Raw genomic sequence first — 54776 nt, 5'->3', positions numbered from 1 at the left:
ATACGATCAGGGCTGCGGTCGGCTCGGCCAAGCGGTGGCCCAGCGATGCATCTTCGGCAACCAAAACCTTGGCAACACCGTCGATCTTAGAGGCAGCTTCGCCAGCAGCCGAGGCGCTTGCGCCAGCGGCCAGAACGGTCACATCACCCAGTGCTTTTGCGGCGGTGACAGCTTTGGCGGTGGCGTCCATCGCCAGTTCGCCATTGGTGACTTCAGCAAGAAGTAGAACAGCCATTATACAGCCCCCGCTTCTTTAAGTTTCGATACAAGCTCGTCAACCGAACCAACGATGATACCAGCGGCACGTTCTGCCGGCTCTGAGGTCTTTACGATCTCAAGGCGCGGGGTCACGTCAACGCCGTAGTCAGCAGCTGTCTTTTCATCCAGCGGCTTTTTCTTGGCTTTCATGATGTTCGGCAGCGATGCGTAACGTGGTTCGTTCAAGCGCAGATCCACCGTAACGATCGCGGGCATGTTCACCTTGATGGTTTGCAGACCACCATCCACTTCGCGGGTCACAACGGCTTTGTCACCGTCAATGTCCAGCTCGGATGCAAAGGTGCCTTGCGACCAACCCAGAAGGGCCGACAGCATTTGACCGGTTGCGTTCATGTCGTTGTCGATGGCTTGCTTACCAGCCAGAACCAGGCCGGGCTGCTCTTCTTCAACAATTTTGGCCAGGATCTTGGCAACGGCCAGTGGCTCGATGTCATCGTGGACATCATCCGTCGCGACGACCAGAATGGCGCGGTCTGCACCCATGGCCAGCGCCGTACGCAGCGTTTCCTGAGACTGCTTCACGCCGATGGATACGACGACGATCTCGTCGACCTTACCGGCTTCTTTCAGGCGGATGGCCTCTTCGACGGAAATCTCGTCAAAGGGGTTCATCGACATTTTTACGTTGGCAAGATCGACACCGGATTCCGTCCGCTTTAACACGAACTTTCACGTTGTAGTCGATCACGCGCTTTACAGGCACAAGCACCTTCATTGGCGTGTCTCTCCCAGTTAAGCCCACGGGGGGCGGTAATGCTCTCGCGACACGTTTAACGAAATGCTGCATATGAAAACAGCGTAAAATCGTCACGTCCGGGTCTGCGGACGTCGCGTTCTTTCGTTTTGAGGGGGATTCTTTGCAAGAATGTTGCTGGGTTGCAATCCGACAAAGTTGTGACTGTGCCGATTCCCTTAGGCAGAGCTGGTCGTTTCTGCTGCGTGAAAGAGTACGATCTGCTCTTGTCCTTCAGCGATTATGGCGGCGTCCAGTAGCCGATCCGAGAGGTTGGACTGAAATGCCCAGTTTTGAACCTCGCGTTGATGGATGCCATTTTCCCAGAAGGCGTCTCCGCCAAGAGGAAACCACGTTTCGCTTTCTGCGATGATGGCTTGTGCAAGGCGATGTATGTCCAGTTGCTCCATGTGGTTTAGCAACGGATTCATGTCCATTCCCGCATTTGAAAACATGCACAGTGTCTCGTCGATGCGCGGATTGGGAAGTCTTAGCCGTGCAGCGAATATCTCGACGGCGAACCTTTCAAAGCAAGCCTTGGGGGTCGTAGTCCAGACTGAAACAGGGGAAAAGTTGCCACATCTCTTGAAGATAATTTCGTCGCCTACAGTATTCAGTTCGATGTCTTGCGCGACCAAATCCATCAGCCTAGGTAAAAGCCACATTGATCTAGATTCCGTCGGATGAAGGTCAAAGGCGGCGTTGAGCCATTCTTCAATAAGCTCTTTTGGAACACTTCTTACCGGTGTCGCGAGAATTTGCGCTTCGTCTTTTTTCAGCATGCAGCATTCAGTACAGACACCTGCGCTTTCTGGCGGGTGCATCTGAAATACCTTGTAGGCTTGGTCGATGATGACCGCCAAACTGTCTGATAAGTAAGTGCTCATTTCCGCAAGGTATCAACTCAATCCCGCAGTCGGCAAGCCGCTATCACTAGCTTGGTGCCTGCTATCTGTTCGCGCCCGGCACCCAAAGCACATCCGCTTTGCCGCCATCATTAGCCACACGTGCTGCGACGAAACACCAGTCCGACAAGCGGTTCAGGTATTTGACGGCCACCGGATTCACGTCTTCCTGTGTCGCCAGTTCTGTAGACAGACGTTCGGCGCGGCGTGACACCGTGCGCGACAGGTGCAGATGTGCAGCCAGAGCTGACCCGCCGGGCAGAATGAAGCTGCGCAGCGGTTCCAGTGCTTTGTTCATCGCGTCGATTTCAGCTTCCAACCGATCCACCTGTTCTTGTGCCATGCGCAGAGGCGGGTATTCGGCCTCGGCGTCTTTGGCCATGTCGGGGCGACAAAGATCAGCGCCCAGATCAAACAGATCGTTTTGAATGCGCGCCAATGCTGCATCCATTTCTCCGTCGGAATGAAGGCGGACCATGCCAATCGTGGCGTTGGTTTCATCCACAGTGCCATAGGCATCGACCCGCGCGTCATGTTTCGGACGGCGCGAGCCATCCCCCAAGGCGGTTTCACCCTTGTCGCCTGTGCGAGTGTAAATCTTGTTCAGAACAACCATCAGTTTCCTCCACGCAGCCAGACGAAAAGAAGGATCAAGGCGATGGCGACTGCCTGCGCCCCGATCCGCCAGCGCATTAATTTGTTCGAGTACTTATGGGCGGTTTTGCCGCCAACGCCAAAAGATCCGATGCCCAGCACCAGAATGATCAAAACAGCGGCACAGGCCACCACAATGAAAAGGAATAGGGGATCGTTTGCCATAATATCTCTCACTTCGTGTTGGGCCTCAGATAGACCCATTCCCACAGTTTTACGAGGGACAATTGATCGCGCCTATCCGTTTGGCGTGACGCGATCCCCCATACGTGTCGACAGAAGGCGACGTCCAATTCCGGCGATATATGTGGCGGTGGTCACGTAATAGCGCGGCTTCGGCTTGGGGTGTTCCAGCGCGTGAATCAGCTTTTTTGTCACCGCAGAAGCGGGCAGTTCAAACGTATCCAATTCGCCGCTGTCATCATAAAGACGCTCGCGCAGTTTGGCATAGAGATTGCGGCGCGGGCTGTTTTCCCAATCGATCCAACGTTCGAAATGCGGTTGCGCGTTTTCGCGAATCTTCGTGGTGATTGGACCGGGTTCGATCAGGATGATGTCGATGGGCTGGTCCCGCATCTCAAGGCGCAACGTATCCATCAACCCTTCCAACGCAAATTTGGTCGAGGAATAAGCCCCGCGCCATGGCATCGCGGCGAAGCCCAGAACGGAGGAGTTGTGGACCACTCGCCCATGTCCCTGAGCGCGCATGACGGGCAGAACCAGACGGGTCAGGTGGTGGTATCCGAAGAAGTTGGATTCAAAGATCGTACGCAGCGCATCCGTAGGCAAATCTTCAACAGCGCCGGGAATTGCGTAGGCGCCGTTATTGAATAGCGCGTCTAGCGTGCCGCCGGTGCGCGACAGAATCTCGGTCATGGCGGTTTCCATGCTGGCCTCATCGGCGTGATCCAGCAGCAGGCTTTCCAACCCTTCGTCACGTAATCGCGCACAATCTTCTTCTTTGCGGCAGGTGGCAAAGACGCGCCAGCCACGCTTGGCAAGTGTATGGGCCGCATCATAGCCAATGCCGGAAGAACATCCGGTGATTAGAATGGATTTCTGGGTCATTTTTTTCTCCTGCCTCGCACTCATTTGGGTAAGGGCAGGGTGCAGACCTGGTCAACAAAAAAAGAGGCGCCACGAATGACACCTCAGTTGATTCTCTTGAAAGGGACCGCTTGTTAAAGCTGCGGTTTGAGGAATCTTGATGCGATAAAGCCGCGCGTGCCGGTGTCGACGACTTTGATCTGGCTCCAGCCACTGCCAACTTGTCCGGTTTCGACCACTTCGGTGCCACGGGTCAAGCGGGCGACAATACCATGCTGGGTGGACGGTCCGCCCCGCATGTTTACGGTGGTGCCGCTGACAACCATGGTTGGGAATTCAGTGCTGAGACTGGCAGGTTGCGCGACCCCCTCATTGACAGGAGCTGGCGCGCTTGCGGCCATTTTGCGGGCGGCAGCCTCGGCCAAAGCGGCGGGGCTGGCGGCGTCATCTACAGTGGCAGCTGCTTTGATGATGAATGAGGCAGGGGTCGTCACAGCCGCATTGGCTGGCACATCAACAACCGGTACAACCGCAGAGGTGTCGGTATCCTCAACCTTCGCAGACACGGCAACAATTGTGTCCTGCTTTATGGTTGGTTCCCGACCAATCCGATCTGTTGGCATATTGTCGTCACGGCCATAATGCATCATGGCAGCGCCCATTACGCCAACCGTCAACAATGACATTCGAATAATACTCATACTATCCCCCTTAATCGATCACCAATAAACACTTTGCTTCAAAACTAATCGCGGGGAATGTAATTCGAATTTCCCCCGGAAACCCGCGGTGGCAGCTTTACGCGAGTCGTCCTCAAGGATACACAAAAACCATGAATGATGTAACCGACAATCCCGAGACCGGGGGAAGCGAACTGGCAGAGCCTCTGCGCCGTGCCATTGGCGACCGCTATTTAACCTATGCGCTGTCCACGATTATGCACCGCGCGCTTCCCGATGCACGTGATGGCTTGAAGCCTGTTCATCGTCGCATCCTGTATGCGATGAGCCGCCTTAAACTGGCGTCAGGTGGTAAGTTTCTGAAGTCTGCGAAGATTTCCGGCGACACGATGGGGGATTTCCACCCTCACGGGGACGCAGCCATTTACGACGCCATGGCGCGTTTGGCGCAGGATTTTGCCGTGCGCTATCCACTTGTGGATGGGCAGGGGAACTTCGGCAACATCGACGGGGATAACCCAGCCGCCTCGCGCTATACAGAAGCGCGCATGACGTTCGTTGCGGAAGCCATGTTGCAAGGCTTGGATGAAAATGCAGTCGATTACCGGGATAACTATGACGGACGTCTGACCGAGCCCGTTGTTTTACCCGCGGAGTTTCCGAACCTGTTGGCCAACGGATCGTCGGGTATTGCGGTGGGCATGGCGACGAACATACCCCCGCACAATATCCCAGAACTGATTGATGCATGCTTGCACCTGATCAAAACGCCGGACGTCCGTGACGACACGCTTCTGAACTATGTTCCCGGACCTGATTTCCCGACAGGTGGCGTGATTGTCGAACCACCGGAAAGCATCGCCAACGCCTATCGCACCGGGCGCGGGTCGTTCCGACTGCGCTGTAAGCACGAGATCGAGGATTTGGGCCGTGGTCAGTGGCAAATCATTGTGACCGAGATTCCGTATCAGGTTCAAAAGTCGAAGCTGATCGAGAAAATCGCCGAGCTGATCCAAACCAAAAAGGTGCCGATCCTTGGCGATATTCGGGATGAAAGCGCCGATGACATCCGTATCGTGCTTGAGCCCAAGTCAAAGAATGTCGATCCCGAGCTTCTGATGAGTTTGATGTACCGTAACTCGGATCTTGAGACGCGGTTCAGTCTGAACATGAACGTGCTGATCGACGGCGTAACGCCGAAGGTCTGTTCGATGAAGGAAGTGCTGCGCGCGTTCCTTGATCACCGCCGTGATGTGCTTCAGCGTCGTTCGCGTCACCGTATGGACAAGATCGACCACCGACTTGAAGTGCTGGAAGGCTTCATCGTTGCCTTCCTGAACCTCGATCGTGTGATTGACATCATCCGCTATGACGATGACCCCAAAGCCGCGCTGATGCGCGAGGATTGGAGCATCAAGCATGCGCGCGCGATGGACGAAAGCGACTATCGCAGTCCTGCCCCCGGCGAAGGCGAGTTGTCTGATGTTCAGGCCGACGCGATCTTGAACATGCGTCTGCGCAGCTTGCGCCGCCTTGAAGAGATGGAGTTGGTGCGCGAGCGGGATGAGCTGATGGAAGAACGTGCCTCGCTTGAGCGATCTTCTGGACAGCGATGACCTGCAATGGGTCCGTATTTCCGAGCAATTGAAAGAATCGAAGAAGCTTTTCGGAAAGAACTTTGAGGGCGGCCAGCGTCGGACTCAGTTTGCCGAAGCTGGCGAAGTCGAAGATGTGCCGCTTGAGGCAATGATCGAACGTGAACCCATCACCGTGGTTTGTTCCCAGATGGGTTGGATTCGCGCTATGTCAGGCCATATCGACCTAAGCCGCGAGCTGAAATTCCGCGACGGGGACGGCCCACGATTTGTGTTCCATGCTGAAACCACCGATCGCTTGCTGGCCTTTGATTCTAACGGCAAGTTTTTCACCCTTTCCTGCGCCAACCTTCCCGGCGGTCGCGGCATGGGTGAACCTTTGCGATTGATGGTTGATCTGCCAAATGAGGCCGAGATTGTTGACTTGTTCATCCACCAGCCGGACCGCAAGGTGCTGGTCGCTTCGAACGAAGGCAACGGCTTTATCGTGAACGAAAACGATGTGCTGGCGCAGACCAAGAATGGCAAGCAGGTATTGAACGTTGGGGACGCGACGGCAAAAATCTGTGCTCCGGTCAGCGGGGATCACGTGGCCATCATTTCTGAGAACCGACGCCTACTTGTCTTCCCTGTGTCCGAGATCAACGAAATGACGCGCGGCAAAGGTGTTCGGTTGCAGAAGTATAACTCGGCACGCGGCAAACAGGGCATTCTTGAGCTGGATGGAGGTCTGTCAGATATGAAGACCTTCAATCTAGAAGAAGGCTTGTCTTGGCCCGCTTCGGGGGATCGGACGCGCACTGAACCAGACATGTCGCCGTGGTTGGGCAAGCGCGCTGGTGTCGGCAAAGCCCCACCTCACGGGTTTCCCCGCAACAACAAGTTCGAGTGATTTGGTTTGCCTCCTAGCCATCTAAATATCTCATATTCTGGCGAGAAGGGACCGATCTTCTGGCTGGCTCTGCGCACCAGTATCCTGACGGTTCTGACCCTTGGGTTCTATCGTTTCTGGGCAAAGACTCGACTTCGACGGTATTACTGGAGCGCTATCCGACCAGGTGGTGCACCGCTGGAATATGTGGGTGACCCTCTTGAAAAATTGCTGGGTTTTCTGGTCGCTGTGGTCTTTATGGCGTTCTACATCGGGATCGTGAATCTGATCCTGATGTATTTCAGCTTTGCGCTGTTGAATGCCAACTACGCGGCCTATGGCCTTAGCTTTTTGGGGCTGACGCCGATCATCTTTTTCGCCCAGTATCGCGCACGCAGATACATTCTGGCGCGCACGCGCTGGCGCGGAATTCGCTTTGGATTGGAACCCGGCGCATGGGGCTATTGCTGGCGCGCGATGCTACATTGGATTGTTGCGATCTGCACCTTGGGGTTGCTGTGGCCAATGACAACCTTATGGCTCGAGAAATACCGGGTTTCGCGCACTTACTATGGGGACCAACGGTTTGTGCAGGGTGGCTCAAAGGGCCTTTTGTTTGGCGCGATGAAACACGTGTATTACGCAGTCGGCCTAAGTGTCGTCGCCTCGGCAATGCTTGCATTATATGAGAACCCCAGTTGGCTTTTGATGTTCCTGCTTACGGTGCCGTGGTTGGTCTATGGGTTGGCTTATTGGCGGGCAGAAAGCTTCAAGCGCATGACCGAAGCGAAAGAACTGGGCGACATGCGCTTTACCGCCGCGCCGCGCCCTTGGCGGATCATTGGGATCTATGCGCTGGGCGGTCTGATGTTAAACATTGTTATGTCAGGTCTGTTTCTGTTCGTGTTCATGTTGGTCGTCCTTGCGGGCGGTTCTGCTGATTTGGAAAATATGGATATCGACTTGATGGAAGGTGCATTCACGGCACTTCTTCCAGCGCTTCTATTTGTCTACTTCCTGCTCATCGTTGTGACACGTGCCATGACGCAAGCGTGGATTACGCTGCCATTGGCGCAGCACTTTGCAGAAGTGACCAAAATCGTGAACACCCAAAATATTGCGCAGATTGTACAGCGCGATCGCGATGAATTCGCCGAGGCGGAAGGCTTTGCCGAAGCTTTGGATGTGGGGGCAGCTATATGAGTGCTCAATCCGCCGAAACGCATTTCGCTGATCTTGCGCAAGGAGAACGCGCCCACCTGACGCGTGTTGAAGTTGTCGCAGATGCAACCGGTTTGGTCCTGCAATTGCCTGATGGTGATGAAACGAATTGGCTTTGGTCTGACATGCGACGGGTACGCGATCAGGCGGATCGTGGTGTCATGGTATTGGCGCGCAAAGGTGATCCGATCACGCGGCTTTATCTGACCGACAAAACTGCACAAGACTATGTTACGCAGAATGCGAAGGCATTGGGTAAGCGCGAGCGGAGCACACCACTGTCTAAGGTAGCGCTTTGGGCCACTGGGGCCGTTGGTGCAGTTGCGGCCATCATTTTTCTGTTGGTCCCACTCATGGCCTCACAACTTGCGGAAATTCTGCCGCCCGAGGGCGAAAAAGCTTTGGGTGATACCACGTTCGAACAGATCCGTACGGCACTTTCCGAAACGGGTTTCGAGGGTCAGCTACGGATTTGCGATGACCCAGCGGGCACTGCTGCGATGAAGGCCATGTACACACGCCTGAACCCGGATGCGGATCTGCCATACGAAGTTCAAATCCATATTCTGGATCACCCGATGGTTAATGCCTTTGCGCTTCCGGGGGGGCGGATTGTATTTTTCCGCGGACTTATTGAAGAAGCGCAGAACCCAGATGAAGTAGCTGCTGTGCTGGCGCATGAGATTGGCCATGTTGTGAACAGGGATCCGACCCGCGACGCTTTGCGCTCGGCAGGATCACTTAGGGGTTCTTGGGCTACTGTTTGGGGATTTCGCTGGTGGAACTGTTGCACTTTTCTTAGCCAACCAGTTGATCAATGCCTCGTATAGTCAGTCTGCCGAGGCCACGGCGGATGACTATGCCCATGGTCTTTTGGAAAAGGCCAATATTTCGCCGGTTGCTTTGGGGACGTTCTTTGAGCGGTTGCATGAAGAACACGGCGATGCAGAAGGTCTGGTGGCTCATCTGGCATCACATCCACAGATGACCGACCGTATCGCCGCCGCCAAGGCTGCGGTGGATTTGGAACGCGAATATGACGTGATTCTGGATGACGGTTCTTGGAGCGCGCTTCAGGCCGCCTGTGGTGGCGAAGGTAATATCACGTCGGATGCGCAAACCCGGGACAAAAAGGTGTGGCCAACGTCAGAGTGATGGCTGCGATCCATTAAGTAACCCAGCGAAATTGTTGCGGTTAAGATCCGGGTTGGCAGGTTTTGCGGTTTTCCTTGTGTTGGGGCGCACGCAAGCCTTGATTTTCTTTTGCCAAACGAATACCTAGCGCGCGATATTGACCACGGGGTCAGCGACCCCCCCAGACACGAGGCGTAGGGCTCATGGCTAAGGAAAAGTTTGAACGCGGTAAACCGCACGTAAACATCGGCACGATTGGTCACGTTGACCACGGCAAGACGACACTGACGGCAGCGATCACCAAGTATTTTGGTGACTTCCAGGCTTATGACCAGATTGATGGTGCGCCGGAAGAAAAAGCACGCGGCATCACGATCTCGACCGCTCACGTTGAGTACGAGACCGACGCACGTCACTATGCTCACGTTGACTGCCCCGGCCACGCCGACTACGTCAAAAACATGATCACCGGTGCTGCCCAGATGGACGGCGCGATCTTGGTTGTGAACGCAGCAGATGGCCCCATGCCACAGACTCGCGAGCACATTTTGCTTGGTCGCCAGGTTGGTATCCCGACCATGGTCGTTTTCATGAACAAAGTTGATCAGGTTGACGACGAAGAGCTTCTCGAGCTGGTTGAGATGGAAATTCGTGAACTGATGAACGAATACGGTTATCCAGGTGACGACATGCCGATCATCGCGGGTTCCGCGCTGGCCGCCATGGAAGGCAAGAACCCTGAAATCGGTGAAGAGAAAATCCGCGAGCTGATGGCTGCTGTGGACGAATACATCCCGACCCCGGATCGTCCGGTTGACGGCGCATTCCTTCTGCCGATCGAAGACGTGTTCTCGATCTCGGGTCGCGGTACTGTTGTAACCGGCCGTGTTGAGCGTGGCGTTGTGAATGTTGGCGACGAGATCGAAATCGTTGGCATCAAAGACACTCAGAAAACCACCTGTACTGGCGTTGAAATGTTCCGCAAGCTGCTTGATCGCGGTGAAGCAGGCGACAACGTTGGCGTTCTGTTGCGCGGTATCGACCGTGAAGCTGTTGAGCGTGGCCAGGTTCTGTGTAAGCCAGGTTCGGTTAACCCGCACACCAAGTTCGAAGCCGAGGTCTATATTCTGACCAAGGAAGAGGGTGGCCGTCACACGCCGTTCTTCGCGAACTACCGTCCTCAGTTCTACTTCCGTACAACTGACGTGACCGGCACGGTTGAACTGCCTGCAGGCACCGAAATGGTGATGCCGGGCGACAACCTGAAGTTCGACGTTGAACTGATTGCTCCGATCGCGATGGAAGAGAAACTGCGCTTCGCGATCCGCGAAGGCGGCCGTACCGTTGGTTCGGGCGTTGTCTCGAAAATCATCGACTAAGAACGCATTGCGTTCTTAGGGCGACAGGTGAATTGGCGCAGCCAAATCACCGAGAGCCAGAGAGACAGAAGATAAGAAAAGGGCGCCCACTGGGCGCCCTTTTTGCATCGGGGGGATTGAGGGGGCAGGAGATTAGTTCGCAAAGATCGCGTTCATTTTTCTTTCGGTCATAGCACTTTTCAGTGCTCACCCCTTGCCCCCCTTTCACCCGCAAGTTCGCTAGCGGAGGCAGAGTTGGCGGATATCGGTCCCGTTGTTGTTCCCATGGGTTTCGAGCGCGGCGGCTACGTTGACCATCCTAGTCCGCTCTCGGTGACGACGCTGAGCCGTTGTATCCTTAATACTTCTGAACAAAATGACCGGCGCGATCCGCGTTTGGGTGATTCCTTAGAGTTCGAACTTGATCAGCCATGGGCTTGATCACATCAAAGCCTGCGTCGATCATGCGACGTCGGGCCTTTCTGAGGGCAAACTGCCGTTGGTCGTCGGGCAGGGGAGTGATCATGGCGCGCTCTAACGCTTCATCATCGATTTGTTTCGTGTTCAGGAAGGCAACCGTGTTGTCAGGGATGCAGGCGACAGGTGTGAAATAGTCGGACAGGCGTTCCATTTGGATCGCGATCCAGGGCAAGCGCCAAAACAGATAGTCCTGTTGTACTACAAGCGAGCGTCCTGGGATCAGTGACGGGAAGAAAATGCGGGTCATCTCCTCCATCGTCTGCATTGTTTTCGAAGCGTCCATGACAAGGATTTCTATCGGACCCTCTTCCCAAGTCTGTTCTTCGATTCTGCCCGGATAAAGTGAAATGCGTTCAGTCCACGGGGTCAGAAGGTCGATGGTAAGATCCAGTATGTTGTCCCCAACAAATTCTGGGACGCCTTGTGCATATAGAATGCGTGCTTTTACCCGCTCATCCGCACGAAAAAGGTCATAGGCATGGATCAACCCATCATGCCCAGCTTTCTGATGCCCTGCCGCTAAGCGAGCGGTTGAACCGCCGGCAAAGCAGCCCAGATCAACCACTGCCCCCACGCCCTTCATCCAATCAGAAGTGATCCACGCATAGAACTGCTGTTCTTCGGCGGCCAGCATTGTGGGTACCTTTGACGCCTCTGCAAGCAAGGCAGGATCAAGGGATTTCCACGGCGCGTCTTTGAATATTGCCAGATCACTCATTTGTCGGCCTGTTTTTAGTGTTAGGTGAAAGATAGCACTAAAAATGTCAATGAAACCTCTTGATAATCCGGCCGTGCTGGCGTAATCGCCTTCTCGGTCATAGGGGTATAGCTCAGTTGGTAGAGCGACGGTCTCCAAAACCGTAGGTCCCGGGTTCGAACCCTGGTGCCCCTGCCACCACCATCCAACAAAAATTCGTTCCAGCGAAGCCCCGCTTAGCGGATTGGCTCCTGTTGTCGTTGCGTCGTTGGCGCGCTACATCCGGGTCATGAATTATTTGCGCTCATCCGTCTTGTCGCTGCCCGTGATCGTTGCCTCGGCCTTGCCATTGGCCAGCCATCCACATGTGTTTATCGACGCTGGGGCCAATCTGATCTTCGATGACACGGGGCAACTGGCCGCGGTGCGGGTGTTCTGGGCGTATGATGAGTTCTATTCGCTGCTGATGGTCGAAGATAATGCGTTGGATGCTGACGGGGATGGCACGCCTGAACAAGACGCTATGGATGCGTTTGCCGGTCAGGATGTGGACTGGGCCGCTGGCTTTCCCGGTGACCTGTATCTAAAGGCGCAAAGCAGTGACGTAGAGCTTGCGCGACCGGTTGAACACGGGATGCGATACGAAGATGGGCGCGTTGTCAGCTGGCATATTCGTCCGCTTGAAAACAGGATCGCGGTCGACACGGATCCTGTACTTGTACAAATCTATGATCCGACTTTTTTCGTGGCCTATGATGTGCGGTTGCCCGTCACAGTCGAGGGTCGCGAGGGGTGTACGGTGGAGCATGTTGCAGCCGATTTGAACGCGGCCTACGACAAAGTGGAAAGCATCCTTTATGGCCCGGAAAGCACTGAATACCAGGGCGACAACTATCCCGAAGTGGGCGATCTGTTTGCTGATCAGTTGCTGCTGAAATGCTCCGAGTAATCTCACTCCTATCTTTTGCCGTGATCGTTGTCGCTGCGTTGCTGTGGGCCACGGGCGCGCTGGACGGTGTGGGTGCTTGGGCAGCTGACTGGCAACGAGACGTTCAGACGTCGATGGCGCGCGGGTTGCGTGCGCTTAGGGCAGGCGAGCCCGGTGCCTTAGTGGCTCTTTTGACCATTTGCTTTTCGTATGGGTTCTTTCACGCAGTTGGACCGGGGCACGGCAAGGTTCTGATTGGTGGCTATTCGCTGGCCTCACGCGCAACCATGTGGCGGATGTCGCTGGTGGCGCTGCTGTCCTCGCTTGCACAGGGGCTTAGCGCAATCCTACTGGTCTTTGCGGGTGTGTTGGTCTTGAACCTAACGCGACAGCAAATGGTTGGGCTAGCCGAGGATTGGTTTGCGGATGCAAGCTATGGCGCGATTGCGTTGATCGGGCTGTATCTGCTGCTTCGAGGCGCGCGCAAGCTGCTGCGGGTGAACAAAAGCCAGTCACATGACCATGACCACCACCACGATCACGACCACGCTGACCACACCCATTGCCACGAATGTGGCCACGCGCATGCGCCAGATTTGCATGACGTCGAATCTGCCGGAAATTGGCGCGAGCTTGCGATCCTGATCGCGGGCGTTGCCATCCGTCCATGCACAGGAGCTTTGTTCTTACTGGTCCTGACCTGGCAGATGAATTTGGTTTGGCAGGGTATCCTTGGCGTCTTGGCGATGGCCCTTGGCACCGCCAGCGTTACGATTGTCACCGCCATGGTCTCTGTCGGTCTGCGTGGCGGGCTTCTTGCAGGGATATTGCAAGGCGGTGGCACCTTGGCTGCGCGTGCGGTTCCCCTTCTTGAAATCACTGCGGGACTGATGGTCATGCTTGTCGCTTTAGGTCTTTTAGGCGTGGTTTGACGTACAAGGCTTGAAAACCCTGCGCGCATTGCGTAATTGACCGCCTATCTTATGAAAGGCCGAGAACAGATGACCAATCCGTTGCAATTCATCCAGCAAGTGCGCGCCGAGGTGTCCAGAGTCACCTGGCCGACCCGCCGCGAGGTCCTATTGACCACCGGCATGGTCTTCGTGCTGGCTGCTCTTACGGCATTGTTCTTTTCGCTTGTGAATCTTGGTATCCGCAGCGGTCTGTCTGCTGTGCTGGGCTACTTCGGCTAACGTACCGTCTTTGCCCTTGAATTAAGAGTGTTTCAGGGGTAGTTCGGACACCACTTCGGGACGGGCGTGCGGCGAATCAAGTTGCACGCCGATTTTTTGTTCCCGGAAACGAAATTTGAAATGTCCCTTCGGGGCGCAGGAATGCAGAGGCTGACATGGCGAAACGGTGGTATTCGGTAAGCGTGCTGTCGAACTTCGAAAAGAAGATCGCAGAGGCAATCCGGGCCTCGGTCGAGGAAAAGGGTCTTGAGGACCAGATCGACGAAGTACTGGTTCCGACCGAAGAGGTCATCGAGATACGACGCGGTAAGAAAGTTCCGACCGAGCGTCGTTTCATGCCGGGTTACGTTTTGGTCCACATGGAAATGTCGGATGAAGGCTATCACCTGATCACATCGATCAACCGCGTGACCGGTTTCTTGGGCCCGCAAGGCCGCCCGATGCCGATGCGTGACGCAGAAGTGCAGGGCATCCTGGGCCGCGTCGAAGAAGGCGCTGAAGCACCGAAGCTGATGATCAGCTTTGAAATCGGCGAGAAGGTTTCTGTCGTTGATGGTGCCTTCGAAGGCTTCGACGGTCTGGTCGAACAAGTGGACGAAGAAGGCCAGCGCCTAAAGGTTGCTGTGTCGATCTTTGGCCGGGAAACCCCGGTCGAACTGGATTACACGCAGGTCTCGAAGCAGGGCTGACGTGTTGAGAACGTGGGAGGGGCGGTGATCGCGATCACCAATCCAGACCGCGGCAATGAGTGGCAAAGGGACGCGTCCCCGCGCTGTTGTTAAAGGAGAAGCCAAATGGCTAAAAAACTAGCTGGCACAATGAAGCTGCAGGTTCCTGCAGGTCAAGCCAACCCCAGCCCGCCCGTCGGCCCCGCACTGGGTCAGCGCGGCATCAACATCATGGAATTCTGTAAAGCGTTTAACGCGAAGACACAGGTATCTGGAGCCCGGCGCACCGTGCCCGACCGTGATCACCTATTATCAGGATAAGTCCTTCTCGATGGACATCAAGACGCCTCCTGCGTCGTATTTCCTGATCAAAGCTGCTGGTCTGAAGTCGGGTGCAAACAACCCCGGTCGCGAGACTGTCGGTTCGGTAACCGCTGCTCAGGTGAAAGAAATCGCCGAAGCAAAAATGAAAGATCTGAACGCGAACGATATCGATGCCGCGATGCTGATCATTCTGGGCTCCGCCCGCTCTATGGGCATTGAGGTGAAGTAAGATGGCAAAACTAGGTAAACGTACCACTGCCGCTCGCGAAGCTTTCGCCGGCAAAGAAAACATGAGCGTGGAAGAAGCTGTTGCACTGGTTAAGGGCAACGCGAAAGCCAAGTTCGACGAAACCATCGAAATCGCAATGGCGCTGGGTGTTGACACACGTCACGCTGACCAGATGGTCCGTGGTGTAATCGGCCTGCCGAACGGCACCGGTAAAACCATGCGTGTTGCTGTATTTGCACGTGGTCCGAAGGCTGATGAAGCCAAGGAAGCTGGCGCGGATATCATTGGTGCAGAAGATCTGATGGAAACCGTACAAGGCGGCACCATCGATTTCGATCGCTGTATTGCGACACCTGACATGATGCCGATCGTTGGTCGTCTGGGTAAAGTTCTGGGTCCGCGCAACTTGATGCCGAACCCAAAAGTTGGAACTGTGACCATGGACGTCAAAGAAGCTGTTGCTGCTGCCAAAGGTGGTGAAGTTCAGTTCAAGGCTGAAAAAGGTGGCGTTGTTCACGCGGGCCTCGGTAAAGCCTCGTTCGACGAAGCCAAGCTGGTTGAGAACGTGCGTGCATTCATCGACGCCGTTCAGAAAGCCAAGCCCTCGGGTTCCAAAGGCACCTACATGCAGAAAATTTCTCTGAGCTCGACTATGGGTCCAGGTGTTACCATCGATGTGGACAACGCCACTGGCAACTAAGCCAGAGTTATAGAGTTTTGAAAGGGCGTCCCTTGGGGCGCCCTTTTGCGTTGCGACGGCAAATGTGCTAATGTTGCGAAAGTAGCTAAAGGGCGTAGGGGATCGTACGCCCGTTTTAGGGTTGGAAAACCCTGACAAACCCTCTAAAGACACTCTTGCAACCCAGCGTGCGATTCGTCGTGCGCTGTTTTGCGTTTCGTCCGAGACGGTGGGTGATGCCGGTGGGCCAAGCTGAAAAGCGACCGCGCGCAAGTGTCATAATTCCTGCCTGAGATGGGAAATGAACAAAAGAATTCTCTTGGCCGCTTGGCCTCGGGGCGATTTTGCGAAGGACCCTTATCGCGGACCCGATTGCCGGGTTTTCCTTGAAAAACCGGTAAAATATGAGCCGGAGGGGTCAAACCCTCCATACTTGGAGTGAAACTGTGGATAGAGCACAAAAAGAAAAAGTGGTCGATGAACTCGGCCAGATCTTTGAAAGCTCTGGCGTTGTAGTGGTTGCCCACTATGCCGGTCTCACGGTTGCCGAAATGCAGGACCTGCGTTCGCAAATGCGCGAAGTTGGTGGGTCTGTACGCGTTGCCAAGAACAAGCTCGCCAAAATCGCCCTTGAAGGTAAGCCGGCCGCTTCGATCGCCGACCTCCTGACGGGTATGACTGTTCTTGCCTATTCCGAAGATCCTGTGGCTGCGGCCAAGGTCATGGATAAGTACGCCAAAGACAACGAGAAGCTCGTTATCCTTGGTGGTGCTATGGGCGAGGACGCTCTGGACACTGCCGGTGTTAAAGCCGTCGCCGCAATGCCGTCGCGTGAAGAGCTTATTGCTTCTATCGCTGGCTGTATCGGCGCACCTGCTTCGAACATCGCTGGGGCCATTGGCGCGCCTGCTTCGAACATCGCATCCATCTTGTCCACCATCGAGGACAAGGCTGCTTAAGCAATCTGAGACCAGTGTAGCGAAATATCGCAATACGTTGGAACACATCTAATAACGGAAAGAAGTCAAATGGCTGATCTGAAAAAACTTGCAGAAGAGATCGTGGGTCTGACCCTTCTCGAAGCACAAGAACTGAAAACCATCCTCAAAGACGAGTATGGCATCGAGCCCGCAGCTGGCGGCGCTGTTGTAATGGCTGGCGCAGCTGGCGGCGACGCTGGTGCAGCTGCTGAAGAGAAAACCGAATTCGACGTCGTGCTGAAAAGCCCCGGCGCTTCGAAAATCAACGTCATCAAAGAAGTTCGCGGCATCACAGGTCTTGGCCTGAAAGAAGCCAAAGAACTTGTTGAAGGCGGCGGCAAAATCAAAGAAGGCGTCGACAAAGCAGAAGCAGAAGACATCAAGGGCAAGCTGGAAGCAGCTGGCGCCGAAGTCGAACTGGCTTAAGCTTTACGCTTTTGGGCCGCTTCAAGGCCCGTAAACACAGGCTGGGCCCGGAGAAATCCGGGTCCAGCCGAACCTGTCTTGAAGAGGGCCTGATATCAGACCCTGTTCTGGGAAAGGTTCAATGGATCGGGAGGAGACCCTTGGGCGGGTTTCCGGGAATTGGTTCGAACCCCCGTCTCGGACGAGGTGTTGCCGGCGACCCAACGGTTGGCACCTCAGTTGAGAAATGAAAGGTAAATACCTTATGGCGCAGACCTACCTTGGCCAGAAACGCTTGCGTAAGTATTACGGTAAAATCCGTGAAGTTCTGGAAATGCCGAACCTTATTGAGGTTCAGAAAAGCTCTTACGATCTTTTCCTGAATTCCGGCGATCAGCTGGAACCTATGGACGGCGAAGGCATTAATGCCGTTTTCCAGTCGGTTTTCCCGATTAAAGATTTCAACGAAACTTCTATTCTTGAGTTCGTGAAATACGAGCTTGAAGAGCCGAAATTCGACGTCGAGGAATGCCAGCAGCGCGACCTGACGTATTCAGCACCTTTGAAAGTCACCCTGCGTCTTATCGTGTTTGATATTGATGAAGATACGGGCGCAAAGTCGGTTAAAGACATCAAAGAGCAAGACGTGTTCATGGGCGACATGCCTCTGATGACGCCGAACGGCACATTTGTCGTGAACGGCACCGAGCGCGTTATCGTATCTCAGATGCACCGTTCGCCGGGCGTGTTCTTTGACCACGACAAGGGCAAGACGCATTCGTCGGGCAAGCTTCTGTTCGCCTGCCGCATCATTCCTTACCGTGGTTCGTGGTTGGATTTTGAATTCGACGCCAAGGACATCGTCTTTGCCCGTATCGACCGTCGCCGTAAGCTGCCTGTGACCACCCTGCTTTATGCACTGGGTCTGGACCAAGAAGGCATCTGTGACGCGTATTTTGAAACGGTTCAGTTCAAGCTGAAGAAGAACAAAGGTTGGGTCACCAAGTTCTTCCCCGAGCGTGTCGCCGGCACCCGTCCGACACAAGATCTGATCGACGCCAAAACTGGCGAAGTCATTGCTGAAGCCAGCAAGAAGATTACGCCGCGCGCCGTCAAGAAGCTGATGGAGTCCGGCGAGGTCAAAAACCTGCTTGTTCCCTTCGATGCCATCGTTGGTCGTTATGTGTCGAAAGACATCATCAACGAAGAAACCGGTGCGATCTACGTCGAAGCTGGTGACGAACTGACACTTGAGCACGACAAAGACGGTGAACTGATTGGCGGTTCGTTGAAAGAGCTTATGGATGCGGGCATCACCGATATCCCGACGCTTGACATCGACAACGTCAATTATGGTCCCTACATCCGCAACACGCTGGCGGTAGACAAGAACATGAGCCGCGAAACCGCGCTGATGGACATCTATCGTGTGATGCGTCCGGGTGAACCGCCCACGGTTGAAGCGGCCTCGAACCTGTTCGAGACACTGTTCTTCGACAGCGAGCGTTATGATCTGTCGGCCGTTGGTCGCGTGAAAATGAACATGCGTCTGAATCTGGATGCCGAAGACACGCAGCGCACCTTGCGTCGTGAAGACATCATTGCCTGTATCAAGGCACTGGTTGACTTGCGTGACGGTCGTGGTGACGTGGACGACATTGACCACTTGGGCAACCGTCGTGTGCGCTCGGTCGGCGAACTGATGGAAAACCAGTATCGTGTTGGCCTGCTGCGTATGGAACGTGCGATCAAGGAACGTATGTCGTCGGTCGAAATCGACACCGTCATGCCTCAAGATCTGATCAACGCGAAACCTGCCGCAGCGGCAGTACGTGAATTCTTCGGCTCGTCGCAGCTGTCGCAGTTCATGGACCAAACGAACCCGCTGTCGGAAGTCACCCACAAACGCCGCCTGTCGGCGCTTGGGCCGGGTGGTTTGACTCGCGAACGTGCTGGCTTCGAGGTGCGTGACGTTCACGCCACCCACTATGGCCGCATGTGTCCGATTGAAACGCCGGAAGGGCCAAATATTGGTCTGATCAACTCGTTGGCCACTTTTGCCCGCGTGAACAAATACGGCTTCATTGAAACACCTTATCGTAAAGTTGTGGACGGCAAGGTCACGGACGAAGTGAACTACATGTCCGCCACCGAAGAGATGCGTCACACTGTGGCTCAGGCCAACGCGCATCTGGACGAAGATGGTCGGTTTGAAAACGATCTGGTGAACACCCGTCAGTCGGGTGAATACACCATGGCGCAGCGTGAAGCTGTCGACCTGATCGACGTGTCGCCCAAGCAGCTGGTCTCGGTTGCTGCGTCGCTAATCCCGTTCCTTGAGAACGACGATGCTAACCGTGCCTTGATGGGTTCGAACATGCAACGTCAGGCTGTTCCGCTTCTGCGGGCAGAGGCTCCGTTTGTAGGCACCGGCATCGAAGGCAAAGTTGCCATCGACTCTGGCGCTGCCATTCAGGCCAAACGTGGCGGTGTAATCGACCAAGTTGACGCAACGCGTATCGTTGTACGTGCCACCGAAGACCTTGGTCTGGGTGATGCGGGCGTGGACATCTACCGTTTGCGCAAGTTCCAGCGTTCGAACCAAAACACCTGCATCAACCAGCGTCCGCTGGTGAAAGTAGGTCAGAAGGTTTCGAAAGGCGAAATCATCGGCGACGGTCCTTCGACCGACATCGGCGAATTGGCTTTGGGTAAAAACGTGGTCGTCGCGTTTATGCCTTGGAACGGCTACAACTACGAAGATAGTATCCTGATCTCAGAGCGTATTGCGCGTGACGACGTCTTCACTTCGGTTCACATCGAAGAGTTTGAAGTCGCCGCTCGTGACACGAAACTGGGTCCAGAAGAAATCACACGCGACATCCCGAATGTGGGTGAAGAAGCGCTGCGTAACCTCGACGAAGCTGGTGTTGTTTACATCGGTGCCGACGTTGAGCCGGGCGACATTCTTGTCGGTAAGATCACACCGAAGGGCGAAAGCCCGATGACGCCGGAAGAAAAGCTTCTGCGCGCCATCTTTGGTGAGAAAGCATCCGACGTTCGCGATACCTCGCTTCGTGTGAAGCCGGGTGATTTCGGGACTGTTGTGGAAGTGCGCGTCTTTAACCGCCACGGTGTGGAAAAAGACGAACGTGCCTTGCAGATCGAGCGTGAAGAGGTCGAAAGCCTTGCGCGTGACCGTGATGACGAGCTGCACATTCTTGAGCGCAACACCTATGCCCGCCTGAAGGACATGATCCTTGGCAAAGCGGCCGTAAAAGGCCCGAAAGGCGTAAAAGCAGGTTCGAAGATCACAGAAGATCTGCTGGAAGGTCTAAGCCGCGGTCAGTGGTGGCAACTTGCCCTTGAGGACGAAGACGATGCGAAAATCGTTGAAGCCCTGAACGAGCAGTTCGAAGCGCAGAAACGCGCCTTGGATGCCCGTTTTGAAGACAAGGTCGAAAAAGTCCGTCGTGGAGACGACCTGCCGCCGGGTGTGATGAAGATGGTCAAAGTCTTCGTTGCCGTGAAGCGTAAGCTTCAGCCGGGCGACAAGATGGCCGGTCGTCACGGGAACAAAGGTGTTATTTCCAAGGTTGTACCGATGGAAGACATGCCGTTCCTGGCCGATGGTACTCCGGTTGACTTCTGTCTGAACCCGCTGGGCGTGCCGTCGCGTATGAACGTTGGTCAGATCCTTGAAACCCACATGGGTTGGGCCGCTCGCGGTCTGGGTCTGAACGTGGACGAAGCTCTGGGTGAATACCGCCGTTCCGGCGATCTGACCCCGGTTCGCGAGGCCATGCGCATCGCTTATGGCGACGATGTCTACGAAGAAGGCATCGCTGGCATGGGCGAAGACGATCTGGTGGATGCTGCGTCCAACGTGACCAATGGTGTGCCGATCGCTACCCCGGTCTTCGACGGTGCCAAAGAGGCTGACGTAAACGACGCGCTGACGCGCGCTGGTTTCGACACCTCGGGTCAGTCGGTTCTGTTCGACGGTCGTACCGGTGAACAGTTCTCGCGCGAAGTCACTGTTGGCGTGAAGTACCTGCTGAAACTGCACCACCTTGTGGACGACAAAATCCACGCGCGTTCGACCGGTCCGTACTCGCTTGTTACTCAGCAGCCGCTGGGTGGTAAGGCGCAGTTTGGTGGCCAGCGCTTCGGTGAGATGGAAGTCTGGGCTTTGGAAGCATATGGCGCGGCATACACGCTGCAAGAGATGCTTACCGTCAAGTCGGATGACGTTGCTGGACGGACGAAAGTCTATGAAAGCATCGTCAAAGGCGAGGACAACTACGAAGCTGGCGTGCCAGAATCGTTCAACGTTCTTGTCAAAGAAGTCCGCGGCCTCGGCCTCAACATGGAACTCCTGGATGCGGAGGGCGAGGACTGAAGGCGCCCGCCTTACTCCTCCCACCCTTCCCCTGATTAAAGGAAACGCAAAATGAACCAGGAACTGTCAACAAACCCGTTCAACCCGCTGGCCGCGCCGAAGGTCTTTGATGAAATCAAAGTCTCGCTTGCTAGCCCGGAACGGATCCTTTCGTGGTCGTATGGCGAGATCAAGAAGCCCGAGACCATCAACTATCGTACGTTCAAGCCCGAGCGTGACGGTCTGTTCTGTGCCCGTATCTTTGGCCCGGTCAAAGACTACGAATGCCTGTGCGGTAAATATAAGCGCATGAAGTATCGCGGCGTTGTCTGCGAGAAATGTGGTGTGGAAGTTACCCTTCAGAAAGTACGCCGCGAGCGTATGGGCCATATCGAGCTGGCAGCACCTGTCGCTCACATCTGGTTCCTGAAGTCGCTGCCGTCGCGCATCGGCCTGATGCTGGACATGACCCTGCGTGATCTGGAACGTATTCTGTACTTCGAAAACTACGTTGTGATCGAGCCCGGCCTGACGGACCTTCAATACGGTCAACTGATGACCGAAGAAGAGTTCATGGACGCTCAAGACACCTATGGTATGGACGCGTTCACCGCGAACATCGGTGCTGAAGCAATCCGTGAAATGCTGGCAGCGATTGATCTGGAAGCTGAAGCTGAACAGCTGCGTGCTGATCTGGCCGAAGCCACTGGTGAACTGAAGCCTAAGAAGATCATCAAGCGTCTGAAGATTGTTGAATCGTTCATTGAGTTGGGCAACCGTCCTGAATGGATGATCTTGACCGTTATCCCGGTTATCCCGCCAGAACTGCGCCCACTGGTGCCTCTGGATGGTGGCCGTTTCGCGACGTCGGATCTGAACGATCTGTATCGCCGCGTGATCAACCGGAACAACCGTCTGAAGCGTCTGATCGAGCTTCGCGCACCTGACATCATCGTACGTAACGAAAAGCGTATGTTGCAGGAATCCGTGGATGCTCTGTTCGACAACGGCCGTCGTGGCCGCGTCATCACCGGTGCCAACAAGCGCCCGCTGAAGTCGCTGTCAGACATGCTGAAAGGTAAGCAAGGTCGCTTCCGTCAAAACCTTTTGGGTAAACGCGTCGACTTCTCGGGTCGTTCGGTCATTGTGACCGGCCCGGAACTGAGGCTGCACCAATGTGGTTTGCCCAAGAAGATGGCCTTGGAACTGTTCAAGCCGTTCATCTATTCGCGTCTTGAAGCCAAAGGTCTGTCTTCCACTGTGAAGCAAGCCAAGAAATTGGTGGAAAAAGAGCGTCCCGAAGTTTGGGATATCTTGGACGAAGTGATCCGAGAACACCCCGTCATGCTGAACCGTGCGCCTACGTTGCACCGTCTTGGCATCCAGGCGTTCGAACCGGTTCTGATCGAAGGTAAAGCCATCCAGCTTCACCCGCTTGTTTGTTCAGCGTTCAACGCTGACTTCGACGGTGACCAAATGGCTGTTCACGTGCCGCTGTCGCTGGAAGCCCAGCTGGAAGCACGCGTTCTGATGATGTCGACGAACAACGTTCTGTCGCCTGCAAACGGCGCGCCGATCATTGTTCCTTCGCAGGATATGATCCTGGGTCTTTACTACATCTCGATGGAACGTGAAGGCATGAAGGGCGAAGGCATGATCTTCTCCGACGTGGACGAAGTGATCCACGCTCTGGACGCTGGCGAAGTGCATCTGCACGCCAAAGTTCAGGCGCGTCTGCCGCAGGTGGACGAAGAGGGCAACACCGTCATGGTGCGCTTTGAAACCACGCCGGGTCGTGTCCGTTTGGGCGCACTTCTGCCGCAGAACAACAAGGCGCCGTTTAGCCTTGTGAACCGTCTGCTGCGTAAGAAAGAAGTCCAGCAGGTCATCGACAACGTCTACCGCTATTGTGGTCAGAAAGAGTCGGTTATCTTCTGTGATCAGATCATGTCGATGGGCTTCAAAGAAGCGTTCAAGGCTGGCATCTCGTTCGGTAAGGACGACATGGTTGTTCCGGATAGCAAATGGCCGATCGTGGACGAAACCCGCGATCAGGTTAAAGGCTTCGAACAGCAGTACATGGACGGCCTGATCACTTTGGGCGAAAAGTACAACAAAGTTGTTGATGCTTGGTCGAAGTGTAACGACAAGGTCACGGACGCCATGATGGACACGATTTCGTCCAACAAGCGTGACGAGAATGGTGCCGAAGCTGAACCGAACTCGGTTTACATGATGGCCCACTCTGGTGCGCGTGGTTCTGTTACTCAGATGAAGCAGTTGGGCGGCATGCGCGGCCTGATGGCCAAACCTTCGGGCGAGATTATCGAAACGCCGATTATCTCGAACTTTAAAGAAGGTCTGACCGTGCTTGAGTACTTCAACTCGACCCACGGTGCCCGTAAGGGTCTGTCGGATACCGCTTTGAAAACCGCGAACTCGGGTTACCTGACTCGTCGTCTGGTTGACGTGGCACAGGACTGCATCGTGCGCGAAAATGACTGTGGCACCGAAAACTCGATCACTGCAGAAGCTGCGGTGAACGACGGTGAAGTGGTCTCGTCGCTGAGCGAACGTATTCTGGGTCGTGTGGCTGCTGAGGACGTTCTGGTACCTGGTACCGAAGAAGTTCTGGTTGCTAAGAACGAGCTGATCGACGAACGCAAAGCAGACGCTGTGGAAGAAGCTGGCCTGACAGCCATCCGCATCCGCAGCCCGCTGACATGTGAAGCTGAAGAAGGCGTTTGTGCCAACTGCTACGGTCGTGACCTGGCGCGCGGTACGAAAGTCAACACTGGCGAAGCTGTCGGCATTATTGCCGCACAGTCGATCGGTGAACCCGGAACTCAGCTGACCATGCGTACTTTCCACATTGGTGGTGTTGCGCAGGGTGGCCAGCAGTCGTTCCAGGAAGCCAACCAAGAAGGCAAGATCGAGTATCGTAACGCCAGCGTTCTGGAAAACCGTGACGGCGAGATCGTCGTTATGGGCCGCAACATGGTCATGGCGATCATGGGCGACAACGGTGAAGAGCGTGCGTCGTTCAAAATCGGCTACGGTTCGAAATTGTTCATCAAAGACGGTGCTTCGGTATCCCGCGGCGACAAGCTGTTTGAATGGGATCCGTTCACACTGCCGATGATTGCTGAGAAGGACGGTCAAGTTAAATTCGTCGACCTGATCAGCGGTATTTCGGTTCGTGACGAAACCGATGACGCAACCGGTATGACACAGAAGATCGTGTCGGATTGGCGTTCGGCGCCGAAAGGCAACGAGCTGAAGCCCGAAGTGATCTTGGTGGCTAAGGATGGCGAACCGGTCCGCAATGATGCGGGTAACCCGGTGACCTATACCATGTCCGTGGATGCCATTTTGTCGGTCGAAGAAAGCTCGGATGTCAAAGCTGGTGACGTTATTGCGCGTATCCCGCGTGAAGGCGCCAAGACCAAGGACATCACCGGTGGTCTGCCGCGTGTTGCTGAACTCTTCGAAGCGCGTCGTCCGAAAGATCACGCAATCATCGCCGAAATCGATGGTTATGTGCGCTTTGGCCGCGACTACAAGAACAAGCGTCGCATCTCGATCGAGCCTGCGGATGAAACGATGGACACCGTGGAATACATGGTGCCCAAAGGCAAACACATCCCGGTTGCAGAAGGGGACTTTATCCAGAAGGGTGAATACCTGATGGACGGTAACCCGGCGCCGCATGACATCCTGTCTATTATGGGTGTCGAGGCTCTGGCCGATTACATGATCGACGAAGTTCAGGACGTTTATCGTCTGCAGGGCGTTAAGATCAACGACAAGCACATCGAGGTGATCGTTCGCCAGATGCTGCAAAAGTGGGAGATCCAGGATTCGGGCGAAACCACGCTGCTCAAAGGCGAGCATGTGGACAAAGCCGAATTCGATGCCGCGAACGAAAAAGCAGCTGCCGAAGGCCGCCGCTTGGCTTCGGGCGAGCCGATCCTTCTGGGGATCACCAAGGCAAGCTTGCAGACACGTTCGTTCATCTCGGCTGCGTCGTTCCAGGAAACAACGCGAGTTCTGACCGAAGCTTCGGTTCAGGGTAAGCGCGACAAACTGGTTGGCCTGAAAGAGAACGTCATCGTGGGTCGCTTGATCCCGGCTGGTACGGGTGGGGCAACCCAGCAGATCCGCGCCATCGCGCAGAAACGCGACTTGAAGGTGATCGAAGAAGCACGTGCCGAGGCTGAAGCAGCCGCTGCACTGGCTGCTCCTGCCGAAGACGTGTTCGGCGATGCGCCAGAGGATGATCTGGGTCTGGTCGAAACCCCTGAAATGGGTGGCGACGAACAGCCCTAAGCGATTAGGAATAAAAACTCTAAAAGGCCCCGCTTCGACGGGGCCTTTTCTGTTTGTAGCCCAGCCTCTTGTCCCATCACTTCAAATTGAAGGGATTGATACTGTTGGGCCAGCATTCTTCTTGGTGATGGCGAACAAGGCTGCTTAAGGTGCCAATGCAAACAGAAGAGTTGGGGCTTCAATGCGATCAGACAATTTCAAAGCAGCGGCATTTATGTCGGCCTCCATGGCAGGCTTCACGTTCAATGATGCGTGCATGAAAGCCTTGGCCGAGACACTCCCGTTGGAACAGGCCGTGTTCCTGCGCGGAGTGGTTACATGTGCCTTTCTGTATTTCCTTGGACGTTGGCTGGGAACGCTGCACTTTGATCTTCCCCGTAGAGAATGGAAATTGATTGCCGTGCGGTGCTTGGGCGAAATTGGCGCGACCTACTGTTTCCTGACGGCCTTGTTCCACATGCCAATCGCCAACGTGACCGCGATCCTTCAGGTGTTGCCTTTGGTGATCGCTCTGGCCGCTTGGTTGTTCCTGTCTGAGCCACTGGGTTGGCGACGATTGGTGGCTATCGGCATTGGCTTCATAGGAGTTTTACTGATTGTCCAACCCGGGGCAGGGTTCTCGGTCTGGTCGATTTACGCGTTGGTCGCCGTGGGGTTTATCACTCTGCGCGATCTGGTTGTTCGAAAGCTGTCACCGAACACGCCATCCATGACCGTGGCGTTGATGGCAGGGATCTCGATCACAGTTGGTTTTGGTGCAGCCAGTCTTTTCGTGGAGTGGCAGCCAGTTCAAGGCGCGTCGATTGCATTGATCGGATTGGCAGCGTTCTTTATTTTCTTGGGCTACCTGTTTTCCGTCATGGTGATGCGTGTGGGCGATATCGCGTTTGCGGCCCCGTTTCGCTACACGGGCCTCTTGTGGGCCTTGCTTTTGGGGCTGGTGTTGTTTGGGGAATGGCCAAACACGTTAACGCTCTTAGGTGCTGCGATTGTGGTGTCGACGGGCCTTTTCGCGCTGTTTCGAGAACGCAAGATGGCGCGGCGAGCGTCCTAGGCTTTCAGGTTTCGTGGTTCGGGTTTGGGAAGGCTAAGGGCTTTGTCCATGTGAAATTCAAAGCGAGGATCCTTGCGGTGATCTTCCCCGCGTTTGGTGCACATGGCTTCAACCAAATCGGCACAGCATAGATGGTGCAACCGAAGCACCCCCGGAATTTCTGTAAGTTTAGCGTATTGCGCATCGAACTGACCTTTGAACGCCAGTGCGGATTGGTTTGAAACGCTGGTGTGGTCAAACCGATTGAAAAAATCATCTGTATAGCGATTGACGGAACCGGCTGACCCGGGGCTGCCTTTCTTGAACTCATACTGCTCTTTAGTTAGCAGAATATAGTGGTTCAGATGGGCGGTTTCGTGTGTAACCAACTTACGGTCCGTCCCGTTCAAGGACTTCTTGGTGGGATGGTAGTCCTCAAACCAGCTTTCGTCGGACAGTACCCAATGATTTGCACCTGTGTTCCATGCACCGTCACCTCTCCAGAACCGGGGTGTGTGCGATTTAAGTGTTCCGAAATCCAATGGTTTGTAGACAAAGCTTTTCACGCAGTTGTTTTGCTGGGCCTTCTCTTCCGCAGAGTTCAGAAAGCGTTGGTGGACAAAGCGGTCTTCCCATTGGTCTTCGTCCCCTGTGCCGAAAATCAGCCAGTGAATGGCCATGCCGCGAAATCTGTTTTCCGCGCCGTTGCCGATAAGCTCGTCGATGGTTCCTTTGCCTTTTCGGATGACCAGAAATTCATCCACATCACATGAGAACATCCAATCACAGGATTTGACGTATGGATGAGATCGCGCGGCCCGATAAGCGGACCCAAGTGGAGTTTGTTTCGGCTCGGGCTGATGCCGTTTCGCGGCCAGTATCCCTTGGCGTTCTAACAGGCGCAGAAGTTGCGGTGATCGGTCCGTACAATCATTGTGCATGATCAGGATTTTTTCGAAGCCCAACATGCGGTTCCATGCCAGCCATTCCAGTATGAAAGGCCCTTGGTTGCGCATGCAGGACAAAAGCAATGTGCCCTTCATGAAATCATCCCGAAATGAAGCAATTAGGTTCGACGTGTATTCGGTTGCACGCTACTATAGGCAAAGCCATGCGGCAACGCATCTTGGCCAGCTGTTGACAGCAAGAACGACTCCAACTATACGCGCGATCATCCAGCTGGGTTAGCCCCGGCTATCCAGAATTGTGGGATCAAGTTCGGAGCTACTTTGAAGCCTCGATCCTCTGTGAACCAACCGCGACGTTTGCCTCGGAATGGGAACGCTCGCGGGTTTTCGCTTTGTAGACTGTCACAGGTCTGTAACACGAAAAAGATTTAACCGCGTGGGGCAACCTGCGCCGACTGAGTTGAGAAACGGGAAAAGAGCCCTATGCCAACGATCCAACAGCTGATCCGCAAGCCGCGTCAGCCCAAAGTCAAGCGTTCCAAGTCGCAGCACTTGGAATCTTGCCCCCAAAAGCGCGGTGTATGTACCCGCGTTTATACAACGACCCCGAAAAAGCCGAACTCGGCTATGCGTAAAGTTGCGAAGGTTCGCCTGACCAACGGTTTCGAGGTTATCTCCTACATCCCGGGTGAAAGCCACAACCTTCAGGAACACTCTGTGGTTCTGATCCGTGGCGGTCGTGTGAAAGACCTTCCGGGTGTCCGTTACCACATCCTGCGTGGTGTGTTGGATACCCAAGGCGTCAAAGACCGTAAGCAACGTCGTTCGAAATACGGCGCCAAGCGTCCGAAGTAAGGAGAGTCAGATATGTCTCGTCGTCACGCCGCTGAGAAGCGCCAGGTCCTACCCGATGCCAAGTTTGGTGATCTGGTACTGACCAAATTCATGAACAACCTGATGATCGATGGTAAAAAATCGGTTGCAGAGAAAATCGTCTACAACGCGCTGGATCGCGTAGAAGACAAAATCAAGCGCGCACCTGTGGAAGTTTTCCACGAAGCGCTGGATAACATTAAGCCTTCGGTCGAAGTTCGTTCGCGCCGTGTGGGTGGTGCCACCTACCAGGTTCCCGTCGAAGTTCGCCCCGAGCGCCGTGAAGCACTGGCCATCCGCTGGTTGATCACCGCCGCTCGAAACCGCAACGAGAACACCATGGAAGAACGTCTTGCTGGCGAACTTCTGGATGCTGTGAACGCGCGCGGTACTGCCGTTAAGAAACGCGAAGACACCCACAAAATGGCCGACGCCAACAAAGCGTTCAGCCATTACCGCTGGTAAAGCCAAGGAAGGAAGAAAACCATGGCACGCGAATATCCACTCGAGAGATATCGTAACTTCGGTATCATCGCGCACATCGATGCAGGTAAAACAACCTGCTCCGAGCGCATCTTGTTCTACACGGGTAAGTCTCACAACATCGGCGAAGTACACGACGGTGCGGCGACGATGGACCACATGGAGCAGGAACAAGAACGCGGTATTACCATTACTTCGGCAGCGACCACCACTTTCTGGGAACGCACCGAAGACGGCAAAACTGCTGATTCCGAAAAGCACCGGATGAACATCATCGACACCCCCGGCCACGTTGACTTCACAATTGAAGTTGAGCGTTCGCTGGCGGTTCTTGATGGTGCTGTCTGTGTTCTTGACGGCAACGCCGGTGTTGAGCCTCAGACAGAAACTGTTTGGCGTCAGGCTGACCGCTACAAAGTTCCACGCATGGTTTTCATCAACAAGATGGACAAAATCGGCGCGGACTTCTTCAACTGTGTTGAAATGATTGAAGAGCGTACCGGTGCAACTGCTGTGCCGATCGGTATTCCAATCGGTTCGGAATCCGATCTTGAAGGTCTTATCGATCTTGTGACCATGGAAGAGTGGTTGTGGCAGGGTGACGATGTTGGCGCATCTTGGGTCAAAGCACCTATCCGTGCTGATCTTAAGGACATGGCTGACGAGTGGCGCGGCAAGATGATCGAAGCGGCTGTCGAAATGGACGACGACGCGATGATGGAATACCTGGAAGGCAACGAGCCTGACATTCCCACATTGCGCAAGTTGATCCGTAAAGGCACCTTGGAGATCGCATTTGTACCAGTTTTGGGCGGCTCTGCGTTCAAAAACAAAGGTGTTCAGCCTCTGTTGAACGCTGTTGTTGACTACCTGCCGAGCCCGCTCGACGTGGTTGACTACATGGGCTTTAAGCCAGGCGATGAAAACGAAGTTCGTGACATTGCGCGTCGTGCAGACGACGACATGCCGTTCTCGGCATTGGCGTTCAAAATCTGGAATGACCCCTTTGTTGGCTCGCTGACCTTTACGCGTATTTACTCCGGTAAAATCGAAAAGGGCGACACGTTCCTGAACTCGACCAAAGGCAAAAAAGAGCGCGTTGGCCGCATGATGATCATGCACTCCAACGACCGTGATGAAATCACCGAAGCATTTGCTGGTGACATTATCGCTCTCGGCGGCCTGAAGGACACCACAACAGGTGACACGCTTTGTGCGGTTAACGATCCTGTGGTTCTCGAAACAATGACTTTCCCTGATCCTGTGATCGAGATTGCCGTTGAGCCGAAAACCAAAGGTGACCAAGAGAAAATGGGCATCGCGCTGCAACGTTTGTCGGCAGAAGATCCTTCGTTCCGTGTGGAAACTGACATCGAAAGCGGTCAGACCATCATGCGCGGCATGGGCGAACTTCACCTCGATATTCTTGTTGATCGCATGCGTCGTGAGTTCAAGGTTGAAGCCAACATCGGTGCGCCGCAGGTTGCTTATCGTGAAACGATCTCGAAAGAGGTTGAGCACACCTACACCCACAAGAAACAGTCGGGTGGTTCGGGTCAGTATGCTGAGGTGAAAATGATCATCTCTCCAACTGAAGCGGGCGAAGGTTACTCGTTCGAAAGCAAGATCGTTGGTGGTGCTGTTCCGAAGGAATACATCCCGGGTGTTGAAAAAGGTGTGAAATCGGTTATGGACAGCGGCCCCTTGGCTGGCTTCCCAGTGATCGACTTCAAAGTTGCCTTGATCGACGGTAAATTCCACGATGTTGACTCCTCGGTTCTGGCCTTTGAAATCGCGGGTCGTATGGCCATGCGCGAAGGCATGCGTTTGGCTGGCGCCAAACTGCTTGAGCCGATCATGAAAGTGGAAGTGATCACGCCCGAGGACTACACCGGTGGTATCATCGGCGACCTGACCTCACGTCGCGGTCAAGTTTCGGGTCAAGAAGCACGCGGTAACGCGATTGCAATTGACGCGAACGTTCCGCTGGCAAACATGTTTGGCTACATCAACACCCTGCGCTCCATGTCTTCGGGCCGCGCGCAGTTCACGATGCAGTTCTCGCATTACGATCCGGTTCCGCAGAACATCTCGGACGAAATTCAGGCGAAATTCGCCTAATCGAAATTATCGGGCAGTGACCTGTCGCTGCCCGATACCCAGTTTAATAGGAGGCCATCATGGCTAAGGAAAAGTTTGAACGCGGTAAACCGCACGTAAACATCGGCACGATTGGTCACGTTGACCACGGCAAGACGACACTGACGGCAGCGATCACCAAGTATTTTGGTGACTTCCAGGCTTATGACCAGATTGATGGTGCGCCGGAAGAAAAAGCACGCGGCATCACGATCTCGACCGCTCACGTTGAGTACGAGACCGACGCACGTCACTATGCTCACGTTGACTGCCCCGGCCACGCCGACTACGTCAAAAACATGATCACCGGTGCTGCCCAGATGGACGGCGCGATCTTGGTTGTGAACGCAGCAGATGGCCCCATGCCACAGACTCGCGAGCACATTTTGCTTGGTCGCCAGGTTGGTATCCCGACCATGGTCGTTTTCATGAACAAAGTTGATCAGGTTGACGACGAAGAGCTTCTCGAGCTGGTTGAGATGGAAATTCGTGAACTGATGAACGAATACGGTTATCCAGGTGACGACATGCCGATCATCGCGGGTTCCGCGCTGGCCGCCATGGAAGGCAAGAACCCTGAAATCGGTGAAGAGAAAATCCGCGAGCTGATGGCTGCTGTGGACGAATACATCCCGACCCCGGATCGTCCGGTTGACGGCGCATTCCTTCTGCCGATCGAAGACGTGTTCTCGATCTCGGGTCGCGGTACTGTTGTAACCGGCCGTGTTGAGCGTGGCGTTGTGAATGTTGGCGACGAGATCGAAATCGTTGGCATCAAAGACACTCAGAAAACCACCTGTACTGGCGTTGAAATGTTCCGCAAGCTGCTTGATCGCGGTGAAGCAGGCGACAACGTTGGCGTTCTGTTGCGCGGTATCGACCGTGAAGCTGTTGAGCGTGGCCAGGTTCTGTGTAAGCCAGGTTCGGTTAACCCGCACACCAAGTTCGAAGCCGAGGTCTATATTCTGACCAAGGAAGAGGGTGGCCGTCACACGCCGTTCTTCGCGAACTACCGTCCTCAGTTCTACTTCCGTACAACTGACGTGACCGGCACGGTTGAACTGCCTGCAGGCACCGAAATGGTGATGCCGGGCGACAACCTGAAGTTCGACGTTGAACTGATTGCTCCGATCGCGATGGAAGAGAAACTGCGCTTCGCGATCCGCGAAGGCGGCCGTACCGTTGGTTCGGGCGTTGTCTCGAAAATCATCGACTAAGAACGCATTGCGTTCTTAGGGCGACAGGTGAATTGGCGCAGCCAAATCACCGAGAGCCAGAGAGACAGAAGATAAGAAAGGGGCGTCCACTGGGCGCCCTTTTTGCATCGGGGGGATTGAGGGGGCAGGAGATTAGTGACGCCCAACAAAACTTACTTTAGGTGGCGTCAAATATGCTCAATCTACACGCGAGAGCTTGAACGCCCTTTAACTCTGAGTGATATTAGGACCTGATAAGACTGTTCATTCTTTTCGGGTATCGCATTTCATGTTTCTGATCATTGTGGCCGCCATTTCGGTGGCTTTTATCATCGTCGCATTTTCGGTTCCGGCTTGGTCTGGAGTTATTTTGATCGCAGCGCCATGTGCTGTCGCAGCTGTTTTTCTGTTGCTTACCCGACGGCAGCAGGTTGTCGTCGAAACCGACACACAACAGCAGGTTGACGTCGAAACCGACACGCAAATGCGTGCGGTCATAGACGGCTCAAACATTATGTACTGGCAAGATGAGGAACCATGTATGGAACCTCTGCATGACGTCGTGGGGGAGCTTAAAAGACTTGGATTTGCTCCGGGCGTTATGTTCGATGCCAACGCGGGACACTTGCTGGTTGGCAAATATCAGGACGATGACAGGTTGGCGAGGCTGTTGAACCTGCCCGAAGACGCGGTTGTCGTGGTTGCAAAAGGAACGCCTGCGGATTCCTTAATTCTTCAGGCTGCACGAGATCTAAAGGCCATCGTCGTAACCAACGACCGCTATCGCGACTGGGCTGATGATTTTCCTGAAGTTCACGAACCGGGCTTTTTGATCCATGGCGGATACAAATCTGGCAAACTTTGGCTGGACAAAAAAATAGAGATGGCACTGGAACCAAGCACACCAACCTGAACTGGGGGCCCTAAACCGATTGCGTGCGGGGCTGCCTTAGGAGGCCCCGCTGTCTCGTTGTGGATCGCTAGGTCTTGGCCGCTTCTTGCAACCAAAAAACCTCTTCAACAGGCCGCTCAAAGTATTGCGCAATACGCACCGCAAGGTCCAAAGACGGCGAATACCGACCATTTTCTATGGCAATTATTGTCTGTCTTGAGACCCCAAGCGCGTCGGCCAAAGCCTGTTGGGTTTGCTTTGGCTCGACCTCTCTGAGAGTGCGAACTTGGTTTGCGACTTTCGCCGAATTCATGCGCGTTGATCCTGAATGAACGCAAAGAGAAGGCGCGTGATGGCTGCTAACGAACTGATGGTAATCAGTGCGAACACAAGGGCTTCAGGCCGCGTCAAGCTGTAGCTTCCCAAAGTGTCCGGTCCTTTGAAAGCTTCAAAAATTGAAAGCGCGATAAGAATAAAGACGCCGGCGTCAAGGATACGGCCTCCAAACCGTTCTGATTTTAGATCCACCACTTCTTCCCGTTCGTCAGGGACTACGCGTTGAGTTTTCTTGTTAAAAAGTTGCTGAAGAATAAGGACCGTGGTGACCACTGCCAAAAACCCAAGAACAGCGAAGCCGATGAAGGCGGGCTCACGTTGCCCAAGGTTGAAATTATCGGTCATCAAGAGAAAAAAGAAGATATAGGCGAGTTCGATCGCGAAGATCGCCCCTAGCATGAGCTTACCGTATTGTGACATTGCGTCCTCCGTGTAAAGTTAGCTTTACATAGGGTGGGATGTCGAGAATGTAAAGTGGGCTTTACAATTAAGCCAAATTTGGCCCCAAACCCGCTAGACATCTCGAAATCCGACCCGCAAACATCCGCGCAAAATACCTTATTGCAAAGAAATCTATTGCAATTTGTTCGCCAGCCCCCCATTTGCACGGTGCTAACGTTTTTCTTTTTCGACCAACTGTCTCCTACTCTGGCGCTCAGTCTTTCGATCCAGACCTACCACGCCAGGCTGCTGCACTTCCGCGAGTAGCAACAAATATTGGAGACTACGGATATGGCTAACGGCACCGTAAAATGGTTTAACTCAACTAAAGGCTTCGGCTTTATCGCACCTGAAACTGGCGGCAAAGACGTGTTTGTACACATCTCGGCTGTTGAGCGTTCGGGTCTGACCGGCCTTGCTGACGACCAAAAAGTTACGTTCGACATCGAACCCGGCCGCGACGGTCGTGAATCGGCTGTGAACATCGAACTGGCATAAGCCTTTTCGAATACAGTTTTGAAGCGCGGTCCTCATACGAGGGCCGCGTTTTGCATTTCGGGGTGTAAGTGGGTTTTATCCCTTGCCACACGCATTATCGCGCTGTACTACGCCCCAGTTCGCTCGGCGAATTTATCAGCGGGATTCGGTCCCGCTTTTTGAATTTGACCGGGGTTCGACGAGGGCAGTTGGAATGAGCCAGCTGTCGTCCTATCAACTCTTTGCCTGAAAGGGCGAATGCTATGACAAGTCAAAACATTCGTATCCGTCTTAAAGCGTTTGACTATCGTGTGCTGGATGCGTCCACACAAGAGATCGTCAATACCGCCAAACGGACTGGTGCAAACGTACGCGGCCCCATCCCGCTTCCCAACAAGATTGAGAAGTTCACGGTTCTTCGTGGCCCGCACGTTGATAAGAAATCCCGCGATCAGTTCGAGATCCGTACGCACAAGCGTCTGCTCGACATTGTTGACCCGACACCTCAGACCGTGGACGCGCTGATGAAGCTCGACCTGGCTGCTGGCGTTGACGTCCAGATCTCGGTCTAAGGAGGGTATCACAGATGCGCTCTGGTATTATCGCGAAAAAAGTGGGCATGACCCGCTTGTTCATGGAAGACGGAAAGCAGATTCCTGTGACCGTTCTTCAACTGGAAAACCTGCAGGTTATTGCCAACCGCACCGCTGACCAAGACGGCTACACCGCCGTTCAGCTGGGTGCTGGTGAAGCAAAAGCCAAACGCACCTCGCAGCCGATGCGCGGCTACTTCGCCAAAGCTGGCGTAGCCCCCAAGCGCAAGCTGGTTGAGTTCCGCGTTGACGCTGACAACCTGATCGCCGTTGGCGAAGAATCTCGGCCGAGCACTATGTTGAAGGTCAGAAGGTCGACGTTGCAGGCACTTCGATTGGTAAAGGCTTTGCCGGTGCCATGAAGCGTCACAACTTCGGCGGTCTGCGTGCAACACACGGTGTTTCGATCAGCCACCGTTCGCACGGTTCGACTGGTCAGTGTCAGGATCCCGGTAAGGTTTTCAAAGGCAAAAGAATGGCCGGCCATATGGGTGCGGTTCGTGTGACCACACAAAACCTGGAAGTCGTGAAAACTGACGCCGATCGTGGCTTGGTCTTCATCAAGGGCGCTGTCCCTGGCTCGAAGGGTGGTTGGGTCACCGTGAAAGACGCCGTGAAAAAGAAGCTGCCTGAGAACGTTCCGTTCCCAGCTGCTCTGAAATCGGCTGCAACCGCTGCAACTGAAGCTCCGGCTGAAGAAGCGCCTGCGGAAGGTGGTGAAGCATGAAACTTGATGTAATCAAACTGGACGGCAAAAAAGCTGGTTCTGTTGACCTGGACGAGGCCCTGTTCGGTCTTGAGCCACGCGCAGACATTCTGCACCGTGTGGTTCGTTGGCAGCGTAACAACGCACAAGCCGGCACCCACAAGGTAAAGACGCGTTCGGAAGTGAACTACTCGACCAAGAAGATCTATCGCCAAAAAGGCACCGGTGGCGCACGCCACGGCGCCCGTTCGGCTCCGATCTTCCGTGGTGGTGGTGTTTACAAAGGCCCGGTTGTTCGCAGCCACGGCCATGACCTGACCAAGAAATTCCGTAAACTGGGTCTGAAGCACGCCCTGTCCGCCAAAGCGCAAGCTGGCGAACTGGTTGTGATCGACACTGCTGCGACCGACGGCAAAACTGCTGTTCTGGCCAAAGCTGTGAAAGATCTGGGTTGGAAACGCGCTCTGGTTATCGACGGTGCTGAAGTGGACGAAAAGTTCGCTCTGGCTGCTCGTAACATCGAAGGCCTGGATATCCTGCCGTCGATGGGCGCCAACGTCTATGACATCCTGAAACGTGACACTCTTGTGCTCACCAAAGCAGGTGTCGAAGCTCTGGAGGCTCGCCTGAAATGACCGATAAAGCTGCACTCTACGACGTGATCCGCAAGCCGATCATCACCGAGAAAGCCACTATGGCTTCCGAGAACGGTGCCGTGGTTTTCGAAGTCGCAATCGACTCGAACAAGCCAATGATTAAAGAAGCTGTTGAGACCCTGTTTGGTGTGAAGGTGAAAGCCGTCAACACCACAATCACCAAGGGTAAAGTCAAACGCTTCCGCGGTCAGCTGGGCAAGCGTAAAGACGTCAAGAAAGCCTATGTGACCCTGGAAGAGGGCAACACGATCGACGTGTCCACCGGACTCTGATCGTCAGGCTGACGTAAGAAATTGAAAAGCCCCTGCCACATGGCGGGGGCTTTTTTCATTTGGATCGCCGTAAATGTTTGCAATCATGACTTTCATGCCTAGAGCTTCCATGGTGGGATGATAGGCGGTGGGGTGTGATTATGTGGCACAATGATTTTCGGGGTGAAGTTTGTTCCGGCAAGGGAATTGATAGCTTTGCCATCTGTAGCCTCGTTCGCGAAACCCTTCCGGTCGTCCGGCGATTTGTCGATCATTACCAACGGGCAGGGGCCGAGAGGATCTTCCTATTTTTTGACGGCTCAGAAGAGGAAACGCAGAAGGTCAATGCTGCCTTTCAGAACGATGACAGTGTTTGCATCGAATGCTGTGATGAAGTTTTCTGGGCGGCCGCTTTGTCAGATAATGGTCAGTTCACGCTCGAAGATAAGCAGGCTCTCGTTTTCAAACAGGGTATCCAACGAAACCCTTGCGACTGGATGTTGTTTTGTGATGCGGATGATTTGATCGTATCGAACTGCTCACTTGGGAATGCGCTTGCGGCATTGCCGAAGGACATCTTGGGCGTTCGAATTAAGAACACCGAAGCCGCCTGGGGACCGGGAGATGATACGCACGAGGTCTTTGGATGTGGCTATGAACGCCACGCCTTCCCGACCGGCTTCTTGGGGCGTAGTGTACTGCCTTATTTGGTTTACGGACGCTATGGGAAGCACATGTGTCGTGGGACAACTGGTTATGTTGAGGGGAAACACCTTTTGCGCAAAGGTGTCAAACCCGAAACAATCAACAGCCACTTTTCAAGAGTGAATGGTGATGCAGTCGGATTTGTGCCGCAAATCCTAGCAAACGACTTTGATCTGCGTACCATTCACTTTGACGCCATCGGCTTTGATCGGTGGCGCGAGAAGTGGCAAATGCGCACCACTGGAGAGGCTCGGACGCGTGGTCAGGCCCCTGTGCGTGTGAAGCAACAAATCTTAATCCAGACGGCTATTGAAAATGGGCAAGAAGAACGGGTTTTTCGGCGCTTGAATACACTGAACCACTGGCAGGCATTCCTTTTAACGCGTCTCGGTTTGCTCTCTCGGACCTTGAAATAAGACGCAAATACACGCGGTTTTGACTCGTTTTGTGAGACACCGTAGGTACTGTGTCATTGTACGATGAGTGATTCATCCAGATACGAGGACTGCCAATGTTAACCCGTCGCCATTTCGTTATCACGTCGGCCACGCTTTTCTCCGGGCCAATTGCGTCTCCGCTTCTGGCTCAGGAGACGCCTGCAACAGAGCCAACCCCGACGCCAGTTTCTGCGCCTGCGCCGACAAAGGTCAAACGTCGCCCTGTTTCAAACAGCGCGATGTGGAACAGCTATGACGCGCGCGTCACTCCTGCCAACTATGATCCCTCGACGTCGAACCCTTGGGGGCTGAAGCAGCGTTTTTTGCCGCGTGTTGTTCAAGCCAATGATGGGCTGAAGCCGGGGGACATCCATGTGGATGCTGTCGCGCGCTATCTCTATCATGTGCGCGCTGACGGTACGGCGATGCGGTACGGCGTGGCGATCGGACGTGATGGTTTGTACGAGCCCGGCACCTACTCTGTCGGCCGTAAGGCCAAATGGCCGACCTGGACCCCCACCAAAGACATGATCGAGCGGGAACCGCATAAGTACAAGAAGTACGAAGATGGTATGGACGGAGGTCTGTCAAACCCGCTGGGGTCCCGTGCGATCTATCTGTTTGAGGGGCGTCGTGATACCTATCTGCGCATCCATGGCTCGCCGCAGCCGCGCTCTATCGGTTCGCGCGCCAGTTCGGGCTGTGTGCGTATGGTGATGGCCCATATCATCGGTCTGTATGAGCAGGTGGAACCCGGTGTGACCGCGCATCTGTACCCGGCCTAAGCCGGACCCCAAACACGAAAACGGGCGGCCTCAACTGGCCGCCCATTTTGTTTTCAGGCTTCAATCAAGCTTCGCGCTTGACGCAGATCGCGCGGCCCTTTTTGTTGCGCAGCGGGATAAAAGTCGTCTCGACCGGGCCAGTGTGACGATACATCAGACAGCCATCACGCGCATCCACACGAATGTCACTGGTGTCCTGCCCCGGTGCCACTGTTGCAGCCACGTCCGGCGGCAACGTCACCCGACCTTGCAGGTTCGGAATCCGAGGTGTTCACAGCCGTCCCAGTGGGCGTCACACAGCCCGAGAGCATAAACGCGGCGGCACCCGCCAAAATAACTAGGTTCTTCATTACGTACTTCCCAAAGTTTTGTTGCCGAGAGGATGGTGGATTTTAATGAGGATGGGAAGGGGGATGTTTTGCCGGTGACGAATCTGCGGGAGGAGTACCGACGATCATGGTCGCTGGTATCTCGGTCGTCACAATGAACGTCCGCTTCGAGCCCATACCTACTTAGGGTAGGGAATAGAATTTTCGCTAATTGCGCTCCAGAGGCACAAAGCTGTCTGGGGCGATTATCTTTCCTTCGCTAAGATCATCAAGAGCTTGAATCAAGCGCCTAATATTGTCGTCGGCAGTCAATTCACAATTGTGGCGAGAAACGACCTTGTAACTATCTGTCGTACGAAACTCTAGAACCGTTTGAGTTCCGTCAGCACACTCGAATCCTGGGTTCCGCACTTCTGTGGGTGTGTCATTTCCCCAAGGATTGATCGCTTCGATGAGGCTGGTGATTTTCTTCTCACTTTCCTTATCGACAACTCCAGACAACCGATATGACAACACTCCCGGTTTGTACCCTCCCTTTCCACTTAATTTTTTGAATACGAAGGAGTTTTCTTCTCCAGAATTAAGCGAAAGGCGGATCATTGACCCATTATCAAAGGTTGGAAGAAAGAGTAAGCGTACGATTAGTTGGTTGGAGTTCGAAACACTGTACGCCATCAAAGGCTTTTCTCTCATTGCAAACAATTGCTTGCCGAACCAATCCTCAAAGAACTCGGATTTGCTCTCTTCTGTCCAGCCGCCGCCGGGGGCAGGCCAAGTACCGCTAGGGAAATAGCGTTCCGCTTTGCCACAAGTAAGCAACAGAGAACTTAGAGCAACAATAGCCGCGGATCGAAAATGAAAAGATGGCATCAAACTACCAAATTTCGTTCAGAAAAACACGTTGATATTGAGAACATCCTATTGATGTTTGGCTCACTCGCAAGTGTAGATTTGTCCTGCTAAACGATCCTGCTCCCAAGGATGTCCGCGCGCAACTTTGCAAGTGAGTATTGATCTAACAGCGCACTAGGCACCTCACCCCTTGCCACATCCCCCCAACCCTGATAGATCGCGCAAGTCGTGTGGCCTCGGATTCGTTCCGGGGCCCATGATATTTTGAACTTGGGGACCTTCGGGGCCCTATAACATCCGGGCAATTCAATTGCCCGCACATGCAAACGGAAGACAGTAAACATGGCACTCAAGTCGTACAAACCGACGACGCCGGGCCAGCGTGGGCTGGTTCTGATCGACCGTTCGGAGCTGTGGAAAGGACGTCCTGTCAAAGCCTTGACTGAGGGTTTGACAAAATCGGGCGGCCGGAACAACACCGGACGGATCACGTCGCGCCGCCGTGGTGGCGGGGCGAAGCGTCTCTATCGTATCGTTGACTTCAAGCGCAACAAGCTTGACGTCGCAGCCACGGTTGAGCGGATCGAATATGACCCCAACCGCACGGCCTTTATCGCCCTCGTGAAATACGAAGACGGCGAACAAGCCTACATCCTGGCACCCCAGCGTTTGGCTGTTGGCGACACTGTTGTCGCTTCGTCCAAAGCTGACGTTAAGCCGGGCAACGCAATGCCGTTCTCGGGCATGCCGATTGGTACCATCATTCACAACATCGAACTGAAACCAGGCAAGGGCGGCCAGATCGCTCGTGCAGCTGGTACATATGCTCAGTTCGTTGGTCGTGACGGTGGCTACGCTCAGATCCGCTTGTCCTCGGGCGAACTGCGTATGGTACGTCAGGAATGCATGGCCACCGTTGGTGCCGTGTCGAACCCTGACAACTCGAACCAGAACTACGGTAAAGCCGGTCGTATGCGCCATAAAGGCATCCGCCCAAGCGTCCGTGGTGTTGTTATGAACCCGGTCGATCACCCGCACGGTGGTGGTGAGGGTCGTACCTCTGGTGGCCGTCACCCGGTTACTCCTTGGGGTAAGCCGACCAAAGGTGCACGTACCCGCAACAAGAACAAGGCGTCGTCGAAGCTGATCATCCGCTCGCGTCACGCCAAGAAGAAGGGCCGCTAAGATATGGCACGTTCTGTATGGAAAGGCCCTTTTGTTGACGCTTACGTCCTCAAGAAGGCTGAAAAGACCCGCGAGTCGGGCAAAAACGAGGTCATCAAGATCTGGTCGCGTCGTTCGACCATCTTGCCCCAGTTCGTGGGTTTGACCTTTGGCGTCTATAACGGCCACAAGCACATCCCTGTGAATGTGACCGAAGACATGATTGGCCAAAAGTTCGGTGAATATTCACCGACCCGTACCTATTACGGTCACGCGGCTGACAAAAAAGCGAAGAGGAAGTAAGCCATGGGTAAGGATAAAAATCCCCGCCGCGTGGCCGATAACGAAGCAATGGCTAAGACCCGTATGCTCCGTACGTCCCCGCAGAAACTGAACTTGGTTGCTGGTATGATCCGCGGCAAGAAAGTTGATCGTGCACTGACCGATCTGACTTTCTCGAACAAGCGTATCGCTCAAGACGTGAAGAAATGCCTTCAGTCTGCCATCGCCAATGCCGAGAACAACCACAACCTCGACGTGGACGAGCTAATCGTCGCTGAGGCCTATGTGGGCAAGAACCTGACCATGAAACGCGGTCGCCCGCGCGCCCGTGGTCGTTTCGGCAAGATCATCAAGCCGTTCTCGGAGCTCACCATTCTGGTGCGTCAAATTGAGGAGCAAGCCTAATGGGTCATAAGGTAAATCCGATCGGCATGCGTCTTCAGGTCAACCGCACCTGGGATAGCCGCTGGTACGCCGACACGAAAGATTACGGTGATCTTCTTCTGGAAGACCTGAAAATTCGTGACTTCATCAAGACCGAATGCAAGCAGGCTGGTATCAGCCGCGTGATCATCGAACGTCCGCACAAAAAGTGCCGCGTTACGATCCACACTGCTCGTCCCGGTGTGATCATTGGCAAGAAAGGCGCAGACATCGAAACCCTGCGCAAGAAAATCGCCAACATCACCGACTCGGAACTGCACCTCAACATCGTTGAAGTTCGCAAGCCCGAGCTGGACGCTGCACTGGTCGCAGAATCGATCGCTCAGCAGCTTGAGCGCCGTGTGTCCTTCCGTCGTGCCATGAAGCGCGGCGTGCAGAACGCAATGCGTATGGGTGCTTTGGGTATTCGCGTGAACGTTGCCGGCCGTCTGGGCGGTGCTGAGATCGCGCGTACCGAATGGTATCGCGAAGGTCGTGTGCCGCTGCACACCCTGCGCGCTGACATCGACTATGCACATGCAGAAGCTATGACGCCTTATGGCATCATCGGTATCAAAACTTGGATCTTCAAAGGTGAAATCATGGAGCACGATCCTTCTGCTCATGACCGTCGCCAGGCAGAGCTTCAAGAAGGTCCCGCGCCCCGTGGCGCTGGCGGCCGTCGCTAAGGAGCCCGAGATATGCTGCAACCAAAGCGTACTAAATTCCGCAAGATGCACAAAGGCCGGATCAAAGGCCTTGCCAAGGGTGGTTCTGACCTGAACTTCGGTTCGTATGGTCTGAAAGCTCTCGAGCCTGAGCGTGTGACTGCACGTCAGATCGAAGCTGCCCGTCGTGCCATGACGCGTCACATGAAACGTCAAGGCCGTGTATGGATCCGCATCTTCCCTGACACCCCGGTAACCGCCAAACCCATCGAAGTTCGTATGGGTAAAGGTAAAGGTTCCGTGGACCGTTGGACCTGCAAAGTGAAGCCGGGCCGCGTGTTGTTTGAAATCGACGGCGTCAATGACGACGTGGCACGCGAGGCCCTGCGCCTTGCCGCCATGAAACTGCCGATCAAATCACGCGTCGTGGTTCGCGAGGACTGGTAAGTTTCAATTTGCCTTCGGCAAACTGAAGCAACGCGGTGAAAAGAAGTAAAAGGCCCGGCCATTGGCGGGGCCTTTTCTGTCAGACAACAGCACGGTTTGTCGGGTTGAGATCTTTGCCGCGCCGCTCAACAGAGAAATGCTCAACCTGTAGAAAACGCCAGAACTGAATTAGTTCTTGGTGGAAATGTCAGCTCTCAATTGTGCAACCATCTTTTCAAGTTCTTCCAGAGAAACTACGAGTTCACATAAATTCCGGTCTGTTTTTTCGCCGTAGTTATCTTTCTTCACTTGGATCGCGACGGGGTGGCCAAGTTGAAGTTCGTTCGGGTCGGTTCGTGAATATGCAATATATCGGTCACTTACTTCGCAGGGTATGGTTCTTTGCCCACGTCGCATTAGCGCTCGTTGCTTCCAGTTGTCGCGTTGTGTCATTACATCCCTCTTAAGAACTCTGGTTTAGTCGATGCATATTCTATCTTTTGTGGATTGTCCGGTCCGCGACCCGAGCGGGCCACGATTGACCCCTCCTCCAAGACAAAGACAGCAACCCCGTCGAGAAAACGGCTTGGGTTATGTCATACCAAAATGTGAACCTACTTACGGCGAGCGATCACTTGAACAGGGGCGACGATGCCCTGATCGACGTTGGTAAACATGTTGCTCAGTTTTTGCTTTGCGTTCGCACCCATTACGATGTGCAGACCCAACGGCGGCGGCCCATTCTCGGCCAGAATGGTTTTGATTTTGTTGAAGACCTTTAACGCCAACTCACTTCGATTGGTGATGTCGACGATCTCAAAGCCGGCGTTCTCCAATTCAGAGGTGTAGGCCTCAATCGGTTCAACGAAAGAAGTTGTGTCATCATCCGCCCACGCAACTGGAAATGCTATGGGGTCAGCGCCCGTTCGCATGACGTCATAAATGGCAAAGCTACCGTCAGCTTTAATGACGCGCGCGGCTTCGCGGACCACGGCGTTTTTGTCTGCAATGTTCATGCCGACATGCAGCATGCAAGCCCGGTCAAAGCTCGCGTCGTCGAAGGGAAGATTGGTTGCACTGGCTCGGGTCAGGTTGATCTTCTTGTCGAGATCCAGCTGGGTGTTCAGCTGGTTGCCGACATCAACATATTCCGGCGTTAGATCGATGCCTGAAACTTTACAGCCAAAAGACGTTGCGAAATGTCTTGCTGTGCCACCCAATCCGCATCCGATGTCTAGGACATGATGCTGTTCGGACAGGGCAAGAGCATCCGCAAGCGCTTGTGTCGCTATGCGACCGCCCATGTGAAATTCATCCACCGCAGCCAACAAGTCGACGGGATGGCCGCCAGTTTTCTCTGCTGCGTTCGCTAGACCCTGAGAGATGGTTTCGGCCAATGCCCCATGCGTATAGTGGGCGGCAACTGTATGCTCTGTTTCTGACATGAAATGCTCCGATGAAAATTTCTTCAATCGTAGCAGAGTTTAGAACAAACACCTATTTGGTGTTGGATCGCCTTCTACAACCCAACCCCTAAAACCCCAATCGCCTCTTCCAACTGGGTTTCTTCATACCCGAAATGCGAGCGCACCACGGTGTCCAGCTGCCGAAACACGGCGCGGGCTTCGTCGAATTTTTCCTGATCCACCTCGAACATCAGCGCCATCGCGGCGCGTTCCAGACGGACCAGTAATTCGTGCACGACCTTGTGTTCCTCGACCAGCCGCGCGACGACAGCACGTAGGGCATCGTTGCCTTTGCCCGCAAGCTCCGGGAATAGGCTGTATTCCTCGGCGTCGTGGTGGAAGGTCAGCACTTTGCATTCCCGCCCACAAAGCGATCCGAATTGGCGGACATTCTGCGCGAACTCGACCGAGGACAGCGCATCGGACAGGTCTTTTCCCGTCGCCTCGCCCGTCTCGATCCGGTCCAGCACGATCCCGATCCGACCCATGTCATTCAAATGCATGCGATGGATCGCAGCCAACCGACGACCCATGCGCCGATCCGCATCTGTGGCCTCGGGCATCGCTGGCATTTCTGGGCGGGTGCCGAAGTCGACGTTCAAGTCATCAAGGGGGGTGTCGTTCAGGTCGCCCAAACGATCACTCACCCCACTTGTAATTGAAGCTCACCGACAGACGCTCTTCTTCACCGATGTTCTGCATCACCTCGTGGCGCAGCCAGCTTTCCCACAACAAGACGTCGCCTTCGGCGGGGCGCTTCGTGATGAAATTCTGCAGCTCTTCGCGCGCGTCTTTGCGGCGGGGAGGGGCAGCCATCATGTGGGCGTGGCGCGGGTCTTCATAGCGAAGTGCACCAGCGCCTTCGGGCAGCGCCAGATAGGTGGTGCCAGAGATCACGGAATGCGGGTGGATATGGGCCGAGTGATATCCGCCGGGTGGCAGGATGTTGATCCAGATGTCTTCAAGCTCCAGCTTGCGCTCATCCAGATTGAATTCCAGATCCTCGGCAAAGGCGGCGACATGCTTATCCAAGCTGTCGACCAAATCCTTGAAGATCGGGAAGCGCCAGGGCAAGTCGGTGAGCGACGCATAAGAGGTGTAGCCGGGGTACCCCTCGGCCTCGCACCAATCCTGTCCCGCCTCGTCATCCTCGGCGATGGAATAGCAGCTGTCATAAAGCTCATCCTGGCTGACCGTGGGGTCAAACTCGGACAGTTGAGCGTGGTAAAGGCGGGTCACGAAGAGGGAGGATATATTTGGCATGTGAAAGTGATACTTCAGGTCGAAAGAATGCGCGAGGGGTTCCTTTGGAAACGAGCGAAATTGCTTGAACCAATCCAGATAACCGACCTAACGTTCATTCCTTGCCGAGAGCGCAGAAATTGGAGCAAAGCATGAAAACCGTCGATGTAGTAAAATGGATCGCCACGGCCATCCAATTGGTTGGTTACGCCTTGACCGGGCTGAACATCGTTCCTTGGAACATCTACATGTTCTTTGCCGGGATATTTCTTTGGTTCGCTGTCGGTGTCATGTGGAACGACCGCGCCATCATGGTTGTGCACGTCGGCGCCTTTATTTCCTTGTTCGTAGGCTATCTGAACGCGGCATGAACAAATGCGGCTAAATGGGTGCTTTCCTGTTGCCATGCGGTCAGGGGTCACCTATAGACGCACATCCCACGGATTCCCGGCAACGGGATTCGTGTGTATTGCATATAACCCACCAGAAATAGGGTGACCTGCCGTTTAGACGGGTAGAGCTCTCTGGTGCAAGGAAAGGAAAAGGCGAATGAACGCCAAGGAACTGCGTAATCAGTCTCCTGACCAGCTGCGTGAAAAGCTGGCAGAGCTGAAAAAAGAGGCCTTCAACCTGCGTTTCCAGCAGGCCACCGGCGCCCTCGAAAACACTTCTGAGATGCGTAAAGCCCGCCGCGACGCCGCGCGTGTAAAAACCATCCTGAATGAACAAGCCAAAGCTGCGGCTGAGTAAGGGGAGCTAGAGAATGCCCAAACGTATCCTGAATGGTGTTGTAACCAGCGCCGCAAACGAGCAAACCGTGACTGTTTCGGTTGAACGCCGCTTCAAGCACCCGCTGCTTCAGAAAACCGTTCGTAAGTCGAAGAAATATCGCGCTCACGACGAACAGAATGCCTATAAGGCAGGCGATAAGGTTCGCATCATCGAATGTGCACCGAAGTCGAAAACCAAGCGTTGGGAAGTTCTGGAAGGCTAAGTCTGACTTACCTTCCCGGACGACTTAACAAGTCGAAACCCTGGGGGTTCCGCCAAGCATCGGCGCCCCAAAGGTCGGGAGAAACCACATGATCCAGATGCAAACCAACCTGGATGTTGCTGACAACAGCGGCGCTCGCCGTGTTCAGTGCATTAAGGTTCTGGGTGGTTCCAAGCGTAAATACGCATCCGTAGGTGACGTTATCGTCGTCTCGGTTAAGGAAGCCATTCCGCGCGGTCGCGTAAAGAAAGGTGATGTCCGTAAGGCCGTCGTCGTACGTACCGCCAAAGAAGTCCGTCGTGACGACGGCACCGCCATCCGGTTTGACCGCAACGCTGCTGTCATCCTGAACAACAACAACGAGCCGATCGGCACACGTATCTTCGGACCAGTTGTTCGCGAACTTCGCGCGAAGAACTTCATGAAGATCATCTCGCTGGCTCCGGAGGTGCTGTAAGATGGCTGCTAAGTTAAGAAAAGGCGACAAAGTTGTCGTTCTGGCCGGCAAAGACAAGGGCAAGCAAGGCGAGATTTCGTCTGTTGACCCGAAAGCTGGCAAAGCCGTTGTTGACGGCGTGAACATGGCAATCCGCCACACTCGTCAGAGCCAAAACGCACAAGGTGGCCGCATCCCGAAAGCGATGCCGATCCAGCTGTCGAACCTGGCTCTTCTGGACAAAAACGGTAAAGCGACCCGCGTTGGCTTCCGCGAGGAAGACGGCAAGAAAGTACGCTTCGCCAAATCTACCGGGGAGACTGTCTGATGTTGGATAACGCAAACTACACCCCGCGTCTGAAGACGGTTTACAACGACAGCATTCGTGCCGCTCTGAAAGAAGAGTTCGGCTATAAAAACGCAATGCAGACCCCCCGTCTGGACAAGATTGTTCTGAACATCGGCTGCGGTGCAGAAGCTGTTCGTGACTCGAAGAAAGCCAAATCGGCGATCGAAGATCTGACCAAAATCGCCGGCCAACAGGCCGTTGGTACGAAAGCGCGCAAGTCGCACGCTCCGTTCCGTCTGCGTGAAGGTATGATCATCGGTGCAAAGGTGACCCTGCGCGGCGACCGGATGTACGAATTCCTGGACCGTCTGATCACCATCGCGATGCCCCGTATCCGCGACTTCCGCGGCGTTTCGGGTACCTCGTTTGACGGTCGCGGCAACTATGCCACCGGCCTGAAAGAGCACATCGTGTTCCCAGAAATCGACTTTGATAAAGTTGATGAAACCTGGGGCATGGACATCGTGATTGCCACCACCGCTGAAACCGACGCGGAAGCAAAGAGCCTGTTGAAGCACTTCAACATGCCCTTCAACAGCTGATCCGCGGGAAGGAATAGACATGGCTAAAAAAGCAATGATCGAACGCGAGAAGAAGCGCGAAAAGCTGGTGGCAAAATATGCTGCTAAGCGTGCTGCGCTGAAAGAAATCGCGACTGATGAAAGCAAGACTATGGAAGAGCGTTTTACGGCTCGCCTGAAGCTTGCAAAACTGCCACGCAACTCGTCGGCCACACGCTTGCACAATCGCTGCCAGCTGACCGGTCGTCCTCACGCTTACTATCGTAAGCTGAAAGTTTCGCGGATCGCGCTGCGGGAACTTGGCTCTTCGGGCCAGAATCCCCGGCATGGTGAAATCGAGCTGGTAAGGGAGAGACAGATATGAACGATCCTATCGGCGATATGCTCACCCGTATCCGCAACGCTCACATGCGTGGCAAATCCACCGTTTCGACCCCTGCGTCGAAGCTGCGCGGCTGGGTTTTGGATGTTTTGGCTGACGAAGGCTACATCCGCGGCTACGAAAATGGCACTGACGAGCGTGGGCTTCCCACACTTGAAATTAGCCTCAAATACTTCGACGGCACGCCCGTTATTCGCGAATTGAAGCGAGTATCGAAGCCTGGTCGTCGCGTCTACATGGGTTCGAAAGACGTCCCGCAGGTCCGTCAGGGTCTGGGTGTGTCGATCGTTTCGACCTCTAAAGGCGTCATGTCCGATGCAAACGCTCGCAACCAGAATATTGGTGGCGAAGTGCTTTGCACCGTCTTCTAAGGAGGTCTTAATGTCTCGTATTGGTAAAAGACCGGTCGAGCTGCCCGCAGGCGTAACTGTTTCGCTTTCGGGTCAGACCGTAGAAGTTAAAGGCCCGAAAGGCGCTCTTAGCTTCACCGCAACCGATGATGTCACCATCACCGCTGAGGACAACCAGGTAAATGTTGCGCCGCGTGGCAAGTCCAAGCGCGCGCTACAGCAGTGGGGCATGAGCCGCACGATGGTTTCCAACATGGTGACCGGTGTAACTGATGGCTTCAAGAAAGAGCTGGAAATCAACGGTGTTGGTTATCGTGCTCAGATGCAGGGCAACACCCTGAAACTGAACCTTGGTTATTCGCATGACGTTGATTTCGTTGCTCCGGAGGGCGTTACTGTGACCGCTCCGAAGCCGACGATCATCATCGTTGAAGGCATTGATCAACAACTCGTCGGCCAGACCGCGGCTAACATCCGCGAATGGCGCAAGCCCGAGCCCTATAAAGGCAAAGGCATCAAGTACAAAGATGAGTATATCTTCCGCAAGGAAGGCAAGAAGAAATAAGGACCAGACAGATGGCAAACAGCAAACGGACCCTGTTCCTCAAGCGCCGCCTGCGCGTCCGGAACAAACTTCGCAAACACAATGTCGGCAAGCTGCGCCTTTCGGTGCACCGCTCGTCGAAAAACATCAGTGTTCAGATCATCGACGACGTTCAAGGGACTACCCTTGCTTCGGCTTCGACACTGGAAAAAACACTGGGTGTTGTTGGCAAGAACAACGTAGAAGCCGCTACCAAAGTGGGCACTGCGATTGCCGAACGTGCGAAAAAAGCCGGTATCGAAGAATGCTACTTCGATCGCGGCGGCTTCCTCTTCCACGGCAAGGTGAAGGCTCTGGCCGACGCTGCGCGTGAAGGTGGCTTGAAGTTCTAAAACCCTGAGGGCGGCGCCGGTTGGACCGGCGGCGCCCCGATGATCCGGGGATGCCTTGGCGTTCACTGGGATCGAGTAAAATGGCGCAAGATGCCGCCTTATGAAAGGATGTTCTCATGGCAGAACGTGAAAACCGCCGGAACCGTCGCGATCGCGACGAAACACCGGAATTTGCAGATCGCCTGGTCGCGATCAACCGCGTATCGAAAACCACCAAGGGTGGTAAGAACTTTGGCTTCGCAGCGCTTGTCGTTGTAGGCGACCAAAAAGGCCGCGTCGGCTTTGGTAAAGGTAAAGCGAAAGAGGTTCCTGAAGCCATTCGCAAAGCCACCGAGCAAGCCAAGCGCCAAATGGTCCGCGTACCTCTGAAAGAGGGCCGTACCCTGCACCACGACATCGAAGGTCGTCACGGTGCCGGCAAGGTCGTCATGCGTACCGCACCTGAAGGTACCGGGATCATCGCCGGTGGTCCAATGCGTGCCGTATTCGAAATGCTGGGCATCAAGGACGTTGTGTCGAAGTCGATCGGCTCGCAGAACCCCTATAACATGATCCGCGCCACCATCGACGGTCTGAAGAAAGAAGCCAGCCCCCGCCAAGTCGCTCAGCGTCGTGGCAAAAAGGTTGCTGACATTCTGGGCGCAAAGTCGGACGCTCCGGCTGAAGCCGCAGACGCGTAAGGAGATCTGACCAATGGCTAAAACCATCGTTGTAAAACAGGTCGGTTCGCCGATCCGTCGCCCCCAAGACCAGCGTGCCACGCTGATCGGTCTGGGCCTTAACAAGATGCACAAAACCCGTGAGCTTGAAGATACACCCGCAGTACGCGGCATGATCTCGAAAATCTCGCACATGGTTGAGATCATCGAAGAGAAAGGCTGAGCCTCGGCTTAGACCACCTCTTGAAGAATTGAAGCGCCCCGGTCAGAAATGGCTGGGGTGTTTTTTGTTGGAGAGCAAAGATGACGAAAGATGATGTTCGCTGCGAGCGACTTAGAGCTTTGCGCTCCGAATTTGACAAAGGGATTGAGTTCCATTCCCAGTCGTTCAAAGAGATAGACGATAAGGCAAAGTACTGGCTTACGATATGCGTGCCGGGATTTGTAGGCACGCTGAGCTATCTTATCGAGGCAAGTAAGACTGCGTCCCCCTATTTAGCAGCAGTACTGACCGCAGTGGCGTTGTGCATTTTGGCTTCGACGAATGCATTGGCAAATGCACTGGGTTCGGTTCGCGTTGAGAGTGGCATCCTTAGCCCCGGGGCTCAAGGATTTGGTACATCCGAGTATTTTCTAAAGTCTAACGCCAACTGGAACGAGTTAGTAAACGACCAAGCGGAGGAGGCTTGCCGTGCATTCGTCGCGAATGAAAACTCAAACAGAAAAAAGTCGAACTACCTAGCAGCGGGAGAGTTATTCCTCTTTCGAGGAGTTCCCACCGCTTCGATTTTGTCCTTTGGGTGTCTCTTTCTGTACTCCACTGCCTGTCCAATTGGGCTTACTTTCACCGTTGGAGTTACCTGCGGAGCCACGATCGGATTGGGTGCTTGGCTTGCTGGTTCCCTCTTCCTTCGCCATAAGGGGCCTACCTCCTAAAGTTAGCTTCACAAATTCACTTGATGTATAGGTGTTGCCACTTCAGATTGCAAAGAAATCGAGTAATTGATTTGCAATGCTACGCCCACCCGGGGTCGGGTGCTGCCCCCAACCCATGCACCCCATGCAACCCGGGCTTTCCGATTCAGCGGTGGTTGTTTTGACGTGTCCCTCCTATCAGGGCGGCAACAGACATACCTTTTTTCAAGGACCGCCAAAATGAACTCTATAATCACTCCGGTTGCGCCGCTGGCCTCTGCCATCGCTGACATGGTCGTAGCAATGCAAACCGCAACACGTCGTTTCATGACCTCGGAATGCACGCCGACTTGGACTGACTTCTTGAAAGACTGCAACAAAAGCTAATTACTTTTAGGTTGCACAATCAGAGCCCCCGGTGATGGATGGATCGCCGGGGGTTTTTCTTTGTCTGACGAAACCCAATTAGGCCAATTCGGGAAATTCCACATATTGCCATATTTTCAACATGAACAATGCTCTCAAAAAGCGTAGACTGTTCGCGAACGATGTTCGAAAAGTTCTTTTTGAAGCAGTTGAGGCAGTATTCATGGGGGTAGACACACACAACCCCGAAATCTACATTCCGCTGGCCCCAACCTCGGATCGGCAGACCATTACCCTGATCATCCCGGTTTATAACGAGATGGACAGCATTCTGCCGTTTCTTGACTGCTGCGATTCTGCGTTGGATGAGTTGGCTGAGACTTGCCGTTTTGAGTTCCTTTTTATCAACGATGGCAGCGTGGATCGGACGGAGCAGGTCATCGCGGATGCCCGGGAAAAGGATGCGCGAGTATCGCTTGTGAACTTGTCGCGTAATTTCGGGAAAGAGGCCGCGTTGTCAGCCGGCCTGACTTACGCCGCGGGTGATGCTGTGATACCAATGGATGTGGATCTACAAGACCCGCCCGAGGTCATTCCCCAGATGATTGCTGCCTGGCGCAAAGGTGCGAAAGTTGTAAATGCACAGCGCGCAACGCGAAACGAAGACACATGGGTCAAGCGTACCAGCGCCGGTATGTTCTATCGACTTTTCAACCTGCTGGCCGAATACCCCATCCCAATGGGCGTTGGGGATTTCCGCCTTTTGGACCGCGAGGTCGTGCAGGCGATCAATTCGCTTGGAGAACGCTCGCGTTTCAACAAGGCGATCTTCAGTTGGGTTGGTTTCGAAACTGCCGAGGTTAGTTATGAGCGCCCCGCTCGGTTGGCTGGGGAAACGCAGTGGTCTTACTGGAAGTTGTGGAAACTGGCACTGGACGGGATCTTTGCTGCCTCGACAATGCCATTGCGTGTCTGGACCTATGTTGGTCTGAGCATGGCATTGGTGTCCTTTCTCTATTCCATCTTCCTGTTTGTGCGGGTGTTGGTACTGGGTGTGGATACCCCGGGTTATGCATCGACTGTCATTCTGATCCTGACCTTTGGCGGAATGAACATGTTCGCGCTTGGGATTATTGGGGAATATGTCGGTCGAATTTACAAAGAAGTCCGTCAAAGACCGCTTTATATTGTGCGTTCTTACCTACATGGCGACGAACAAGGGGACAGTGATGGTCGGTGACGCTTTGCCAGATGAATTGCCCAATGCCCCGTACTGTTTTTTGATTGGTTTGCTTGATGTCTTTGAGCATGCCGAACAGGGCGCTGCCTTGTTGGCCGTTGTAAAGAAAGCTTGAGCATGCTGCCGCAACTGGTTCGTTTTGCAGGGGTAGGGGTGCTGGCCACATTGGTGCATGTCTGCGTCGCAATGTTCGCCAATTCTATCATAGGCCTTGAAAGCTTTCAGTCTAACTTCGCTGGGTTCGCGATTGCGGTACTGGTTTCCTATTTTGGGCATGCGCGGTTCACGTTTCAGGCGCGCATCGATCACACGCAACAGTTTTTGCGGTTCTTCTTTGTGTCGCTGATGGGGCTTTTCACCAGCAGTTTCATTGTGTGGTTGGTTGTCGAACGACTGGGGCAACCGTTTGGGTTGTCGATGGTTTTTGTTGCTGTCGTTGTTCCATTGGTGACATTCCTAGCGATGAAGTTCTGGGTCTTTGCCCAACATCACCGTCAGCCCCGGCCAGATTGGGTATCTATTGCGATTGCCCTACTCTTTGTCATCGGCTTTCTGGTGCTCTACTGGTCTCGTCCGCATCACCATGATGTCGCTTGGTATTTGGTCGCGACACGCAAGATGCTTGAGGGCGCGGTTCTGTATGTGGACATCGTCGAACTGAACCCCCCATTGAATTTCTATCTGACCGTGCCTGCTATCCTAATTGCTGATGTGCTCGGCCTGTCATTGACCAATGGGCAATACGTGTTTGTTAGCGCTGTGACCGCAGTTAGCATTATTTGGTCCGGGTGCATTTTGCGTGATGAAAGCGATCTGTCACCGGTCTATCGCGGAATGTTTTTGGTTTTGATGGCTGTTGCCCTGACCATCACTGCGTTGGGAAACATTGCGCAACGCGAGCATATGCTGGTTTTGTTGTCGATGCCTTGGCTTGTGGGGCATTTGTCCGGCAGTTCGGCCGGTCGCCCGCTGCTACGTGCAGTTGTGGCAGCGGTCGGGGTTTGTCTTAAACCCCATTTCATATTCTTTCCGATTCTGATGCTATGTCGCGATATCTGGTGCAATAGATCTCTTCGACCAGTGATTTGGCCCGAGTATTTAGCCATGCTGACAGTCGGTGTGATGTATGCGGCTTTTGTTGCGCTGGTCCACCCACTGTACTTTAGCGAGATCGTCCCAACCGCTTTGGTTGTTTATGGCGTGTTTGGCGCCGAATTTAAGGATGTTTTGTACGCAATCCGAGTACCCGCGGCGATTGCAGTATCGATCATTGCGGTAAATGCATTTCGGCCAACCCAAGGCGCGGGTGTGTTTGTGCTGGCGATTGTTGCATCCTTGATCAGTTACCTCGTGCAGGGGAAGGGCTTCCTTTACCATCTGGTTCCTCTGTTCTGCTTCATATCCTTCACGGGAATTTGGATAGCGCTGTCGGTTAAAGCATCACTACCAGCCCGGCTTTTATCGTCAGCCGCGGTCGCCCTGCTATTTGCGATCGTTTCGCTGTTTTCATTTTATGAGAATAGCATTCGGGATGAAGTTGTTGAAACTGCCAGCGAGCTAGGCATTTCCGGCCCCCTGTTCACTGCTTCAGATGGGTTGGACCCAGGGGCTCCTGCTGCGCTCGAGCTCGATGTCGAGTGGGCCAGTAGATATCCTCATCAGTGGGTATATCCCGGCGCACTTCAACAACGAGAGCAAACCGACTGTGCAGTGAACGAGCAGACCTGCAATATCATTGAAATGATCATCGACCGTAATCGGCAGCGTATGATGGATGATCTACATAATTATGAACCTGAGCTGATTGTTGTAGCCAAGTTTACGATTACCACGGTAAAGCAATTCACGCCTTGGACGACCTTCATGCAAGTACATCCCGATTATGTGGAATTCATGAAGGGGTATGACTTGGTTAAGACAACCAAGTGGTTTGAATACTTCATGCGCCGCCCAAGCGGAACGATCTCAAACTAACGATAGCTAATACCTGTCTACGGTTTCGTGTGATTCACGAAACCAGAGCAGCTCGTCGTGCCGATTCCTAAAACTCTTGGTCTGAATCGCTGGTTCTCAGAGCGTTTTGTCATCAGATTCT

61 protein-coding genes, 1 tRNA gene and 5 pseudogenes (1 of these 67 cut by a window edge) are annotated in these 54776 nt (G+C 54.2%); 51 read left to right on the top strand and 16 right to left on the bottom strand.

What is annotated here, in order from left to right; genetic code table 11:
- The 7 genes and pseudogenes from AC0L6A_RS15160 to AC0L6A_RS15130 all read right to left on the bottom strand — a co-directional run.
- A protein-coding gene (locus AC0L6A_RS15160) for an electron transfer flavoprotein subunit alpha/FixB family protein (RefSeq protein WP_473291152.1) crosses the window boundary here: on the bottom strand, window positions 1–235 show its start. 692 nt of this gene lie to the left of the window's left edge; the window shows 235 of its 927 coding nt (coding positions 1–235); its start codon is at window positions 233–235; the stop codon falls past the left edge of the window.
- Window positions 235–994, bottom strand: a pseudogene (locus tag AC0L6A_RS15155) (electron transfer flavoprotein subunit beta/FixA family protein). Before AC0L6A_RS15155 ends, AC0L6A_RS15160 begins: the two are co-directional and overlap by 1 nt.
- Before the next feature lie 197 nt (window positions 995–1191).
- Entirely contained in the window at window positions 1192–1875 is a 684-nt protein-coding gene (locus AC0L6A_RS15150) for a hypothetical protein (RefSeq protein ID WP_473291150.1), read from the bottom strand.
- Window positions 1876–1960: 85 nt separating this feature from the next.
- Entirely contained in the window at window positions 1961–2533 is a 573-nt protein-coding gene (locus AC0L6A_RS15145; RefSeq protein ID WP_473291149.1) for a cob(I)yrinic acid a,c-diamide adenosyltransferase, read from the bottom strand.
- On the bottom strand, window positions 2533–2736 hold the full coding sequence (locus tag AC0L6A_RS15140) for a twin transmembrane helix small protein (RefSeq protein ID WP_473291147.1): 204 nt from the start codon (window positions 2734–2736) through the stop codon (window positions 2533–2535). Before AC0L6A_RS15140 ends, AC0L6A_RS15145 begins: the two co-directional genes overlap by 1 nt.
- A 72-nt stretch (window positions 2737–2808) precedes the next feature.
- Window positions 2809–3639, bottom strand: a complete 831-nt coding sequence (locus AC0L6A_RS15135) for an SDR family NAD(P)-dependent oxidoreductase (protein WP_473291146.1) — start codon at window positions 3637–3639, stop codon at window positions 2809–2811.
- Window positions 3640–3752: 113 nt separating this feature from the next.
- Window positions 3753–4319 (bottom strand): SH3 domain-containing protein, encoded by a 567-nt coding sequence (locus tag AC0L6A_RS15130; RefSeq protein ID WP_473291145.1) that lies wholly within the window; start codon window positions 4317–4319, stop codon window positions 3753–3755.
- A 131-nt stretch (window positions 4320–4450) separates the two neighbouring features.
- Between AC0L6A_RS15130 and parC the strand changes: the two are divergent.
- The 5 genes and pseudogenes from parC to tuf (AC0L6A_RS15105) all read left to right on the top strand — a co-directional run bounded on the left by parC (window position 4451) and on the right by tuf (AC0L6A_RS15105) (window position 10498).
- Window positions 4451–6785, top strand: a pseudogene (gene parC, locus AC0L6A_RS15125) (DNA topoisomerase IV subunit A).
- A 6-nt stretch (window positions 6786–6791) separates the two neighbouring features.
- Window positions 6792–7967 (top strand): DUF898 family protein, encoded by a 1176-nt coding sequence (locus AC0L6A_RS15120; RefSeq protein WP_473291144.1) that lies wholly within the window; start codon window positions 6792–6794, stop codon window positions 7965–7967.
- Entirely contained in the window at window positions 7964–8815 is an 852-nt protein-coding gene (locus AC0L6A_RS15115) for a M48 family metallopeptidase (RefSeq protein WP_473291143.1), read from the top strand. Before AC0L6A_RS15120 ends, AC0L6A_RS15115 begins: the two co-directional genes overlap by 4 nt.
- Window positions 8796–9140, top strand: coding sequence for a M48 family metalloprotease (locus tag AC0L6A_RS15110; protein ID WP_473291141.1), 345 nt, complete (start codon window positions 8796–8798; stop codon window positions 9138–9140). The genes AC0L6A_RS15115 and AC0L6A_RS15110 overlap by 20 nt, the downstream gene beginning before the upstream one ends.
- A gap of 182 nt (window positions 9141–9322) precedes the next feature.
- The gene (tuf, locus tag AC0L6A_RS15105; protein ID WP_246929063.1) at window positions 9323–10498 is read left to right on the top strand and encodes an elongation factor Tu; all 1176 of its coding nucleotides are present in this window, start codon (window positions 9323–9325) and stop codon (window positions 10496–10498) included.
- A 337-nt stretch (window positions 10499–10835) separates the two neighbouring features.
- On the opposite strand, the gene AC0L6A_RS15100 is transcribed toward tuf (AC0L6A_RS15105), so the two are convergent.
- Window positions 10836–11675, bottom strand: coding sequence for a class I SAM-dependent methyltransferase (locus AC0L6A_RS15100; protein ID WP_473291140.1), 840 nt, complete (start codon window positions 11673–11675; stop codon window positions 10836–10838).
- A gap of 101 nt (window positions 11676–11776) precedes the next feature.
- Between AC0L6A_RS15100 and AC0L6A_RS15095 the strand changes: the two genes are divergently transcribed.
- The 12 genes and pseudogenes from AC0L6A_RS15095 (at window position 11777) to AC0L6A_RS15040 (ending at window position 26824) form a co-directional block, all read left to right on the top strand.
- Window positions 11777–11852, top strand: a tRNA-Trp gene (locus tag AC0L6A_RS15095).
- A 91-nt stretch (window positions 11853–11943) separates the two neighbouring features.
- Window positions 11944–12603, top strand: a complete 660-nt coding sequence (locus AC0L6A_RS15090; RefSeq protein WP_473291139.1) for a DUF1007 family protein — start codon at window positions 11944–11946, stop codon at window positions 12601–12603.
- On the top strand, window positions 12591–13514 hold the full coding sequence (locus AC0L6A_RS15085; protein ID WP_473291137.1) for a nickel/cobalt transporter: 924 nt from the start codon (window positions 12591–12593) through the stop codon (window positions 13512–13514). Before AC0L6A_RS15090 ends, AC0L6A_RS15085 begins: the two co-directional genes overlap by 13 nt.
- 69 nt (window positions 13515–13583) lie before the next feature.
- The gene (secE, locus tag AC0L6A_RS15080; protein WP_473293518.1) at window positions 13584–13775 is read left to right on the top strand and encodes a preprotein translocase subunit SecE; all 192 of its coding nucleotides are present in this window, start codon (window positions 13584–13586) and stop codon (window positions 13773–13775) included.
- A gap of 155 nt (window positions 13776–13930) precedes the next feature.
- The gene (gene nusG, locus AC0L6A_RS15075; RefSeq protein ID WP_473291136.1) at window positions 13931–14464 is read left to right on the top strand and encodes a transcription termination/antitermination protein NusG; all 534 of its coding nucleotides are present in this window, start codon (window positions 13931–13933) and stop codon (window positions 14462–14464) included.
- Window positions 14465–14569: 105 nt separating this feature from the next.
- A pseudogene (rplK, locus tag AC0L6A_RS15070) lies at window positions 14570–14996 on the top strand (50S ribosomal protein L11).
- A gap of 1 nt (window position 14997) precedes the next feature.
- Window positions 14998–15696 (top strand): 50S ribosomal protein L1, encoded by a 699-nt coding sequence (rplA, locus tag AC0L6A_RS15065; RefSeq protein ID WP_473291135.1) that lies wholly within the window; start codon window positions 14998–15000, stop codon window positions 15694–15696.
- A 425-nt stretch (window positions 15697–16121) separates the two neighbouring features.
- Window positions 16122–16634 carry a 50S ribosomal protein L10 gene (gene rplJ, locus AC0L6A_RS15060; protein WP_473291134.1) on the top strand — a complete coding sequence of 171 codons (513 nt, stop codon included), beginning with the start codon at window positions 16122–16124 and terminating at the stop codon, window positions 16632–16634.
- Window positions 16635–16703: 69 nt separating this feature from the next.
- On the top strand, window positions 16704–17081 hold the full coding sequence (gene rplL, locus AC0L6A_RS15055; RefSeq protein WP_473291132.1) for a 50S ribosomal protein L7/L12: 378 nt from the start codon (window positions 16704–16706) through the stop codon (window positions 17079–17081).
- Between the two features lie 244 nt (window positions 17082–17325).
- Entirely contained in the window at window positions 17326–21462 is a 4137-nt protein-coding gene (rpoB, locus tag AC0L6A_RS15050; RefSeq protein ID WP_473293516.1) for a DNA-directed RNA polymerase subunit beta, read from the top strand.
- 51 nt (window positions 21463–21513) lie between these two features.
- Entirely contained in the window at window positions 21514–25770 is a 4257-nt protein-coding gene (gene rpoC, locus AC0L6A_RS15045) for a DNA-directed RNA polymerase subunit beta' (RefSeq protein ID WP_473291131.1), read from the top strand.
- A 181-nt stretch (window positions 25771–25951) separates the two neighbouring features.
- The gene (locus tag AC0L6A_RS15040) at window positions 25952–26824 is read left to right on the top strand and encodes a DMT family transporter (RefSeq protein WP_473291130.1); all 873 of its coding nucleotides are present in this window, start codon (window positions 25952–25954) and stop codon (window positions 26822–26824) included.
- Here AC0L6A_RS15040 and AC0L6A_RS15035 read toward each other — a convergent pair.
- Entirely contained in the window at window positions 26821–27846 is a 1026-nt protein-coding gene (locus tag AC0L6A_RS15035) for a glycosyltransferase family 2 protein (RefSeq protein WP_473291128.1), read from the bottom strand. The two genes, AC0L6A_RS15040 and AC0L6A_RS15035, sit on opposite strands and share 4 nt — an antisense overlap.
- Window positions 27847–28194: 348 nt before the next feature.
- Between AC0L6A_RS15035 and rpsL the strand changes: the two genes are divergently transcribed.
- From rpsL to AC0L6A_RS15010, 5 genes are all read left to right on the top strand, one after another.
- Window positions 28195–28566, top strand: coding sequence for a 30S ribosomal protein S12 (gene rpsL / locus AC0L6A_RS15030; protein WP_008182915.1), 372 nt, complete (start codon window positions 28195–28197; stop codon window positions 28564–28566).
- A 12-nt stretch (window positions 28567–28578) separates the two neighbouring features.
- Window positions 28579–29049 carry a 30S ribosomal protein S7 gene (gene rpsG, locus AC0L6A_RS15025; RefSeq protein ID WP_473291126.1) on the top strand — a complete coding sequence of 157 codons (471 nt, stop codon included), beginning with the start codon at window positions 28579–28581 and terminating at the stop codon, window positions 29047–29049.
- Window positions 29050–29070: 21 nt separating this feature from the next.
- Entirely contained in the window at window positions 29071–31188 is a 2118-nt protein-coding gene (fusA, locus tag AC0L6A_RS15020) for an elongation factor G (protein ID WP_473291125.1), read from the top strand.
- Window positions 31189–31247: 59 nt separating this feature from the next.
- Window positions 31248–32423, top strand: coding sequence for an elongation factor Tu (gene tuf / locus AC0L6A_RS15015; protein ID WP_246929063.1), 1176 nt, complete (start codon window positions 31248–31250; stop codon window positions 32421–32423).
- Window positions 32424–32691: 268 nt separating this feature from the next.
- The gene (locus AC0L6A_RS15010) at window positions 32692–33315 is read left to right on the top strand and encodes an NYN domain-containing protein (RefSeq protein WP_473291123.1); all 624 of its coding nucleotides are present in this window, start codon (window positions 32692–32694) and stop codon (window positions 33313–33315) included.
- A 67-nt stretch (window positions 33316–33382) separates the two neighbouring features.
- Here the strand turns inward: AC0L6A_RS15010 and AC0L6A_RS15005 are convergent, their stop codons facing one another.
- Window positions 33383–33607, bottom strand: a complete 225-nt coding sequence (locus AC0L6A_RS15005; protein WP_473291122.1) for a helix-turn-helix transcriptional regulator — start codon at window positions 33605–33607, stop codon at window positions 33383–33385.
- On the bottom strand, window positions 33604–34050 hold the full coding sequence (locus tag AC0L6A_RS15000) for a hypothetical protein (RefSeq protein WP_473291120.1): 447 nt from the start codon (window positions 34048–34050) through the stop codon (window positions 33604–33606). The genes AC0L6A_RS15005 and AC0L6A_RS15000 overlap by 4 nt, the downstream gene beginning before the upstream one ends.
- Window positions 34051–34362: 312 nt before the next feature.
- On the opposite strand from AC0L6A_RS15000, the gene AC0L6A_RS14995 reads away from it, so the two are divergent.
- From AC0L6A_RS14995 to AC0L6A_RS14965, 7 genes and pseudogenes are all read left to right on the top strand, one after another.
- Window positions 34363–34569 (top strand): cold-shock protein, encoded by a 207-nt coding sequence (locus AC0L6A_RS14995; RefSeq protein WP_473291119.1) that lies wholly within the window; start codon window positions 34363–34365, stop codon window positions 34567–34569.
- 242 nt (window positions 34570–34811) lie between these two features.
- A complete protein-coding gene (rpsJ, locus tag AC0L6A_RS14990) occupies window positions 34812–35120 on the top strand; it encodes a 30S ribosomal protein S10 (RefSeq protein WP_091428130.1) in 309 nt (102 codons plus the stop codon).
- A 14-nt stretch (window positions 35121–35134) separates the two neighbouring features.
- Window positions 35135–35868, top strand: a pseudogene (rplC, locus tag AC0L6A_RS14985) (50S ribosomal protein L3).
- Window positions 35865–36482: a 50S ribosomal protein L4 gene (gene rplD, locus AC0L6A_RS14980; RefSeq protein ID WP_246928040.1), complete on the top strand. Its 618-nt coding sequence runs from the start codon at window positions 35865–35867 to the stop codon at window positions 36480–36482. Before rplC ends, rplD begins: the two are co-directional and overlap by 4 nt.
- A complete protein-coding gene (locus AC0L6A_RS14975) occupies window positions 36479–36775 on the top strand; it encodes a 50S ribosomal protein L23 (protein ID WP_246928039.1) in 297 nt (98 codons plus the stop codon). The genes rplD and AC0L6A_RS14975 overlap by 4 nt, the downstream gene beginning before the upstream one ends.
- Window positions 36776–36915: 140 nt before the next feature.
- Window positions 36916–37875 carry a glycosyltransferase family 2 protein gene (locus AC0L6A_RS14970; RefSeq protein ID WP_473291118.1) on the top strand — a complete coding sequence of 320 codons (960 nt, stop codon included), beginning with the start codon at window positions 36916–36918 and terminating at the stop codon, window positions 37873–37875.
- Between the two features lie 95 nt (window positions 37876–37970).
- Window positions 37971–38681 (top strand): L,D-transpeptidase, encoded by a 711-nt coding sequence (locus AC0L6A_RS14965; RefSeq protein ID WP_473291116.1) that lies wholly within the window; start codon window positions 37971–37973, stop codon window positions 38679–38681.
- 64 nt (window positions 38682–38745) lie between these two features.
- On the opposite strand, the gene AC0L6A_RS14960 is transcribed toward AC0L6A_RS14965, so the two are convergent.
- Both AC0L6A_RS14960 and AC0L6A_RS14955 read right to left on the bottom strand, forming a co-directional pair.
- Window positions 38746–38922 carry a hypothetical protein gene (locus tag AC0L6A_RS14960; protein ID WP_473291115.1) on the bottom strand — a complete coding sequence of 59 codons (177 nt, stop codon included), beginning with the start codon at window positions 38920–38922 and terminating at the stop codon, window positions 38746–38748.
- A 295-nt stretch (window positions 38923–39217) separates the two neighbouring features.
- Window positions 39218–39880: a hypothetical protein gene (locus AC0L6A_RS14955; RefSeq protein ID WP_473291114.1), complete on the bottom strand. Its 663-nt coding sequence runs from the start codon at window positions 39878–39880 to the stop codon at window positions 39218–39220.
- A 324-nt stretch (window positions 39881–40204) separates the two neighbouring features.
- Here AC0L6A_RS14955 and rplB point away from each other — a divergent pair, with 324 nt between their 5' ends.
- Genes rplB through rplP form a run of 5 tightly spaced genes read left to right on the top strand, consistent with a single transcriptional unit; the run spans window position 40205 to window position 42846 of the window.
- Window positions 40205–41047 carry a 50S ribosomal protein L2 gene (gene rplB, locus AC0L6A_RS14950; RefSeq protein WP_246928017.1) on the top strand — a complete coding sequence of 281 codons (843 nt, stop codon included), beginning with the start codon at window positions 40205–40207 and terminating at the stop codon, window positions 41045–41047.
- A gap of 3 nt (window positions 41048–41050) precedes the next feature.
- Window positions 41051–41329, top strand: coding sequence for a 30S ribosomal protein S19 (gene rpsS, locus AC0L6A_RS14945; protein WP_246928015.1), 279 nt, complete (start codon window positions 41051–41053; stop codon window positions 41327–41329).
- A 3-nt stretch (window positions 41330–41332) separates the two neighbouring features.
- Window positions 41333–41713 carry a 50S ribosomal protein L22 gene (rplV, locus tag AC0L6A_RS14940; RefSeq protein WP_473291112.1) on the top strand — a complete coding sequence of 127 codons (381 nt, stop codon included), beginning with the start codon at window positions 41333–41335 and terminating at the stop codon, window positions 41711–41713.
- On the top strand, window positions 41713–42420 hold the full coding sequence (gene rpsC / locus AC0L6A_RS14935; RefSeq protein ID WP_246928013.1) for a 30S ribosomal protein S3: 708 nt from the start codon (window positions 41713–41715) through the stop codon (window positions 42418–42420). The genes rplV and rpsC overlap by 1 nt, the downstream gene beginning before the upstream one ends.
- A gap of 12 nt (window positions 42421–42432) precedes the next feature.
- Window positions 42433–42846 carry a 50S ribosomal protein L16 gene (rplP, locus tag AC0L6A_RS14930; RefSeq protein ID WP_142854818.1) on the top strand — a complete coding sequence of 138 codons (414 nt, stop codon included), beginning with the start codon at window positions 42433–42435 and terminating at the stop codon, window positions 42844–42846.
- 593 nt (window positions 42847–43439) lie between these two features.
- Here rplP and AC0L6A_RS14925 read toward each other — a convergent pair.
- The 3 genes from AC0L6A_RS14925 to AC0L6A_RS14915 all read right to left on the bottom strand — a co-directional run bounded on the left by AC0L6A_RS14925 (window position 43440) and on the right by AC0L6A_RS14915 (window position 45554).
- Window positions 43440–44270: a class I SAM-dependent methyltransferase gene (locus AC0L6A_RS14925; RefSeq protein WP_473291110.1), complete on the bottom strand. Its 831-nt coding sequence runs from the start codon at window positions 44268–44270 to the stop codon at window positions 43440–43442.
- 74 nt (window positions 44271–44344) lie between these two features.
- The gene (locus AC0L6A_RS14920; RefSeq protein ID WP_473291108.1) at window positions 44345–44938 is read right to left on the bottom strand and encodes a hemerythrin domain-containing protein; all 594 of its coding nucleotides are present in this window, start codon (window positions 44936–44938) and stop codon (window positions 44345–44347) included.
- Window positions 44931–45554 (bottom strand): TIGR02466 family protein, encoded by a 624-nt coding sequence (locus tag AC0L6A_RS14915; protein WP_473291106.1) that lies wholly within the window; start codon window positions 45552–45554, stop codon window positions 44931–44933. Before AC0L6A_RS14915 ends, AC0L6A_RS14920 begins: the two co-directional genes overlap by 8 nt.
- 131 nt (window positions 45555–45685) lie before the next feature.
- On the opposite strand from AC0L6A_RS14915, the gene AC0L6A_RS14910 reads away from it, so the two are divergent.
- The 17 genes and pseudogenes from AC0L6A_RS14910 to AC0L6A_RS14830 all read left to right on the top strand — a co-directional run bounded on the left by AC0L6A_RS14910 (window position 45686) and on the right by AC0L6A_RS14830 (window position 54655).
- Entirely contained in the window at window positions 45686–45904 is a 219-nt protein-coding gene (locus tag AC0L6A_RS14910; protein WP_473291104.1) for a DUF6552 family protein, read from the top strand.
- Window positions 45905–46082: 178 nt separating this feature from the next.
- The gene (gene rpmC, locus AC0L6A_RS14905) at window positions 46083–46283 is read left to right on the top strand and encodes a 50S ribosomal protein L29 (protein WP_473291103.1); all 201 of its coding nucleotides are present in this window, start codon (window positions 46083–46085) and stop codon (window positions 46281–46283) included.
- 13 nt (window positions 46284–46296) lie between these two features.
- Window positions 46297–46527, top strand: a complete 231-nt coding sequence (gene rpsQ / locus AC0L6A_RS14900; RefSeq protein WP_108857546.1) for a 30S ribosomal protein S17 — start codon at window positions 46297–46299, stop codon at window positions 46525–46527.
- An 88-nt stretch (window positions 46528–46615) separates the two neighbouring features.
- Complete coding sequence (rplN, locus tag AC0L6A_RS14895) at window positions 46616–46984, top strand: 50S ribosomal protein L14 (protein ID WP_246928006.1); 369 nt, start codon at window positions 46616–46618, stop codon at window positions 46982–46984.
- A gap of 1 nt (window position 46985) precedes the next feature.
- Entirely contained in the window at window positions 46986–47291 is a 306-nt protein-coding gene (rplX, locus tag AC0L6A_RS14890) for a 50S ribosomal protein L24 (protein WP_246928004.1), read from the top strand.
- Window positions 47291–47854 (top strand): 50S ribosomal protein L5, encoded by a 564-nt coding sequence (gene rplE, locus AC0L6A_RS14885; protein WP_246928002.1) that lies wholly within the window; start codon window positions 47291–47293, stop codon window positions 47852–47854. Before rplX ends, rplE begins: the two co-directional genes overlap by 1 nt.
- A 19-nt stretch (window positions 47855–47873) precedes the next feature.
- A pseudogene (rpsN, locus tag AC0L6A_RS14880) lies at window positions 47874–48180 on the top strand (30S ribosomal protein S14).
- A gap of 13 nt (window positions 48181–48193) precedes the next feature.
- Complete coding sequence (gene rpsH, locus AC0L6A_RS14875; RefSeq protein WP_246927997.1) at window positions 48194–48586, top strand: 30S ribosomal protein S8; 393 nt, start codon at window positions 48194–48196, stop codon at window positions 48584–48586.
- A gap of 10 nt (window positions 48587–48596) precedes the next feature.
- A complete protein-coding gene (gene rplF, locus AC0L6A_RS14870) occupies window positions 48597–49130 on the top strand; it encodes a 50S ribosomal protein L6 (protein ID WP_473291101.1) in 534 nt (177 codons plus the stop codon).
- Window positions 49131–49141: 11 nt separating this feature from the next.
- Entirely contained in the window at window positions 49142–49501 is a 360-nt protein-coding gene (gene rplR / locus AC0L6A_RS14865) for a 50S ribosomal protein L18 (RefSeq protein ID WP_473291100.1), read from the top strand.
- A 116-nt stretch (window positions 49502–49617) separates the two neighbouring features.
- Window positions 49618–50181, top strand: a complete 564-nt coding sequence (rpsE, locus tag AC0L6A_RS14860) for a 30S ribosomal protein S5 (protein WP_246927991.1) — start codon at window positions 49618–49620, stop codon at window positions 50179–50181.
- Between the two features lie 13 nt (window positions 50182–50194).
- A complete protein-coding gene (rpmD, locus tag AC0L6A_RS14855; protein WP_108857538.1) occupies window positions 50195–50383 on the top strand; it encodes a 50S ribosomal protein L30 in 189 nt (62 codons plus the stop codon).
- A gap of 80 nt (window positions 50384–50463) precedes the next feature.
- Window positions 50464–51096 carry a hypothetical protein gene (locus AC0L6A_RS14850; protein ID WP_473291098.1) on the top strand — a complete coding sequence of 211 codons (633 nt, stop codon included), beginning with the start codon at window positions 50464–50466 and terminating at the stop codon, window positions 51094–51096.
- A gap of 219 nt (window positions 51097–51315) precedes the next feature.
- Window positions 51316–51462, top strand: coding sequence for a hypothetical protein (locus tag AC0L6A_RS14845; RefSeq protein ID WP_473291096.1), 147 nt, complete (start codon window positions 51316–51318; stop codon window positions 51460–51462).
- A 121-nt stretch (window positions 51463–51583) separates the two neighbouring features.
- The gene (locus AC0L6A_RS14840) at window positions 51584–52681 is read left to right on the top strand and encodes a glycosyltransferase family 2 protein (RefSeq protein ID WP_473291094.1); all 1098 of its coding nucleotides are present in this window, start codon (window positions 51584–51586) and stop codon (window positions 52679–52681) included.
- Window positions 52671–52796 carry a hypothetical protein gene (locus AC0L6A_RS14835; protein ID WP_473291092.1) on the top strand — a complete coding sequence of 42 codons (126 nt, stop codon included), beginning with the start codon at window positions 52671–52673 and terminating at the stop codon, window positions 52794–52796. Before AC0L6A_RS14840 ends, AC0L6A_RS14835 begins: the two co-directional genes overlap by 11 nt.
- Window positions 52797–52798: 2 nt before the next feature.
- Window positions 52799–54655 carry a GtrA family protein gene (locus AC0L6A_RS14830; RefSeq protein WP_473291090.1) on the top strand — a complete coding sequence of 619 codons (1857 nt, stop codon included), beginning with the start codon at window positions 52799–52801 and terminating at the stop codon, window positions 54653–54655.
- Window positions 54656–54776 lie beyond the last annotated feature (121 nt).

The sequence above is a fragment of the Aliiroseovarius sp. D2-2 genome, assembly GCF_055809455.1.
Note: the sequence above shows the minus strand (reverse complement) of the source record. Positions and strands in the feature narration are given on the sequence as shown.

Excerpts from the sequence above, each read along its gene's own strand:
- AC0L6A_RS15145 (WP_473291149.1), bottom strand. The coding sequence starts at position 2,533 with ATGGTTGTTCTGAACAAGATTTACACTCGCACAGGCGACAAGGGTGAA.
- AC0L6A_RS15140 (WP_473291147.1), bottom strand. The coding sequence starts at position 2,736 with ATGGCAAACGATCCCCTATTCCTTTTCATTGTGGTGGCCTGTGCCGCT.
- AC0L6A_RS15135 (WP_473291146.1), bottom strand. The coding sequence starts at position 3,639 with ATGACCCAGAAATCCATTCTAATCACCGGATGTTCTTCCGGCATTGGC.
- AC0L6A_RS15130 (WP_473291145.1), bottom strand. The coding sequence starts at position 4,319 with ATGAGTATTATTCGAATGTCATTGTTGACGGTTGGCGTAATGGGCGCT.
- AC0L6A_RS15115 (WP_473291143.1), top strand. The coding sequence starts at position 7,964 with ATGAGTGCTCAATCCGCCGAAACGCATTTCGCTGATCTTGCGCAAGGA.
- tuf (WP_246929063.1), top strand. The coding sequence starts at position 9,323 with ATGGCTAAGGAAAAGTTTGAACGCGGTAAACCGCACGTAAACATCGGC.
- AC0L6A_RS15100 (WP_473291140.1), bottom strand. The coding sequence starts at position 11,675 with ATGAGTGATCTGGCAATATTCAAAGACGCGCCGTGGAAATCCCTTGAT.
- AC0L6A_RS15090 (WP_473291139.1), top strand. The coding sequence starts at position 11,944 with ATGAATTATTTGCGCTCATCCGTCTTGTCGCTGCCCGTGATCGTTGCC.
- AC0L6A_RS15085 (WP_473291137.1), top strand. The coding sequence starts at position 12,591 with ATGCTCCGAGTAATCTCACTCCTATCTTTTGCCGTGATCGTTGTCGCT.
- secE (WP_473293518.1), top strand. The coding sequence starts at position 13,584 with ATGACCAATCCGTTGCAATTCATCCAGCAAGTGCGCGCCGAGGTGTCC.
- nusG (WP_473291136.1), top strand. The coding sequence starts at position 13,931 with ATGGCGAAACGGTGGTATTCGGTAAGCGTGCTGTCGAACTTCGAAAAG.
- rplA (WP_473291135.1), top strand. The coding sequence starts at position 14,998 with ATGGCAAAACTAGGTAAACGTACCACTGCCGCTCGCGAAGCTTTCGCC.
- rplL (WP_473291132.1), top strand. The coding sequence starts at position 16,704 with ATGGCTGATCTGAAAAAACTTGCAGAAGAGATCGTGGGTCTGACCCTT.
- rpoB (WP_473293516.1), top strand. The coding sequence starts at position 17,326 with ATGGCGCAGACCTACCTTGGCCAGAAACGCTTGCGTAAGTATTACGGT.
- rpoC (WP_473291131.1), top strand. The coding sequence starts at position 21,514 with ATGAACCAGGAACTGTCAACAAACCCGTTCAACCCGCTGGCCGCGCCG.
- AC0L6A_RS15040 (WP_473291130.1), top strand. The coding sequence starts at position 25,952 with ATGCGATCAGACAATTTCAAAGCAGCGGCATTTATGTCGGCCTCCATG.
- AC0L6A_RS15035 (WP_473291128.1), bottom strand. The coding sequence starts at position 27,846 with ATGAAGGGCACATTGCTTTTGTCCTGCATGCGCAACCAAGGGCCTTTC.
- rpsL (WP_008182915.1), top strand. The coding sequence starts at position 28,195 with ATGCCAACGATCCAACAGCTGATCCGCAAGCCGCGTCAGCCCAAAGTC.
- rpsG (WP_473291126.1), top strand. The coding sequence starts at position 28,579 with ATGTCTCGTCGTCACGCCGCTGAGAAGCGCCAGGTCCTACCCGATGCC.
- fusA (WP_473291125.1), top strand. The coding sequence starts at position 29,071 with ATGGCACGCGAATATCCACTCGAGAGATATCGTAACTTCGGTATCATC.
- tuf (WP_246929063.1), top strand. The coding sequence starts at position 31,248 with ATGGCTAAGGAAAAGTTTGAACGCGGTAAACCGCACGTAAACATCGGC.
- AC0L6A_RS15010 (WP_473291123.1), top strand. The coding sequence starts at position 32,692 with ATGTTTCTGATCATTGTGGCCGCCATTTCGGTGGCTTTTATCATCGTC.
- AC0L6A_RS15005 (WP_473291122.1), bottom strand. The coding sequence starts at position 33,607 with ATGAATTCGGCGAAAGTCGCAAACCAAGTTCGCACTCTCAGAGAGGTC.
- AC0L6A_RS15000 (WP_473291120.1), bottom strand. The coding sequence starts at position 34,050 with ATGTCACAATACGGTAAGCTCATGCTAGGGGCGATCTTCGCGATCGAA.
- AC0L6A_RS14995 (WP_473291119.1), top strand. The coding sequence starts at position 34,363 with ATGGCTAACGGCACCGTAAAATGGTTTAACTCAACTAAAGGCTTCGGC.
- rpsJ (WP_091428130.1), top strand. The coding sequence starts at position 34,812 with ATGACAAGTCAAAACATTCGTATCCGTCTTAAAGCGTTTGACTATCGT.
- rplD (WP_246928040.1), top strand. The coding sequence starts at position 35,865 with ATGAAACTTGATGTAATCAAACTGGACGGCAAAAAAGCTGGTTCTGTT.
- AC0L6A_RS14975 (WP_246928039.1), top strand. The coding sequence starts at position 36,479 with ATGACCGATAAAGCTGCACTCTACGACGTGATCCGCAAGCCGATCATC.
- AC0L6A_RS14970 (WP_473291118.1), top strand. The coding sequence starts at position 36,916 with ATGTGGCACAATGATTTTCGGGGTGAAGTTTGTTCCGGCAAGGGAATT.
- AC0L6A_RS14965 (WP_473291116.1), top strand. The coding sequence starts at position 37,971 with ATGTTAACCCGTCGCCATTTCGTTATCACGTCGGCCACGCTTTTCTCC.
- AC0L6A_RS14955 (WP_473291114.1), bottom strand. The coding sequence starts at position 39,880 with ATGCCATCTTTTCATTTTCGATCCGCGGCTATTGTTGCTCTAAGTTCT.
- rplB (WP_246928017.1), top strand. The coding sequence starts at position 40,205 with ATGGCACTCAAGTCGTACAAACCGACGACGCCGGGCCAGCGTGGGCTG.
- rpsS (WP_246928015.1), top strand. The coding sequence starts at position 41,051 with ATGGCACGTTCTGTATGGAAAGGCCCTTTTGTTGACGCTTACGTCCTC.
- rplV (WP_473291112.1), top strand. The coding sequence starts at position 41,333 with ATGGGTAAGGATAAAAATCCCCGCCGCGTGGCCGATAACGAAGCAATG.
- rpsC (WP_246928013.1), top strand. The coding sequence starts at position 41,713 with ATGGGTCATAAGGTAAATCCGATCGGCATGCGTCTTCAGGTCAACCGC.
- rplP (WP_142854818.1), top strand. The coding sequence starts at position 42,433 with ATGCTGCAACCAAAGCGTACTAAATTCCGCAAGATGCACAAAGGCCGG.
- AC0L6A_RS14925 (WP_473291110.1), bottom strand. The coding sequence starts at position 44,270 with ATGTCAGAAACAGAGCATACAGTTGCCGCCCACTATACGCATGGGGCA.
- AC0L6A_RS14915 (WP_473291106.1), bottom strand. The coding sequence starts at position 45,554 with ATGCCAAATATATCCTCCCTCTTCGTGACCCGCCTTTACCACGCTCAA.
- AC0L6A_RS14910 (WP_473291104.1), top strand. The coding sequence starts at position 45,686 with ATGAAAACCGTCGATGTAGTAAAATGGATCGCCACGGCCATCCAATTG.
- rpmC (WP_473291103.1), top strand. The coding sequence starts at position 46,083 with ATGAACGCCAAGGAACTGCGTAATCAGTCTCCTGACCAGCTGCGTGAA.
- rpsQ (WP_108857546.1), top strand. The coding sequence starts at position 46,297 with ATGCCCAAACGTATCCTGAATGGTGTTGTAACCAGCGCCGCAAACGAG.
- rplN (WP_246928006.1), top strand. The coding sequence starts at position 46,616 with ATGATCCAGATGCAAACCAACCTGGATGTTGCTGACAACAGCGGCGCT.
- rplX (WP_246928004.1), top strand. The coding sequence starts at position 46,986 with ATGGCTGCTAAGTTAAGAAAAGGCGACAAAGTTGTCGTTCTGGCCGGC.
- rplE (WP_246928002.1), top strand. The coding sequence starts at position 47,291 with ATGTTGGATAACGCAAACTACACCCCGCGTCTGAAGACGGTTTACAAC.
- rpsH (WP_246927997.1), top strand. The coding sequence starts at position 48,194 with ATGAACGATCCTATCGGCGATATGCTCACCCGTATCCGCAACGCTCAC.
- rplF (WP_473291101.1), top strand. The coding sequence starts at position 48,597 with ATGTCTCGTATTGGTAAAAGACCGGTCGAGCTGCCCGCAGGCGTAACT.
- rplR (WP_473291100.1), top strand. The coding sequence starts at position 49,142 with ATGGCAAACAGCAAACGGACCCTGTTCCTCAAGCGCCGCCTGCGCGTC.
- rpsE (WP_246927991.1), top strand. The coding sequence starts at position 49,618 with ATGGCAGAACGTGAAAACCGCCGGAACCGTCGCGATCGCGACGAAACA.
- rpmD (WP_108857538.1), top strand. The coding sequence starts at position 50,195 with ATGGCTAAAACCATCGTTGTAAAACAGGTCGGTTCGCCGATCCGTCGC.
- AC0L6A_RS14850 (WP_473291098.1), top strand. The coding sequence starts at position 50,464 with ATGACGAAAGATGATGTTCGCTGCGAGCGACTTAGAGCTTTGCGCTCC.
- AC0L6A_RS14845 (WP_473291096.1), top strand. The coding sequence starts at position 51,316 with ATGAACTCTATAATCACTCCGGTTGCGCCGCTGGCCTCTGCCATCGCT.
- AC0L6A_RS14840 (WP_473291094.1), top strand. The coding sequence starts at position 51,584 with ATGAACAATGCTCTCAAAAAGCGTAGACTGTTCGCGAACGATGTTCGA.
- AC0L6A_RS14835 (WP_473291092.1), top strand. The coding sequence starts at position 52,671 with ATGGTCGGTGACGCTTTGCCAGATGAATTGCCCAATGCCCCGTACTGT.
- AC0L6A_RS14830 (WP_473291090.1), top strand. The coding sequence starts at position 52,799 with ATGCTGCCGCAACTGGTTCGTTTTGCAGGGGTAGGGGTGCTGGCCACA.